At 70.9% G+C, this 56922-nt stretch carries 51 protein-coding genes, 3 pseudogenes and 1 riboswitch (1 of these 55 only partly in view); of the genes and pseudogenes, 7 read left to right on the forward strand and 47 right to left on the reverse strand.

Annotation, left to right across the window (positions count from 1 at the left end):
• Nucleotides 1–1006: the 3' portion of an LOG family protein gene (locus ACWD01_RS15845; protein WP_451162090.1), read on the forward strand. It extends 125 nt beyond the left edge of the window; 1006 of the gene's 1131 nt are visible here — the last part of the coding sequence; the start codon falls outside the window, past its left edge; the stop codon is at nt 1004–1006.
• On the opposite strand, the gene ACWD01_RS15850 is transcribed toward ACWD01_RS15845, so the two are convergent.
• The 11 genes from ACWD01_RS15850 to rpsB all read right to left on the reverse strand — a co-directional run bounded on the left by ACWD01_RS15850 (nt 1003) and on the right by rpsB (nt 12219).
• Entirely contained in the window at nt 1003–2046 is a 1044-nt protein-coding gene (locus ACWD01_RS15850) for an ABC transporter ATP-binding protein (protein ID WP_451162092.1), read from the reverse strand. The genes ACWD01_RS15845 and ACWD01_RS15850 overlap by 4 nt on opposite strands.
• A complete protein-coding gene (locus ACWD01_RS15855; protein WP_451162094.1) occupies nt 2046–3662 on the reverse strand; it encodes an ABC transporter permease in 1617 nt (538 codons plus the stop codon). Before ACWD01_RS15855 ends, ACWD01_RS15850 begins: the two co-directional genes overlap by 1 nt.
• 38 nt (nt 3663–3700) lie before the next feature.
• Nucleotides 3701–4798 carry a thiamine ABC transporter substrate-binding protein gene (locus tag ACWD01_RS15860; protein WP_451162096.1) on the reverse strand — a complete coding sequence of 366 codons (1098 nt, stop codon included), beginning with the start codon at nt 4796–4798 and terminating at the stop codon, nt 3701–3703.
• Nucleotides 4794–4914, reverse strand: a riboswitch (TPP riboswitch). It overlaps the preceding gene by 5 nt.
• 62 nt (nt 4915–4976) lie before the next feature.
• Nucleotides 4977–6083 carry a 23S rRNA (adenine(2503)-C(2))-methyltransferase RlmN gene (rlmN, locus tag ACWD01_RS15865; protein WP_451162098.1) on the reverse strand — a complete coding sequence of 369 codons (1107 nt, stop codon included), beginning with the start codon at nt 6081–6083 and terminating at the stop codon, nt 4977–4979.
• Between the two features lie 127 nt (nt 6084–6210).
• Nucleotides 6211–6711 (reverse strand): hypothetical protein, encoded by a 501-nt coding sequence (locus ACWD01_RS15870; protein WP_451162100.1) that lies wholly within the window; start codon nt 6709–6711, stop codon nt 6211–6213.
• Between the two features lie 45 nt (nt 6712–6756).
• The gene (locus ACWD01_RS15875) at nt 6757–7311 is read right to left on the reverse strand and encodes a hypothetical protein (protein WP_451162102.1); all 555 of its coding nucleotides are present in this window, start codon (nt 7309–7311) and stop codon (nt 6757–6759) included.
• Between the two features lie 250 nt (nt 7312–7561).
• Nucleotides 7562–8716, reverse strand: coding sequence for a phosphatidate cytidylyltransferase (locus ACWD01_RS15880; protein ID WP_451162104.1), 1155 nt, complete (start codon nt 8714–8716; stop codon nt 7562–7564).
• On the reverse strand, nt 8716–9273 hold the full coding sequence (gene frr, locus ACWD01_RS15885; RefSeq protein ID WP_005311329.1) for a ribosome recycling factor: 558 nt from the start codon (nt 9271–9273) through the stop codon (nt 8716–8718). The genes ACWD01_RS15880 and frr overlap by 1 nt, the downstream gene beginning before the upstream one ends.
• Nucleotides 9274–9400: 127 nt before the next feature.
• The gene (gene pyrH, locus ACWD01_RS15890) at nt 9401–10165 is read right to left on the reverse strand and encodes a UMP kinase (RefSeq protein WP_451162107.1); all 765 of its coding nucleotides are present in this window, start codon (nt 10163–10165) and stop codon (nt 9401–9403) included.
• 158 nt (nt 10166–10323) lie between these two features.
• Nucleotides 10324–11160, reverse strand: a complete 837-nt coding sequence (tsf, locus tag ACWD01_RS15895) for a translation elongation factor Ts (RefSeq protein WP_451162109.1) — start codon at nt 11158–11160, stop codon at nt 10324–10326.
• A gap of 105 nt (nt 11161–11265) precedes the next feature.
• Nucleotides 11266–12219: a 30S ribosomal protein S2 gene (gene rpsB, locus ACWD01_RS15900; protein ID WP_451162111.1), complete on the reverse strand. Its 954-nt coding sequence runs from the start codon at nt 12217–12219 to the stop codon at nt 11266–11268.
• A 260-nt stretch (nt 12220–12479) separates the two neighbouring features.
• Between rpsB and ACWD01_RS15905 the strand changes: the two are divergent.
• A pseudogene (locus ACWD01_RS15905) lies at nt 12480–13052 on the forward strand (peptidoglycan DD-metalloendopeptidase family protein); the annotation flags it as partial.
• A 129-nt stretch (nt 13053–13181) separates the two neighbouring features.
• Here the strand turns inward: ACWD01_RS15905 and ACWD01_RS15910 are convergent.
• The 5 genes and pseudogenes from ACWD01_RS15910 to ACWD01_RS15930 form a co-directional block, all read right to left on the reverse strand.
• Nucleotides 13182–13739, reverse strand: coding sequence for a TetR/AcrR family transcriptional regulator (locus ACWD01_RS15910; RefSeq protein ID WP_356895784.1), 558 nt, complete (start codon nt 13737–13739; stop codon nt 13182–13184).
• Between the two features lie 73 nt (nt 13740–13812).
• On the reverse strand, nt 13813–14649 hold the full coding sequence (gene whiG, locus ACWD01_RS15915; protein WP_264247510.1) for an RNA polymerase sigma factor WhiG: 837 nt from the start codon (nt 14647–14649) through the stop codon (nt 13813–13815).
• A gap of 243 nt (nt 14650–14892) precedes the next feature.
• The gene (dprA, locus tag ACWD01_RS15920; RefSeq protein WP_451162113.1) at nt 14893–16077 is read right to left on the reverse strand and encodes a DNA-processing protein DprA; all 1185 of its coding nucleotides are present in this window, start codon (nt 16075–16077) and stop codon (nt 14893–14895) included.
• Nucleotides 16074–16616, reverse strand: a pseudogene (locus tag ACWD01_RS15925) (magnesium chelatase subunit ChlI family protein); the annotation flags it as partial. The gene dprA and the pseudogene ACWD01_RS15925, both read right to left, overlap by 4 nt.
• A gap of 55 nt (nt 16617–16671) precedes the next feature.
• The gene (locus ACWD01_RS15930) at nt 16672–16863 is read right to left on the reverse strand and encodes a hypothetical protein (protein ID WP_451162115.1); all 192 of its coding nucleotides are present in this window, start codon (nt 16861–16863) and stop codon (nt 16672–16674) included.
• Nucleotides 16864–17134: 271 nt separating this feature from the next.
• On the opposite strand from ACWD01_RS15930, the gene ACWD01_RS15935 reads away from it, so the two are divergent.
• Complete coding sequence (locus ACWD01_RS15935; RefSeq protein WP_451162117.1) at nt 17135–17908, forward strand: TIR domain-containing protein; 774 nt, start codon at nt 17135–17137, stop codon at nt 17906–17908.
• 10 nt (nt 17909–17918) lie between these two features.
• On the opposite strand, the gene ACWD01_RS15940 is transcribed toward ACWD01_RS15935, so the two are convergent.
• The 19 genes and pseudogenes from ACWD01_RS15940 to proS form a co-directional block, all read right to left on the reverse strand.
• Nucleotides 17919–18338: a hypothetical protein gene (locus tag ACWD01_RS15940; protein ID WP_451162118.1), complete on the reverse strand. Its 420-nt coding sequence runs from the start codon at nt 18336–18338 to the stop codon at nt 17919–17921.
• Nucleotides 18335–20437 carry a hypothetical protein gene (locus ACWD01_RS15945; RefSeq protein ID WP_451162120.1) on the reverse strand — a complete coding sequence of 701 codons (2103 nt, stop codon included), beginning with the start codon at nt 20435–20437 and terminating at the stop codon, nt 18335–18337. Before ACWD01_RS15945 ends, ACWD01_RS15940 begins: the two co-directional genes overlap by 4 nt.
• Nucleotides 20434–22167, reverse strand: coding sequence for a hypothetical protein (locus ACWD01_RS15950; RefSeq protein WP_451162122.1), 1734 nt, complete (start codon nt 22165–22167; stop codon nt 20434–20436). The genes ACWD01_RS15945 and ACWD01_RS15950 overlap by 4 nt, the downstream gene beginning before the upstream one ends.
• Before the next feature lie 80 nt (nt 22168–22247).
• Nucleotides 22248–23723, reverse strand: a complete 1476-nt coding sequence (locus tag ACWD01_RS15955; RefSeq protein WP_451162124.1) for a tyrosine-type recombinase/integrase — start codon at nt 23721–23723, stop codon at nt 22248–22250.
• A gap of 87 nt (nt 23724–23810) precedes the next feature.
• Nucleotides 23811–24905: pseudogene (locus tag ACWD01_RS15960) on the reverse strand (YifB family Mg chelatase-like AAA ATPase); the annotation flags it as partial.
• Nucleotides 24905–25267 (reverse strand): YraN family protein, encoded by a 363-nt coding sequence (locus tag ACWD01_RS15965; RefSeq protein ID WP_451162126.1) that lies wholly within the window; start codon nt 25265–25267, stop codon nt 24905–24907. The gene ACWD01_RS15965 and the pseudogene ACWD01_RS15960, both read right to left, overlap by 1 nt.
• Nucleotides 25268–25478: 211 nt before the next feature.
• The gene (locus tag ACWD01_RS15970) at nt 25479–25787 is read right to left on the reverse strand and encodes a DUF2469 domain-containing protein (RefSeq protein WP_005311352.1); all 309 of its coding nucleotides are present in this window, start codon (nt 25785–25787) and stop codon (nt 25479–25481) included.
• Nucleotides 25788–25843: 56 nt separating this feature from the next.
• Entirely contained in the window at nt 25844–26347 is a 504-nt protein-coding gene (locus tag ACWD01_RS15975; protein WP_451162128.1) for an NUDIX hydrolase, read from the reverse strand.
• A complete protein-coding gene (gene lepB, locus ACWD01_RS15980) occupies nt 26337–27077 on the reverse strand; it encodes a signal peptidase I (RefSeq protein ID WP_451162130.1) in 741 nt (246 codons plus the stop codon). The genes ACWD01_RS15975 and lepB (ACWD01_RS15980) overlap by 11 nt, the downstream gene beginning before the upstream one ends.
• 74 nt (nt 27078–27151) lie before the next feature.
• Entirely contained in the window at nt 27152–28087 is a 936-nt protein-coding gene (gene lepB, locus ACWD01_RS15985) for a signal peptidase I (protein WP_451162254.1), read from the reverse strand.
• Nucleotides 28012–29064 carry a signal peptidase I gene (lepB, locus tag ACWD01_RS15990; protein WP_451162132.1) on the reverse strand — a complete coding sequence of 351 codons (1053 nt, stop codon included), beginning with the start codon at nt 29062–29064 and terminating at the stop codon, nt 28012–28014. The genes lepB (ACWD01_RS15985) and lepB (ACWD01_RS15990) overlap by 76 nt, the downstream gene beginning before the upstream one ends.
• On the reverse strand, nt 29057–29878 hold the full coding sequence (lepB, locus tag ACWD01_RS15995; protein ID WP_451162134.1) for a signal peptidase I: 822 nt from the start codon (nt 29876–29878) through the stop codon (nt 29057–29059). The genes lepB (ACWD01_RS15990) and lepB (ACWD01_RS15995) overlap by 8 nt, the downstream gene beginning before the upstream one ends.
• Nucleotides 29879–29952: 74 nt before the next feature.
• Nucleotides 29953–30300, reverse strand: a complete 348-nt coding sequence (gene rplS / locus ACWD01_RS16000; RefSeq protein WP_451162136.1) for a 50S ribosomal protein L19 — start codon at nt 30298–30300, stop codon at nt 29953–29955.
• A 128-nt stretch (nt 30301–30428) separates the two neighbouring features.
• Nucleotides 30429–31250, reverse strand: a complete 822-nt coding sequence (trmD, locus tag ACWD01_RS16005; protein ID WP_451162138.1) for a tRNA (guanosine(37)-N1)-methyltransferase TrmD — start codon at nt 31248–31250, stop codon at nt 30429–30431.
• Nucleotides 31250–31807: a ribosome maturation factor RimM gene (gene rimM / locus ACWD01_RS16010; RefSeq protein ID WP_451162140.1), complete on the reverse strand. Its 558-nt coding sequence runs from the start codon at nt 31805–31807 to the stop codon at nt 31250–31252. The genes trmD and rimM overlap by 1 nt, the downstream gene beginning before the upstream one ends.
• A gap of 94 nt (nt 31808–31901) precedes the next feature.
• Entirely contained in the window at nt 31902–32141 is a 240-nt protein-coding gene (locus ACWD01_RS16015; protein ID WP_033266910.1) for an RNA-binding protein, read from the reverse strand.
• Between the two features lie 2 nt (nt 32142–32143).
• Nucleotides 32144–32587 carry a 30S ribosomal protein S16 gene (rpsP, locus tag ACWD01_RS16020; protein ID WP_356895624.1) on the reverse strand — a complete coding sequence of 148 codons (444 nt, stop codon included), beginning with the start codon at nt 32585–32587 and terminating at the stop codon, nt 32144–32146.
• Between the two features lie 243 nt (nt 32588–32830).
• Complete coding sequence (locus ACWD01_RS16025) at nt 32831–33424, reverse strand: hypothetical protein (RefSeq protein WP_451162143.1); 594 nt, start codon at nt 33422–33424, stop codon at nt 32831–32833.
• 198 nt (nt 33425–33622) lie between these two features.
• Nucleotides 33623–35035, reverse strand: coding sequence for a proline--tRNA ligase (gene proS / locus ACWD01_RS16030; protein WP_451162145.1), 1413 nt, complete (start codon nt 35033–35035; stop codon nt 33623–33625).
• Between the two features lie 205 nt (nt 35036–35240).
• On the opposite strand from proS, the gene ACWD01_RS16035 reads away from it, so the two are divergent.
• A complete protein-coding gene (locus tag ACWD01_RS16035) occupies nt 35241–36044 on the forward strand; it encodes a methyltransferase domain-containing protein (protein WP_451162147.1) in 804 nt (267 codons plus the stop codon).
• Between the two features lie 63 nt (nt 36045–36107).
• On the opposite strand, the gene ffh is transcribed toward ACWD01_RS16035, so the two are convergent.
• The 5 genes from ffh to nsdA form a co-directional block, all read right to left on the reverse strand.
• Nucleotides 36108–37658: a signal recognition particle protein gene (gene ffh, locus ACWD01_RS16040; RefSeq protein ID WP_451162149.1), complete on the reverse strand. Its 1551-nt coding sequence runs from the start codon at nt 37656–37658 to the stop codon at nt 36108–36110.
• 134 nt (nt 37659–37792) lie between these two features.
• Nucleotides 37793–40243, reverse strand: coding sequence for a [protein-PII] uridylyltransferase (locus ACWD01_RS16045; RefSeq protein ID WP_451162151.1), 2451 nt, complete (start codon nt 40241–40243; stop codon nt 37793–37795).
• 83 nt (nt 40244–40326) lie between these two features.
• Nucleotides 40327–40665 (reverse strand): P-II family nitrogen regulator, encoded by a 339-nt coding sequence (locus tag ACWD01_RS16050; RefSeq protein WP_365993633.1) that lies wholly within the window; start codon nt 40663–40665, stop codon nt 40327–40329.
• Nucleotides 40662–42017, reverse strand: a complete 1356-nt coding sequence (locus ACWD01_RS16055) for an ammonium transporter (protein WP_451162153.1) — start codon at nt 42015–42017, stop codon at nt 40662–40664. The genes ACWD01_RS16050 and ACWD01_RS16055 overlap by 4 nt, the downstream gene beginning before the upstream one ends.
• 311 nt (nt 42018–42328) lie before the next feature.
• Nucleotides 42329–43801 (reverse strand): transcriptional repressor NsdA, encoded by a 1473-nt coding sequence (nsdA, locus tag ACWD01_RS16060; protein WP_451162155.1) that lies wholly within the window; start codon nt 43799–43801, stop codon nt 42329–42331.
• 427 nt (nt 43802–44228) lie between these two features.
• On the opposite strand from nsdA, the gene ACWD01_RS16065 reads away from it, so the two are divergent.
• Nucleotides 44229–44891 carry a bifunctional DNA primase/polymerase gene (locus ACWD01_RS16065; RefSeq protein WP_451162157.1) on the forward strand — a complete coding sequence of 221 codons (663 nt, stop codon included), beginning with the start codon at nt 44229–44231 and terminating at the stop codon, nt 44889–44891.
• A gap of 156 nt (nt 44892–45047) precedes the next feature.
• Here the strand turns inward: ACWD01_RS16065 and ftsY are convergent, their stop codons facing one another.
• Nucleotides 45048–46271, reverse strand: a complete 1224-nt coding sequence (ftsY, locus tag ACWD01_RS16070; protein WP_451162159.1) for a signal recognition particle-docking protein FtsY — start codon at nt 46269–46271, stop codon at nt 45048–45050.
• 308 nt (nt 46272–46579) lie between these two features.
• On the opposite strand from ftsY, the gene ACWD01_RS16075 reads away from it, so the two are divergent.
• Nucleotides 46580–47551, forward strand: a complete 972-nt coding sequence (locus tag ACWD01_RS16075; RefSeq protein ID WP_451162161.1) for an LLM class flavin-dependent oxidoreductase — start codon at nt 46580–46582, stop codon at nt 47549–47551.
• Between the two features lie 40 nt (nt 47552–47591).
• On the opposite strand, the gene ACWD01_RS16080 is transcribed toward ACWD01_RS16075, so the two are convergent.
• From ACWD01_RS16080 to ACWD01_RS16095, 4 genes are all read right to left on the reverse strand, one after another.
• The gene (locus ACWD01_RS16080) at nt 47592–49013 is read right to left on the reverse strand and encodes a sugar porter family MFS transporter (RefSeq protein WP_451162163.1); all 1422 of its coding nucleotides are present in this window, start codon (nt 49011–49013) and stop codon (nt 47592–47594) included.
• Nucleotides 49014–49232: 219 nt separating this feature from the next.
• The gene (gene smc, locus ACWD01_RS16085) at nt 49233–52799 is read right to left on the reverse strand and encodes a chromosome segregation protein SMC (RefSeq protein ID WP_451162165.1); all 3567 of its coding nucleotides are present in this window, start codon (nt 52797–52799) and stop codon (nt 49233–49235) included.
• 182 nt (nt 52800–52981) lie between these two features.
• Nucleotides 52982–53200, reverse strand: a complete 219-nt coding sequence (locus tag ACWD01_RS16090) for a hypothetical protein (protein WP_366703321.1) — start codon at nt 53198–53200, stop codon at nt 52982–52984.
• Between the two features lie 394 nt (nt 53201–53594).
• Nucleotides 53595–53876, reverse strand: a complete 282-nt coding sequence (locus tag ACWD01_RS16095; protein WP_451162167.1) for an acylphosphatase — start codon at nt 53874–53876, stop codon at nt 53595–53597.
• Nucleotides 53877–54016: 140 nt separating this feature from the next.
• On the opposite strand from ACWD01_RS16095, the gene ACWD01_RS16100 reads away from it, so the two are divergent.
• On the forward strand, nt 54017–54988 hold the full coding sequence (locus tag ACWD01_RS16100) for a CAP domain-containing protein (RefSeq protein ID WP_451162169.1): 972 nt from the start codon (nt 54017–54019) through the stop codon (nt 54986–54988).
• 78 nt (nt 54989–55066) lie between these two features.
• Here the strand turns inward: ACWD01_RS16100 and mutM are convergent, their stop codons facing one another.
• Nucleotides 55067–55927, reverse strand: coding sequence for a bifunctional DNA-formamidopyrimidine glycosylase/DNA-(apurinic or apyrimidinic site) lyase (gene mutM, locus ACWD01_RS16105; RefSeq protein ID WP_451162171.1), 861 nt, complete (start codon nt 55925–55927; stop codon nt 55067–55069).
• 148 nt (nt 55928–56075) lie between these two features.
• The gene (rnc, locus tag ACWD01_RS16110; protein WP_451162173.1) at nt 56076–56903 is read right to left on the reverse strand and encodes a ribonuclease III; all 828 of its coding nucleotides are present in this window, start codon (nt 56901–56903) and stop codon (nt 56076–56078) included.
• Between the last annotated feature and the right edge of the window lie 19 nt (nt 56904–56922).

The raw sequence follows: 56922 nt of genomic DNA on the forward strand, positions 1-56922 counted from the left end.
GCTCCGCGCGGAGACGACCGCCGCGGTGTTCCTCGGCTGCCGGATGGAGCCCGACGCCGCCGCCAAGGTGCGCGCGGACGGCGCGCTGGTCTTCCCGCCCGTACCCGATCTGCCGTTCGACCCGTACCGCGGCCGGCTGTACTCCCCCGGCGACCTCTTCGCCGGCCTCGCGGACGGCGGTTACGAGGCGACGCCCGACGCCCTCGCCTACGCCTGGTTCCAGCGGACCAAGGCCGACGGCGACATCTTCGCCTCGATGCTCCGCGCCGTCCACGACGACGCGATCTCCGACGCGCTCGACGAACTCCTCGTCGGCCAGGGCGTCGTGGGCGTCATGGGCGGGCACGCGATGGGCCGCGGCACGGACGCGTACGCCGGCGCCGCACGGCTCGGCCGCGAGCTGTCCCGGGCCGGGTTCACCGTGGCGACCGGCGGCGGCCCCGGCGCGATGGAGGCCGCCAACCTCGGCGCGTACGCGGCTCCGCACCCGGACGCGATGCTGGAGGACGCGCTGCTGCTGCTCGCGAAGTCGCCGTCGTTCGCGCCGTCGGTGACCGACTGGGCGCAGGCCGCTTTCGAGGTGCGTCACCGCTGGCCACAGGGCGGCGACTCGGTCGGCATCCCGACCTGGTTCTACGGTCACGAGCCGCCGAACGCCTTCGCCAGTCACATCGCCAAGTACTTCGCCAACGCCACCCGCGAGGACGGCCTGCTGGCCCGGTCCAACCAGGGTGTGATCTTCCTGCCGGGCGCCGCCGGCACCCTGCAGGAGATCTTCGACAACGCGACCCCGAACTACTACGAGTCCCGCGGCGAGCCGACCCCCATGGTGCTGGTGAACCGGTCCCACTGGACGGAGCATCTGCCCGCCTGGCCGCTGCTGCGGTCACTGGCGCGCGGCCGGTCGATGGAGTCGCGGATCGCGCTCGTCGACTCGGTCGAGGAGGCGCCGGGCGCCCTGCGCCGGTTGCTCGATGCCGCAACCGTCCCCGAACAGCCCGCCTAAGGCCCGTCGGGCCCGTCCGCCCCGAGGACCACGACGTCGTCGGCGGCGAACACCACGCCCACCGTGTCGCCCTCGGCCGGCGCCTCGAGCAGTGAGCACTCCGCCTCCAGCTCGGGACCGTCGTCCGGCCGCAGCCGCACCGCGACGTGGCTGCCGCGGAAGGTGCGGGCCCCGACGGTGCATCGCAGGCCCTGCGTGGGGTCGGTGAGCCGTACGCCGTCGGGCCGTACGAGGACCGTGCGCGCGCCCTGCGGTGAGCCGTCCGGCACGGGGATCTTGCCCCACACCGTGTCGGCGGCCGAGCCGACGACCGTCGCGGCCACCACGTTGTCGAAGCCGAGGAAGCGGGCGACGAACTCCGACGCGGGCCGCTGCCAGACCTCCAGCGGAGTCCCCGCCTGCGCGATCCTCCCGTCCCGCATGACGGCGACACGGTCGGCGAGCGCGAAGGCCTCGCCCTGGTCGTGGGTGACGGCGAGCACCGTCGTGCCCAACCGCCCGAACAGGCCGCGCAGTTCGACGACGAGCCGTTCCCGCAGCCCGCGGTCCAGCTGCCCGAGCGGTTCGTCGAGCATCAGGATCCTCGGCTCGGGCGCCAGTGCCCTGGCGAGGGCGACCCGCTGCTGCTCGCCGCCGGAGAGCGCCGCGACGGACCGTCTGTGCGCGCCGGGCAGGCCGACGAGTTCCAGCAACTCGTCCGTCCGGCGGGCCTGTTCGCCCCGGCCGGCGCCGTGCATCCGCAGTCCGAACGCGACGTTGCCGCCGACGTCCCGCTGCGGGAAGAGCTGGTGGTCCTGGAACATGAGCCCGACGCCGCGGCGGTGCACCGGCACCCCCGACTGGTCGGCGCCGCCGAGCAGAACCCGGCCCGCGTCGATGTCCTGGAGCCCGGCGACCGCCCGCAGCAGCGTGGACTTGCCGCTGCCGCTCGGCCCGAGCAGGCACACGATCTCGTGCTCGGCGACCTTCAGGTCCACCGTGTCGAGCGCGGTCCGCGACCCGAACCGTACGCTCACGCCCCGGAGTTCCAGCAGTGTCATCAGAACTCCTCGGTCGTGGACTGGGTGCGGACGCGTTCGAGCAGGAGCAGCGCCACCGCGCACACCACCATCAGGATCGTGCTCAGCGCCATCGCCTGCCCGTAGTTGAGCTCGCCGGGCCGGCCCAGCAGGCGGGCGACGGCGACGGGCAGCGTCGGGTTGTCGGGCCGGGCGATGAAGACGGTCGCGCCGAACTCGCCGAGGGAGACGGCGAAGGCGAAGCCGGCGGCCACCAGCAGCGCCCTGCGCACCAGCGGCAGGTCGACCTCGCGCCAGGCCCGCAGCGGTGACGCGCCGAGGACGGCGGCGGCCTCCCGCAGCCGTTCGTCCACGGCGCGCAGCACCGGGAGCATGGTGCGGACGACAAAGGGCACGCCGACGAGTGCCTGGGCGAGGGGCACCAGGATCCAGGAGGCGCGCAGGTCGAGCGGCGGTTCGTCGAGGGTGATGAGGAAGCCGAAGCCCACGGTCACGGCGGAGACGCCGAGCGGCAGCATCAACAGGGCGTCGAAGCCGCGGACCAGCCGGCCGGCCCTGCGGGTGAGCGCCGCCGCGGCGAGCCCGCCGACCGCGACCGCGATGGCCGTGGCGGCCAGGGCGTACCGGAGCGAGTTCCACACGGCGTCGATCGGCGGCACGAGGAAGGCGCCGCCGGACGGGTCGACGGTGGTCAGCTCCCGGTAGTAGTCGAGCCCGTAGCCGGCCGGGGTGTCGAAGGAGCGCTCGACCAGCACCGCGAGCGGCGCCAGCAGCAGGACGGCCACGGTGGCCAGGACGCCGCCGAGCAGCGTCCACTGGGCCGCGCCGCGCGGCCGGCGCGCGGTGCGCGCGGGGTCGGCGAGCCGCAGTGCGCTCTCGCGCCGCCGTACGGTCCAGGCGTGCACGGCGAGGACGACGCCGACCGCGGTGAACTGCACCATGGTCAGCACGGCCGCCGTGGTCAGGTCCAGGAAGTCGGCGGTCTGCCGGTAGATCTCCACCTCCAGGGTGGAGAAGGACGGGCCGCCGAGGATCTGCACGATGCCGAACGAGGTGAAGGTGAAGAGGAAGACCATCAGGGCGGCGGCGGCCAGTGACGGTACGAGAGCGGGGAGCGTCACCCGCCGCCACGCGGCGAAGCGGCCGGCGCCGAGGACCCGGGCGGCCTCCTCCTGGCGCGGGTCGAGCTGCGACCAGAGGCCGCCGACGGTGCGGACGACCACGGCGTAGTTGAAGAAGACGTGCGCGAGGAGGATGGCCCACACGGTGGTGTCCAGCCGGACGCCCCACAGTTCGTCGAGGAGCCCGCCGCGGCCCAGCAGTGCCAGGAAGGCCGTGCCGACGACGACCGTCGGCAGCACGAACGGCACGGTGACGACCGCGCGCAGCAGCCGCTTGCCCGGGAAGTCGAGGCGGGCGAAGGCGTAGGCGCCGGGGAGCGCGATCAGCAGGGTCAGCGCCGTGGAGGCGAGCGCCTGCCAGGTGGTGAACCACAGCACCGACAGGATGTCCGGCCGGCCGAGCACCTCGCCGAACCGGCCGAACTGCCAGGCGTCGTCGGCGTGGAGACCGCGCCCGACGATCGCGGAGACGGGGTAGGCGAAGAAGACGGCGAAGAACGCGACCGGGCCGGCCATCAGGCCGAGCCGTGCCGCGTTCCCGCGCAGGGACGTCCTTACTTCACGACGAGCGAGGACCACGACCGGACCCACTGCTCACGGTTCTTCGCGATGGTGTCCGCGGCGACGGTCTCGGGCTTCTCGATCACGGCGCCGTGCTCGGTGAACAGCTCGGGCAGCTTCGCGTCCTCGACGACCGGGTTGACGAACATGTTCAGCGGCATGTCCTCCTGGAACTTCCTGCTGATCATGAAGTCCAGCAGCGCCTTGCCGCCCGCCTCGTTCTCCGCGCCCTTGAGCAGGCCGGCGAACTCGATCTGGCGGAAGCAGGTGCCGGTGGCCACACCGGTCGGCGCCTCGGCCGGCTGCGGGTCGGAGTAGAGGACCTCGACGGGCGGGCTGGAGGCGTACGAGACGACGAGCGGGCGGTCGGCCCCCGCCTTCTTGCCGCCGGCGGACCCGGAGAACTCCTCGTTGTACGCCTGCTCCCAGCCGTCGACGACCTTGACGCCGTTGTCCTTGAGCTTCTTCCAGTAGCCCTGCCAGCCGGACTCGCCGTACTCGCCGACGGTGCCGAGGAGGAAGCCGAGGCCGGGCGAGGAGGTGGCGGCGTTCTCGACGACGAGCATGTTCTTGTACTCGGGCTTCGCGAGGTCGGTGAAGGTCTTCGGCGGCGCGAGCTTCTTGTCTGCGAAGAACCTCTTGTCGTAGTTGACGCAGATGTCGCCGGTGTCGACGGGCGTCACCCGGTGCTTGTCCGCGTCGAGCTGCACCTCGGGGACGACCCGGTCGAGGCCCTCGGCCTCGTGGGGCGTGAAGAGGTCGTTGTCGAGCGCGCGGGAGAGGAGGGTGTTGTCGACCCCGAAGAAGACGTCGCCCTGCGGGGAGCCCTTGGTCAGGATCTCCTTGTTGAGCGCGGCGCCGGCGTCGCCGCTCTTGAGCACCTTGACCGTGTAGCCGGTCTGCCGGGTGAACTCCTTGAGCACCGCCTCTGACGCCGCGAAGGAATCGTGGCTGACGAGCGTGACGGTCTTCGACTCGCTCCCGCCGCCGGATCCGGAGTCCTTGGACTCCCCGCCGCACGCGGCGAGCGTCGTGATGCCGAGGGCGCCGACGAGTGCCGTGCCGACGGCACGCCGAAGCTGGCTGTTCATGATGATGCTGACTCCCTACGCCGGTATGACCCGGATCAGGTCCGAGGGTCTGCGGCCCGCGGCCGTGACGGCCTGCCGCACTCTCAGCGCTGTGGTGCGCTCCCCTGTCGGAATGTTTTGTTGTTCATTTGTGCGAACGCACAGGGCACAGTATCAGCCATGGCCGACGGCCCTTCGGTCACCGCTCCTGCGCGGCCAGCTGCCCGCAGGCCCCGTCGATCTCCTGACCGCGGGTGTCCCGGACGGTGACCGGCACACCGTGCGCGGCGATGGCCTCCACGAACGCCTTCTCGTCCTCGGGGCGCGACGCCGTCCACTTGGAGCCGGGCGTCGGGTTGAGCGGGATCAGGTTGACGTGGACCCGCTTGCCCTTGAGCAGCCGGCCGAGCAGATCGCCGCGCCACGCCTGGTCGTTGATGTCGCGGATCAGCGCGTACTCGATGGAGATCCGGCGGCCGGACTTCTCGGCGTACTCCCAGGCGGCGTCGAGGACCTCGCGCACCTTCCAGCGGGTGTTGACCGGGACCAGGGTGTCGCGCAGCTCGTCGTCCGGGGCGTGCAGCGACACCGCGAGACGGCACTTGAAGCCCTCGTCGGCGAAGCGCAGCATCGCCGGCACCAGGCCGACGGTCGAAACGGTGATGCCGCGCTGCGAGAGCCCGAGACCGTCCGGCTCGGGGTCGGTGAGGCGGCGGACTGCTCCGACGACCCGCTTGTAGTTGGCGAGCGGCTCGCCCATGCCCATGAAGACGATGTTGGACAGCCGGGCCGGCCCTCCGGGGACCTCGCCGTCGCGCAGCGCCCGCATGCCGTCGACGATCTGGTGCACGATCTCGGCGGTCGACAGGTTCCGGTCGAGACCGGCCTGCCCGGTGGCGCAGAAGGGGCAGTTCATCCCGCAGCCTGCCTGCGAGGAGATGCACATGGTGACCCGGTCCGGGTAGCGCATGAGCACGGACTCGACGAGCGTGCCGTCGTGCAGGCGCCAGAGCGTCTTGCGGGTGGTGTCGTCGTCGCAGGAGATGTGCCGTACGACCGACATCAGGTCGGGCAGCAGCTCTCCGGCGAGCTTGTCGCGGGCCGCGGCGGGGATGTCGGTCCACTGCGCCGGGTCGTGCGCGTACCGCGCGAAGTAGTGCTGGGACAGCTGCTTGGCGCGGAACGGCTTCTCGCCGATCGCGGCGACGGCCTCCTTGCGCTCGGCGGGCGTGAGGTCGGCGAGGTGCCGCGGCGGCTTCTTGGCTCCGCGGGGGGCGACGAAAGTGAGTTCTCCGGGCTTAGGCATGTCCGTACCAGTGTCGCAGATCGTTTGCGGTGATCCGCGGGCACCGGACGAGCCCCCGCTCTCGAGCGGCGGGGGCTCCGGCCGGCTCGTCCCGCCGGTCACAGGTGCAAACCGAAGCGACGGTTGCTCAGCTCGACAACAGCCGGTTGAAGAAGGACCGGTACTTCCGCAGGGCCAGGCGCAGGTCCTCCGTGTCGGCCTCCTCGCCCTTGCTCCACTGCCCCTCCAGGTCCTGCTTGTGCTGGGAGAAAGTAGCGGCCAAGGTCTGCATGACATCCGCCACCAGGCCGTCGGCCTCATGGACGGCCTCACGCGGGTCGTCGACGAATCGGTTCTGGATTTCCTGCCACCGCGTGCGGAATCCTGACTCGTCCTCCTCAGTCAGAAGCTGCGGAGCGTCTTCCCCTGCGGACGCATCCAGGGTGTCCGCCCCGGGTTCCGGCTCCCGCGGGACGGTCGAGGCTTCGGGCGGCATCGCCTCGGCCTCCGACGTCGCCCCGGGGGCCTCGCCCGGGAAACCCGGGGACTGGGCCTCGGGCCGGTCGCCCACACCCCTGTCCGGAGGCGCGGCAAGGTCGTCCGTGGAGAGTCCGGTCTCGGCCGGGCCTGGCGTGTGTTCGCGTTCCATCTCTCCTCCGTCCTGATGGTCGAAGAGTTCCGATGTCCGAGGCGCTCACGCGCGGGCCTGACGGGGCCCGCCGTCGGAGAGCAGTTCGTCGAAGAGCGCGCGATAGTGCACCATCGCGCCACGGAGTTGTTCGGTGTTCGCCTTGTGCTGCCGACTGCGCTCGTTGACGTCATGGGCGGCGCGGTAGTGCTCCACGGTCCTGCCGTGCTCGACGGACAGGTCCTGCACTTTCTGTTCGAGGTTGTCCGTGGGGTAGCCGCGTTCCCGCATGAGCGAGGTCACCAGGAGGTCCGCCTCCTGCACCGCCTCCTCGGGATGATCCACGAAGTCACCCTGGACCTTCTGCCAGTCCTGGGCGTAGCGGTCATGGACGGCAGGAGTCAGCGGTTTGATGTCCAGCGCGTCGTGCCGCTTCTCCCGGGCGCTCAGTTCGCGGTCGGCGGCGCTCAGGCTGCCCGCGTCCTCGGCGGTCCGCTCGTACTCGGGGCCGAACCGCTGCCGCAGACGGCGCCGGCGCATGGCGAACCAGCCGAGCACGGCGAGCGCCGCCAGCACGGCGGCAACCGGGATGATGATCGCGAGAAGAGTTCCCGTAGACATCCGCTCACCCCCTGGAAATCGGATACTCCCATCCTAAAGATAAAATTCCCATAGAAAATAGACATAAGCGGCAAATCTCTCTGGGGCCGGGCGGTTTCGGCTGCTGTGGAGACGGCGCGAGATCGCGCCGGCCGCACCGGAGCGCGAAGCGTTGCCCTCCGGATCCGACAAGGATCGCCGCCGCGGCCGCAGTAAGCACGAAGGGCCCGCCGCCCTGTGGACGACGAGCCCCCGCGGACGAATCCGCGACTCAGCCCGACCCGACGAAGAGCACCAGCAGCAGCCACACCACCGGGGCCGTCGGCAGGAGGGAGTCCAGCCGGTCCATGATGCCGCCGTGCCCGGGGAGCAGCGTGCCCATGTCCTTGATGCCGAGGTCCCGCTTGATCATCGACTCGCCCAGGTCGCCGAGCGTGGCGCTGACCGCGACCGCGAGGCCGAGGAGCAGGCCCTGCCACCAGGTGCCGCCGCCGACGAGGAACTGCATGCACAGCGCGCCCGCGGCCATCGCGAACGACACCGCGCCGAGCAGCCCCTCGCGGGTCTTGCCGGGGCTGATGCGCGGCGCCAGCTTGGTCCTGCCGAAGCGCCAGCCGACCGCGTACGCGCCGGTGTCGCTGACCACGGTCAGCAGCAGGAACGTGATCACCCTCTCCGGTCCGTCGTCCGCCGCCAGCATCAGGGCGACGAAGGTGGCCAGGAAGGGGACGTAGAACGCCGCGAAGATGCCGGCCGTGACATCCCGCAGATAACCCTCCGGCGGTTCGGTCATCCGCCAGACCAGGACCGCGAGGGAGGTGAGCGCCATCGCGACCCAGGCACCCTCCGCGCCGCGGACGTAACCGGCGACGACCATCGCCGCGCCGCCCACCGCGAGCGGGACGAGGGGCGCCTTGATCTGCTTGCGCTCCTCGAGGCGGGAGGTCAGCTCCCACAGACCGACGACGACGGCGACGGCGATCACACCGACGAAGACGGCCTTCACGAAGAAGAGCGAGAGGACGATCACCGCGCCGAGGCCGACGCCGACCCCTATCGCCGCACGCAGATCCCGGCCGGCCCGCTTCTTCTGCGGGGGCTCGGGCCGCGAGGGCGGCTGTGGGGTGGGCTCGCCCGGCGGCGGCGGGGTGGGCATGGGCTCCTGCGGCGTTTCGTCACGGAACAGGGGGCCGCCCAGTCGAGCGGCCCCCCGGTCACGGTCCTCGCGGTCTGCGCCGCGACGGTTGTCGGCGTCTCTGCCTGCGTCGGGGAAGTCCGGCACGATGGGCATGGGCCGCGTCTCAGATGTATACCGCGCGTCGTGCCCATCGTGGGCGGAACCCGCCGGGAGGGGCCCCTGCTCGGGCGGCGGCCACGCGCCGGCGTATCCGGCGCCGTGCGAGGCCCCCCAGGAAGAGTCGTTCATCAGACCTCGAGCAGCTCGGCTTCCTTGTGCTTCAGCAGCTCGTCCACCTGCGCCACGTACTTCGCGGTGGTGTCGTCGAGCTCCTTCTCCGCACGGCGGCCCTCGTCCTCGCCGACCTCGCCGTCCTTGATCAGCTTGTCGATGGTCTCCTTGGCCTTGCGGCGCACGGAGCGGATCGAGATCTTGGCGTCCTCGGCCTTGGTCTTGGCGACCTTGATGTATTCCTTGCGGCGGTCCTGGGTCAGCTCCGGGAACACCACGCGAATGATGTTGCCGTCGTTGCTCGGGTTGACGCCGAGGTCCGAGTCGCGGATCGCCTGCTCGATGTTGCGCAGCGCGGTCTTGTCGAACGGCGTGACGACGGCCATCCGCGGCTCGGGAACGGAGAACGAGGCCAGCTGGTTGATCGGGGTCAGGGCACCGTAGTAGTCCGCCACGATCTTGTTGAACATCGCCGGGTGCGCACGTCCGGTGCGGATCGCGGCGAAGTCATCCTTGGCGACCAGGACGGCCTTCTCCATCTTCTCCTCGGCCTCGAGGAGGGTCTCTTCGATCACCACTTGCTCCTGCGTGTCTTGAGGTAGGCCCGGCTCGTACCACTGGGCCGGCGGAACCTGCGTCGCGTGTTGCCTGCACGGTGTCCGACCGGCAGGACTTTGTCCATCCCTCTTGGGGCGCCCCGGATCAGGCCCGGGTGCCCCGGTCGCTCACGAGCGTGCCGATCTTCTCACCCTTGACGGCCCTGGCGATATTGCCTTCGGCGAGGAGTTCGAAGACGAGGATCGGCAGGGCGTTGTCGCGGCAGAGGGTGATCGCGGTGGCGTCGGCGACCTTGAGGTTGCGCGACAGCACCTCGCCGTACTCCAGCGCGTCGAACTTCACCGCGTCCCCGTTGGTCTTGGGATCGGAGTCGTAGACCCCGTCGACGCCGTTCTTGCCCATGAGCAGGGCCTCGGCGTCGATCTCCAGGGCCCGCTGCGCGGCGGTGGTGTCGGTGGAGAAGTAGGGCATGCCCATACCGGCGCCGAAGATGACCACACGGCCCTTCTCCAGGTGGCGCACGGCGCGGAGCGGGATGTACGGCTCCGCGACCTGGCCCATGGTGATGGCGGTCTGGACGCGGGAGTCGATGCCTTCCTTCTCCAGGAAGTCCTGGAGGGCGAGGCAGTTCATGACCGTGCCGAGCATGCCCATGTAGTCGGAGCGGGCCCGGTCCATGCCGCGCTGCTGCAGCTCGGCCCCGCGGAAGAAGTTGCCTCCGCCGATGACGACCGCGATCTCCGCGCCGTCGCGTACGACCGCGGCGATCTCGCGGGCGATGGCGTGTACGACGTCGGGGTCGACGCCCAGGCCTCCGCCACCGGCGAACGCCTCGCCGGACAGCTTCAGCATGAAGCGGCCGGTCTTTTTGCCGTGGTTGTCGTCGCTCTGTGCGGCGCCCTGATTCATGGAGATCTCCTCGTGCACATACGAAGAAGGCCATTGCCAGTGGGTCCTTGCGGTTTCCCGTACGGCAATGGCCTCCTCGTCAGATCTGCGATCGCCGGGCGCGTACGCCGACGACTGCTTCAGACCCTACCGGGGTCCGGTGTCCGTCGCGTACGGACTCAGATGCCGACCTTGATGCGGCTGAAGCGCTTCAGGGTGACACCGGCATCCTTCAGAACCTGCTGAACCGTCTTCTTGTTGTCCAGCGCGTACGGCTGGCCGAGGAGGGTGGCCTCCTTGAAGAAGCCGTTGACGCGACCCTCGACGATCTTCGGGAGCGCGGCCTCGGGCTTGCCCTCGGCGCGCGTGGTCTCCTCGGCGACGCGGCGCTCGGACTCGACGACCTCGGCCGGGACGTCCTCGCGGGAGAGGTACTTCGGGGCGAAGGCGGCGATGTGCTGCGCGATGCCCTTGGCGAGGTCCGCGTCGGCCTTGTCGAGCTCGACCAGGACACCGATCTGCGGGGGCAGGTCGGGCATGGTGCGGTGCATGTAGGCCGAGACGTAGGCGCCGGAGAACTGCGCGAAGCGGTCCAGGACGATCTTCTCGCCGAGGTTGGCGTTGGCCTCGTCGACGTACGCCTGGACGGTCTTGCCGGCTTCGATCTCGGAGGCGAGCAGCGCCTCGAGGTCGGCCGGGGCGGTCTTGGCGACGTGCGCGGCGAGCGCGCCGGCGACGGCCTGGAACTTGTCGCCCTTGGCGACGAAGTCCGTCTCGCACTTCAGCTCGACGAGCACACCGGAGGTGTTGTCGTCGGCGATCAGGGAGACGACGGCGCCGTTCTCGGCGGAGCGGCCCTCGCGCTTGGCGACGCCCTTCTGGCCCTTGATGCGCAGGGCCTCGACGGCCTTGTCGACGCTGCCGTCGGCCTCGTCCAGCGCCTTCTTGCAGTCCATCATGCCGGCGCCGGTGAGCTCGCGGAGCTTCTTCACGTCAGCGGCGGTGTAGTTCGCCATGTCCTTGAATCTCTCTCGAAGGTCGAAAGTCGAAGATCTACGGGTGAGCGGCGGGGCCGGTGCCTGCTGGCACCGCCCCCGCCGTCAACTACCGAACCGGTGAGGTCAGGCCTGCTCGGCGTCCGCGGCCGGCTTCTCGGCCTCGGCGGCCGGGGCCTCGGCAGCGGGAGCCTCAGCGGTGGGCGCCTCGGCGACCGGGGCCTCAGCGGCGGCGGGAGCCTCGGCGGCCGGCGCCTCGGCGGACTCGCCCTCGGTGGCGGCCTCGTCGCCTTCGGTCTTCTTCTCGCCCTCGAGGAGGTCACGCTCCCACTCGGCGAGGGGCTCGCCGGCGGCCTTCTCGCCCGGCTTGGAGTCGCCGGTGGCGGCGCCGGAACGGGCGATGAGGCCCTCGGCGACGGCGTCGGCGATCACGCGGGTGAGCAGGGTGACGGAGCGGATCGCGTCGTCGTTGCCCGGGATCTTGTAGTCGACCTCGTCCGGGTCGCAGTTGGTGTCGAGGATCGCGACGACCGGGATGTGGAGCTTGCGCGCCTCACCGACGGCGATGTGCTCCTTCTTGGTGTCGACGATCCAGACGGCGCTCGGCACCTTCTGCATCTCGCGGATACCACCAAGGGTCTTCTCCAGCTTGGCCTTCTCGCGCGAGAGGACCAGGAGCTCCTTCTTGGTGAGGCCGGAGGCGGCCACATCCTCGAAGTCGATCTGCTCGAGCTCCTTGAGGCGCTGCAGACGCTTGTAGACGGTGGAGAAGTTGGTGAGCATGCCGCCCAGCCAGCGCTGGTTGACGTACGGCATCCCGACGCGCGTCGCCTGCTCGGCGATGGCCTCCTGGGCCTGCTTCTTGGTGCCGACGAACATGATGGAGCCGCCGTGGGCGACGGTCTCCTTGACGAACTCGTAGGCGCGGTCGATGTACGACAGCGACTGGAGCAGGTCGATGATGTAGATGCCGTTGCGCTCCGTGAAGATGAATCGCTTCATCTTCGGGTTCCAACGACGGGTCTGGTGACCGAAGTGGACGCCGCTTTCCAGCAGCTCCCGCATCGTGACGACGGCCATGGCCGTATCTCCTTGTTTTTCTCGGTTATGTCCTGACGCCCCGACGCGCCGTGCCACAAGGGACCGAGGAGCGCGGCCACCAGACCTGGTGAAAGCGTGGTGGCGGGGCGTGCGAAGTCGACCCGGTGACCCGGATCGCCAGAAGAAGTGTACGGGACCGCCGACCTACCGGGTGACGGCGCTGTCCACAACGGGACCGTTGTCCACAGAACCGGACCATGATCAGCGGGCGGGGCGCGGCCTGCGGGACGGTTCCGTCCATGAAGCGTACGTTTTGTGTGGGCGTGACAGCGGGGGCGCGGGCGGTGTTGCTCGTTGCACTGCTGCTCGCCGCGGTGCCCGTGGGGGCATGGGCGGCGGCGGGGACCGCCCGGGCCGCCGACGGCGAGGCGCGGAGCTGGCCCGTCGGGGCGCCGCGGCCGGTGGTGGTGCACGGGTGGGAGCCGCCCAGCTCGCCGTACGGGCCGGGCCACCGCGGTGTGGACCTGGCCGCGGCGGCCGGCGCCCCCGTACGGGCCGCCGCGGCGGGCACGGTCTCCTTCGCCGGATCCGTGGCGGGCCGGGGCGTGGTGTCGATCAGCCTCACCGGTACGGGTGACCCGCCGCTGCGCACCACGTACGAACCGGTCCGCCCGCTGGTCGAGGAGGGCGCCGAGGTGCGCGCCGGCCAGACGGTCGCCGTCGTGGAGCCCGGGGCCTCGCACTGCGCGGGGTGTCTGCACTGGGGGCTGCGCCGCGGCGACGCGTATCTGGACCCGCTGACGCTGCTGCCGCCCTGGATGCTGCGCCGCCCGCCCTCCCGGCTCCTCCCGGTCTTCGGCGTACCGGAACCGCCGACGGCGCGAGCGGCGGGGCCGGTGCAGCGGTGCACGCCGGGCTGCTGCTGCTCGCCTGCCTGGCGGCGCGTCACGCCCTTGGGCGACACGGCAGGGCCGACGCCGGCGCCGCCAGGACGCCGCCGGTCAGCCCCGTACCCCCCGGAGCACCATCGCGACCGCCGCTTCCGCGATGGCGTCGGGCTCCTCGGCCGCGCCGAGCTCGATGCGGCGGACCGCCGCGTCCACGACGCCCTGCAGCAGCATCGCGGTCAGCCGGGGCCGCTCCTGGCCCAGTTCGCCGAGCGCCTCGACGATCATCGCGATCAGACCGCCGTGCGCGGCCCGGATCTTCTCGCGGGCGCCCGCCTCCAGCTCACTTGCCGAGATCGCGACGACGGCCCGGTGCCGCCGGTCCCCGACCAGCTCGAGCTGGCTGCGCACATACGCCTCGACCTTGCCCTCCGGCGTCTCGGCCCGCCCCATGGCGGCCTCCACCTCGGCCGCCCAGACAGGGAAGTCCACCGCGCAGAGCTCTTCGACGACCGCGGCACGCGAGCGGAAGTACTCGTAGACGGAGGACCTCGCCAGGCCGGTGCGCTCCGCGAGGGCGGGGAAGGTCAGCGCCTCCGTACCGCCTTCGGACAGGAGGGAGCGCGCGGCGTCCAGCAGGGCGCTTCGCTGCATCGTCCGGTGCTCGGCCACGGAGGCCGCTCGAATCCTTGGCACGCCTCCACTTTACGGATGCCGGGCCGGCGATCCCAGAGTCACCGGCCGGTCACCGTCCCACGTCGGCCAGCTTCGCCCGCAGTTGCAGCACCGACTTGGTGTGGATCTGGCTGACCCGGCTCTCCGTGACGCCGAGGACATGCCCGATCTCGGCCAGCGTGAGGCCCTCGTAGTAGTAGAGCGTGACGACGGTCTTCTCACGGTCGGGCAGGGTGTTGATGGCCCGGGCGAGGAGCCTGCGCAGCTCGCGGTCCTCCGCCACCTCGACCGGATTGTCGGCCGCGGTGTCCTCGAGCGTGTCCATGAGGCTGAGGCGCTCGCCGCCCTCGCCGCCGCCGTGCAGCAGCTCCTCCAGGGCCACCACATTGGCGAGCGACAACTGGCTGAAAACCGCGTGCAGTTCCTCGACCGCGACGCCCATCTCCGCGGCGACCTCGCACTCGGAAGGAGTACGCCGCAACTGGGCCTCGAGCGTCGCGTACGCCCGCTCGACGGCTCGCGCCTTCTGCCGCACCGACCGCGGGATCCAGTCCAGCGCGCGCAGTTCGTCGATCATCGCGCCGCGGATCCGGGTGATGGCGTACGTCTCGAACTTGATCGAGCGGTCGATGTCGAACTTCTCGATCGCGTCGATGAGTCCGAAGACCCCGGAGGAGACGAAGTCCGCCTGCTCGACGTTGGACGGCAGGCCCACACTCACCCGGCCTGCGACGTATTTGACCAGCGGTGAATAGTGCAGGATCAGCTGTTCCCGCAGCCGGTCGTCACCCGTGGCCTTGTACGACCGCCACAACTCCTCGAGCGACGAGGGTGCGGCGGGCCGCACGGCGCCACGGGCAGCGGGTGGCGCTGCCGCGCGGTCAGACCCGGAGGTGTGCTGGGGCATGCGTTGCCTTGAGCCGTTCTGCTGTGAAGGGAGCGGGGCGGGGCCGCCTGGGCCCGGAATCCGGTGAGCGTAGCGTGACTGGACGGTCGCGGTGGGCGAAGGCGGGCGACAGGAACCTGCTCGGGTATTCGCCCTCGTCCACACCTTCGAACCGGGGCCGATGCCCAGCGCACCGGCCCCTCGGGTCCCGTCGACCGGCCCTCAGAGGTCATCGGCTTCACCTTTTCACCCGAATGCCCGAGGTCAAGCACCGCCTCGCCGTGCGTTCGAACCAGGGCGGGGTCCGCGCGTCAGCCGCCATCCCTCACCCTCGCGTTCCACGAATCCGAGTGAATGCAGTTCGTACAGCTTGCCGAGGGCCTCGTCCACGGTCGTGCCGGCGCCACGGGCGGCGTCCCGGACTGTGAGTGCGCCCCCGGCGGGCAGTGCCTCGAGCACCCGTCTGCCGGCCGGGTCCAGCAGGTCCCTGGGGACCACCGGGCCGCTGCGCGGCGGGGCCAGCTCTCCCATGTCGCCGACGAGTTCGACCACTTCGGCCGCGTCGGTGACCAGCACGCCCTCGCCGCGCAGCAGTTCGTGGACGCCGGCCGACAGACCGCTGGTGGCGGGGCCCGGCACCCCCATCGTGCAGCGGCCCAGCCGCTGGGCGCCGCGCGCGGTCACCAGCGAGCCGCTGCGGTACTCGGCCTCGACCACGACGGTGCCTCTCGTCAGCGCGGCGATGACGCGGTTGCGCATCACGAATCTGCTCGGCGTCGGGTGATCCCCCGGCGGCAACTCCCCGATGACGAGCCCCTGTTCGACGATGCGTCCGATCAATTGGCCGTGACCTCGGGGATAGACGACATCGACGCCGCAGGCGAGGACCGCGACCGTGGCACCCCTCGCGGCCAGCGCGCCGCGGTGCGCGGACCCGTCCACGCCGAACGCCGCCCCCGACACCACGACCCAGCCGCGCTCCGCGAGACCGGAGCCGAGAGCGGCCGCCATGTGCGCCCCGTACGGTGTGCAGGCCCGCGCCCCGACCACGGCGACCGAGCGCAGCGCCCACATCCGCAGGTCCGGCCGGCCCCGGATCCACAGGCCGACGGGTCTCGCGTCACGGAGGTCGTCGAGCTGGCTCGGCCACTCGGTGTCGCCTGGCACCACGAACCGGCCGCCGGCCGCCCGGATCGCCTCCAGGTCACGCTCCGGATCCACCCCGACGGCACGCGCCCGCAGTCCCTGCGCCCGTCGCTCGCTGACGCCGGGCAGGGCCTCGGCCGGGCGGTCCTCCGATGTCAGCCGGGCCAGCAGCTCCTGTGCGCCGAACTCCCGCAGCCACCGTCCGCCGTGTCCGTCGCCCGGTTCCAGGATGCGCGTCAGGGCCGCCCGTGCCGTCCGCTCCCGCACGTCCGGCGGCCCCTGGGTGGCAGCCGGCGCCGTCATGACCCGCCTCCGGCCCCCGCGGCCACTCCCGCCGGTACGCCTCTCGCGATGCCGGTCCGCAGCTCCAGCGCCAGCGCCACGTCACACGGTTCGGGACGGCCCCGGCCGGCCAGGTCGGCGACGGTCCAGGCGATCCGCAGCACCCGGTCGAGGCCGCGGGCCGTGAGGATGCCGCGCTCCACGTCGCGCTCGGCGGCCGCCAGGGCGCCGGGGGCCACCGCCCAGCGGGTCCGCAGTTCATGGCCGGGGACCTCGCTGTTGACGCTCCAGGGCGTGCCGTCCAGCCGGGCCGCGGCGCGGTCCCTCGCCTGCCGCACCCGGTCCGCGACGACCGCCGTGGACTCGCCGCGGCCGCCCTGGCCGAGGAGGTCGGACCGGCTCACCGGCTCGACCTCGATCCGCAGGTCGACACGGTCCAGCAGCGGCCCCGAGAGCCGGGCCTGGTAGCGCCGGATGGCCGCGGCGGGGCATTCGCAGCCGGCCCCGTGCAGCGTGTGCCGGCCACAGGGGCAGGGGTTGGCGGCCAGTTTGTGGATGTAGTTGCCCACTGACCATTGACCGCGTGATCCATGCCCGTGGCGGATCGGCGCCTGGTTACTTGCGGATGAGCTCGTTCAGCTTCTCGGCCGCCATCAGGAACCAGAGACCGGACGCCCCCAGCCCGACGGTCACTCCAAGAAGAACGCCAGCGGTGGTGCCGACGAAGTTGACGATGGGGATCGCGGCGGCGAAGCCAGCGCCGAGCCCGAGTGCAACGCCGATGACCCCGGCGATGCCGAAGATCACGACAGCACGAAGGGAAACTACCCCTTTGTCACGGTCTTCGGACTGACTCGACTCGTTGCCTTCGCGGGGCGGACCTGCTTTTGTGGACACAACGTTCCTCCTGCTGGCAAGCGGATGTGAACGAGGACGGCTCCCGGTGCGAACGGGGGCCGTTCGCCTTTCAGCAGGCTTGCGGCCGCGTCCCCTCACTAGCAGACTCGCAGGCGGGACCCTGTTCGTCAATATCGAGAGATTTTTTCGATAATCGAGAATCGTGGGCTAGAGTGGAGGCATGGAGCGGAAGGTTGAGGCGCTAGGACCCACGGGTGCGCGAGTCGCGGACCGGCTGACTGAGCTGCGCCGAGCGCAAGAGCTGACTCAGGGACAGCTGGCGGAGAAGCTCCGCGAGCTCGGGCGCCCCATTGCGGTGGCCGCTCTGTCCAAGATCGAGAAGGGGCTCCGCCGCGTCGACGCGGACGACTTGATCGCGTTGTCGCTTGCACTGGGCGTCAGCCCGAACGAGCTCCTCCTGCCGGATCCGTTCTTCAGTGATCCGGTGGAGCTGACGCCGACTAAGAACATGGGGGCGGCCGAGGCCTGGCAGTGGGCCGCCCATAACCCCGAGGGCGCCCGCGGAGTGTTCATCTCCTATGCCCGCCGGGACAGGGATTGGGCAGAATGGATCGCATGGACGCTTAAGAACGCCGGCATCCTTGTGAGGCTCGACGTATGGGACCTTTCGCCGGGCATGAGCTGGAACAGTGTGCTGACGAACAACATCAAGAACGCTAAGTGCGTCATCGCCCTCCTCTCATCAAACTATGTTTCGTCTGAGTGGACCCGCCATGAGTGGACGTTCGCGGAAGCTGCGGGAAGGCGCCAGCTGCTCCCGGTCTGCATCGAGCACTTCGACATGCCTAAGGCGTTCGCCCAGTACCAGTACCTGGATCTTGTGTCGTCGTCAGAAGAGCAAGCTCGGCAGCAGCTCCTTGAGTCCGTGAAGCTCTTCGGCGAGCGTCCCCAGGTCGCCGGGCAGTCAGAGACGCCCGAGTTCCCTGGGACATAGCAAAGGTGAACTATCGAGGTGTTCGGCGGCCCGGGATGCGGTCGGTGAGACGGGTGACGCCCGTGGCCGATTCCAGCCCGGCCTTCAGCCGGTGGTTCTCGACGGAGAGCCGGTGGATCTGGGCGACGGCAAGCTTCAGGGTCGCGGTCAGCTCCTGGTTGGTGCGTCGGAGTTTCGCGTTGCGGGCGGTGAGGCGGTCGTTCGGACTGGGTCTGGCGGAGCCATCCGGCTGGGTCTGGAGACCGCGGGCAGCGGCGATCTTCTGGACGGCGTCGGGGTAGTTGCGGCGGAAGGTCGTGTTGGACAGGCCAAGCCGGCGAGCTAGGTCAAGGACGGAGGGCTGCCTGCCGCTGCTGCGGCAGGCAGCCAGCAGTTCTTCGAGGGCTTTGGCGACGCGTGGGGGGCTTGGCAGGTCGGTCCTGCGGCTCACTGTTCCTCCGGGACGGCGTGGTCGAGAAACCGGGCGATCTCGTCCGCGCGGTGACGCAGGCGCGTCTCCAGCAGCGGCGGGGGCGGCAGTGAGGCTGCAAGGCGGTCGGTGATCGCAGCGAGTTCGGCCTGCCAGTGATTGCGGTTGGCCGGGGTGAGGGCGGCATTCTGGCAGGCCAGGGGTTGGCAGCCTCCGTGCTCGGGCAGCCCTTCGGTGGCGGTGACCTGGGCCTTCTCGCAGAGGGCCTTCGCTGGGTCGTGGACGCAGGTGATGAACGTCCCCGGATAGACGGCTGGATCGTGCCTGCGCATGATCCGTTTCAGGCGGGCCAGGTCGAGAACGACCTGGCCGGTGAAGCCGGCCCGCTGGCCCAGGGTCTCCAGGCGGCGGACCGCTTCCGCGGCGGCTGGCCCCTCCATCTGGTGATGTTCGTGAGCGTCGACCATGGCCAGCAGGTGTTCGCCCCGGGCCAGGGCCTGCTCGCTTTCAACCTCGGCCCGGAATCCGGAGTCGCTGGTGCCCGCGTAGCCCTCGAACATCTGGATGCTCTGGTGCTTGTAGTGCAGGGCCCCGGCGATCGTGCCACCCGGCCGGCGGGCGATGAACCAAGCCAGCGTGCGGCGGAACTGGCTGGTCATGAGCTTCCAGGGCCGGCCGTCGACGTCCGGGATGCCGTCGGTCCTGCCGTGGTCGGTGCAGTACTGGTTGACCCAGCCGATGAACTGGTTGAGGTTGATGTTGGTCGTCGAGTTCGCCATCACCCCGCCCGCGGCGACCCGCTCGGCGTGTTTCTTGCCCGCGCTGTGCAGCAGGGTGGCGAACAGCATGTCCTGCCCCGCGGGCTGGAGACGTTCCATGACCTTGATCGCCCGGGCGACCGGTGCACCGACCAGCCAGACGGCCGGGACTCCTTCCACGTCGTCGGCGCCCTTGAACGCCACACTGGCCAGCCGCCATCGATAAGCGGTGCCCTGGTCGTCGGTCTCGACGCTCAGGCTGTCGCGCCGCAGGTGCTTGATCTCGCTGTCCCGCATGCCTGACAGGTAGGCGATCACGATGTAGCAGGCGGACTGCAACAGCCGTCCCAGCACCGCGATGCTGTGCGGATGATCAGGTCGGCGGGTGACGGCATCGATCCATGGCCGGCCGTCCAGGACGGCGGTGATGGGACTGGAGAACGTCAGGACGTCGCCAGCGCCGACCCGGGCGAACGCCTCCTCGACCTGGGCCCGGTAGGAGTAGAGGCTGGTGGGATGGCAGTTGAGGTCCTCGGCCAGGGCATAGAACGAGTAGTTCCCCTGGGTGCCGGGCAGCGGTCGGTCGGCCGCGACATGCTCGTCGAGGAGTCTCTGGAGCCGGTGGCCGAGGTTCTTCGGGCCTTTCCCGGTGCCCAGGGCCTTGGGGCCTTCCCTGCGACGCCGACGCTGCCAGTGCAGGTCCCCGGCGAGGATGTCGTCGGCGAACTCGTCGACGAACCAAAGCGACCACGCCAACAGCGGACCCAGCACCTCCTCGGGAAGCCGGGACTGAGCGTTCTCGGTGCGGCCGCGGCGGACCGGCTCCCCCCAGCTGTCCATGTGGGCCGGGTCGAAGGCCAGCCAGCCTTCCTCGCGCATGCTGTGACGCCAGCGCCAGAAGTAGCGGACCGCTGCCCGTGCCTTGACTCGTTGCGAATAGCTCGTCCTCGGCCGGGTCAGCAGGTGCCGCTGGTAGTCGTCCAGATCCGCCCCGGTCAGCGACGCGATCGACCGGGCTTGCTTGGCATTGACCAGCCAGAGCAGGAACTGGTGGACCTCGCCGAGTGCGGCATGCAAGGTGGCGATGCCGGGACGGGTCTCCCCCGGCGGCAGCGGGCCCGACAACAGGCCGTAGTAGAGCTCCTTCACCAGCGGCCGGTAGGGGTCCGGGATCTTCGGGAAGTTCAAGATCAAGGACCGCCGGTGCCGCTGATGGTCGGCCGGGTTCAGCAGCCAGACCGGGTCCGTGAACCGGGAGGTGCCGGCCAGCTCCGTGCCCGGCCGCAGGGGCCTGCCGTGCAGCACGAAGACCTCGTGCAGAGCATCCGCGTGCGGCGGGGCCGCGGCGACGGCGACGGTCACGGGACCTCCCAAGGCTCTTCGGCCCAATCCAAGAGCGAGTCGTTGGGGATCTGCTCGCGGGCGGCGGCAACCTGTTCGGGCGAGAACCGGGTCAGGATGTCGTGGCGAATCGCCGCCCATGCCTGCCCATAGCGGGCCCACCAGACCTGCTCGCTCAGCCGCTGCCGCCGCTCGATCAGCGACTTCATCAAGCCCAGCAGCCGGGGCAGGTGTCCCTCGGTGACCATGCAGTTCCCGCAGGAGAAGCAGGACAGCAGCGACGCGGTGCAGGGCTGATGAGTCACCGGATGGTCCTTGGGATCACGACATCCGCTCCAGGGTCCGGCTGCCACCGGACCCTGGAGTCGGCCGGGCATGACGGTCAGACCGCCGCCCGCCTCTTCAAGGGCCCGCCGGTGGGCGTCGAGCGCAGAGCGTTCGGCGTCCGCCAGTGCCTCACCGATGACGTCGTCCGCCCATTCGCGGATCGTCATATCGCCCCGCAGGTAGTCCTTGAACAGCACCGGGAAAGTGTTCGAGCGGGCCGCGGACGGCAGATGCCCGCCCATCTTCTTCGTCCGCCGAGCTTCCATGCTCGTGCGAAGCCGCTGAGCCCTAACCTGCAACAAGGGCGCCTCAGCGCCGGGTGGTGCATCAGCCAGGACCGGCTGGCGCCGACCCCTGTTCCAGTCCGCCAGGCTCAGCAGGCCCGGGGCCAGGGACTTCACGAACGGCCCGTAGTGCTCGCCCGGGCCCACCTCGACTCCCCGGCGGTTGCCGTTCGCCCAGATCGTCAACAGCTGGTCTCCCCCGGCGAACAACCGCGACCGGACTGTCAGCCGGTGCAACAGCAGATAGAGACCGCCCGGGGTGTGCAGTTCGCGTCCCTCGGCCCCGATCTCCCAGGTGACCGTCTCGAACCACTTCCCCCGGCCGCGACGGCGTTTGATCACCTCGACCTCGACCGCCTTGCCCTCCAGGATCCGGTGGCGGGTACTCAGTTCTTTGACCGACTCGATATTGCGCTCGCTCAGAGCGACCATCAGCAGCAGCAGCGGTGCCAAGTCCTGGAGAGTGACGAACAGATGGCCCGCCAGCCGGACCCGTGTCTTCCACAAATACCGGCCGTCCTCCGACGGCCAGGGGACCGTGCCGGTCTCGGCCATGCCGGTCAGCCGCCTGCCCAGTTCCGCCTGGTCCTCGGGCAACTGCCCGGCCCTCGCCTGGGCCAGCAGCCTCTCCCCCGCCTCGATCCGCCGCCGGATCGCCGCCGTGTCCGCCCGAATCGCGGCCAGCAGCCGAGCAAGCTCACCCTCGCTGTAGCCGCTGCCGGATCCCGCCCACTTCTGCCGGGGAAAACGGCGCTGGATGAAGTCCGCAACGTCCGGATCGATCTTCTCTTTCAAGGGTGAGGTGCCCAAGAGCTGGTTGACCACGTGCAGATCTCCGCAGACCTTCCCACCTTCGGTGCGGTGCCGATGGAAGTCCTCCAGCATGCCCACCCGTAAGCCGTCGACCGTCGCCGGGGCATCGGGCAGAGCCGCGAGGAAACCCAGCACGCGTTCGATCGCATGGAAGACGGTCCGAGCCGATGCCAGTGTCCTGACCGTGCCGGCCGGCCCGCAGCGGGCAGCCCAGGCCGTGGCCAGATCCTCGTGCCAGCCCGGCAGCGGCGTCCGGCCGACGTCGAAGACGCCCTCCCGGCCGTCATCACCCCGAAACGGCACCATCAGGCCGCCCGGGGACGCCACGACCGCAGGGCCCGGCTCGTAGAGCCCTTCGGGGACCGCGGCTTGTCGGCCCGGTCCGGTGCTGCCCCTGCCCGTCCGCCTCATGCCACCATGCCCGTCGGGGGAACGGTGTCATCGCCGATGTCGGCCAGAGGCCCGTCCCGGACGTCCTCCCAGGTGTCCGGGACCAGTGCCATCCGCGTCTCCATCTCCAGCTCCTGAAGGGCATGCAGGTAGATCAGCGTCGACAAGATCGTCTTGTGCCCGAGCCGGCGCCTGACCCAGTCCAGCGGATCGCCGAACACCCTCACGTAGTGGCCCCGCTGGGCCTCGTTCATCTCCCCGAGCTGGGCGATGTGCCCGCGCTGGAGCTGTTCCAGCGTGATCACCGCGAAGGTGTGCCGCAGCAGATGCGCGTGGACCGCGAGGTTCACGCCCAGTCGGGAACAGCGCTGGTTGGCCGTGGTGAACACCGTCTTCCAGCCCGACGCCGTCATCGGCATGCCGTGCTCGCCCAGCCAGAGCATCGCCGGTTCCAGTCCGTCTTCGGTCTCCAGCATCAAGCGGCGCCGCTGGACGTCCTTGAGCTGGTGCAGCTTCAGCCGCCGCCCGGCCTGACCGACGGTGTGCACCACATCCGGCCGGGACAGGTCGGCGATCACCAGCGGACGGCGAATCCGGTCATAGCGTCCGGCCGCCCTGGCCTCGGCCACCACCTCGGCCCGGTCGACCGCGATGTAAAAAGCCGCCTCCCGCACCAGCGCGCCGGGCAGATAGATCCAGCGGGCAGAGAAGTACTTAGCGATCACGCCCGGCAGCCAGAACCGGCGGTAACCCGGGAGCTTCGAGGGCAGCGGAATCTCCGGAACGGTGACGTGGGCTTGCTCCGAGAGCCGCATCCCCGTCCGCACCAGCGTGTCGGAGAACAACGCGTTCCGTGATGCCCACCGGCCTCTGAACGAGGAATCCAGCAGCCCGTCCGGACCGAACCCCCGCAGCCCAACATCCCGCCAAAGCCGGTAGGACCTCGGCGGCAGCCATTCGATCCTCTGGCCCCGCTCGTCGTGCGCGAACGTCGCCGGAACCGTGTCCAGCACCGCTGATCCCCGCCGCATCACCCCCGCCGGTTCGGGCCTCCGCGGTCGCTGCGGAATCGGCAAGGCCGCAACATGCCCCTGACGCATCGCCCAGACGTAGAACTGGTTGACGTGGCTGACCTCCTGGCTCCACGTCCCGCCCTCAACGGCGGGGCCGGCTTCGTCCTCCCGACGCCACGAGTGGTAGGCCAGATGGTCTTCCTCGCGGGCATCACGCCACGACCGCCCTCCCCGGGCGGACCATAGGAAGTTCAGGAACCCGCACAGAGCCCGCCCCCTGTTGGCGTTGGTGTTCCACGGCGACACCATCACGTGCGGCTGGCGGAAGTATGCGTTCAGATCCACGTCGTACTCGAACCGCGGCGACAGCAAGTACGGCAGACCTTCCGGCAGACCCTCCTCGTCCAGCCAGGCATCCACCCCGCCCCAAGACCGCACGATCTCCGGAGCGGACTCCGGGCACTCAAGGTCGCGGCTCACGAAACACAGACGCCACTGCGAGCTACTTGCCACTCACACAGCGTACCGATACTCAGACCGGTCAATGACCGAAAGCGCACAATACTGCATCAGCAGGAATCTCGCCGGCAGGCGCACCACTCCCCCGCTCCTGGCGACGACGACATGGCCGGACTCCAGTGGCTGCCGCAGCGCGTCCAGCGCCTTTCCGGAGAATTCCGGGGCTTCGTCCAGGAAGAGCAGGCCCCGGTGGGCGAGCGAGACGGCGCCCGGCTTCGGCAGGCCGTTGCCGCCGCCCACCAGCGACTGCATCGTCGCCGAGTGGTGCGGGGCGCAGTACGGCGCGGCGCGCACCAGCGGCTCGCCCGGGGGCAGGATGCCCGCCACCGAGTGCACCGCCGTCACTTCGAGTGATTCCCGGCGGGTCAGCGGCGGCAGTACCCCGGGCAGCCGCTCGGCCAGCATGGTCTTGCCCGCGCCGGGCGGGCCGGAGAGCAGCAGATGATGACCGCCGGCCGCCGCGACCTCCAGGCCGGTGCGCGCCCGGTGCTGGCCCGCGACATCGGCGAGGTCCGGTCCTTCGCCGGGGGCGGCCGACAGTCCCGTGCCGACGCCCGCGCCCGGCACCAGCAGGCCCGCCAGCATGGCATCGGGTCTGCCTTCCTCGACGGGCTCCTCGTCCGGTACCGGCTCGTCGGCGAGCACGGCGATGAGCTGGCGCAGGCTGCGCACGCCGAGGACCGAGATTCCGGGTACGAGTGACGCCTCGCCGGCGGTCCGTTCGGGCACGACCACGTGCTCGTACCCGGCTTCCGCCGCCGCGAGCACCGCGGGGAGCACTCCGCGCACCGGTCTGACCCGCCCGTCGAGCCCGAGCTCACCGACGAGCACGAGGTCGGCGATCTGCCGCGGGTCGATCCGCTCGGCGGCGCCGAGCACGGCGACGGCGACAGCGAGGTCAAAGCCGCTCCCGGCCTTCGGCACCGAGGCCGGGCTGAGCCCCACGGTCAGCTTCTTCTGCGGCCACTCGGCGCCCGAGTTCACCACGGCCGCCCTGACCCGGTCGCGGCTCTCGACCAGGCTCTTGTCCGGCAGGCCCACCAGCGTGAAGGCGGCCACGCCAGGCTCCAGGTCCGCCTGGACCTCGACGACCACGCCCTCGACACCCACCAGGGCCACGGAACACGCTCGCGCGAACCCCATCACGCCACCCCGCGGGCATGTTCGACGACCGCGGCGCCGCGCCTGGGCAGTATCACGCCCACGAGGTCGATGCGCACGCCTCCCGGCGGCGCGCCGCCGTGCCGCTCCACCCAGCACTCGGCGAGCCGTCGAAGGCGCCGTGCCTTCACCGGCGTGATCGCGGCCATCGGATGCTCATAGGCTCCGGCCCTGCGGGTCTTGACCTCGCAGACGACCACCGTGTCACCGTCCCGGGCGACGATATCGATCTCCCCGGCCCGCCCGCAGCGCCAGTTCCGCGCCAGCAGTCGCATGCCGGACCTGGTCAGCAGCCGTGCGGCCAGGTCCTCTCCGTACCGTCCCAGTGCCCCCGTCGCGTTCATTTCGGCACCACCTCCGGCACCGACTCTGACGGGTGGGGCCCGTCAATGTGGATCTTGGTCGAGAACTGTGGACGACCCTCGGACTGAGGACAACCGCGTCACCCGCAGGAGTGGATCCAGCCCCGGATCAAGCCTCGGTCCAGCTCCGGACACAGCCCCGGGTGCGGCCCCGGACGCAGCCCAGGGTCCCGCCCCGGAATCAGTCCCGGATTCAGCTCCCCGGAAGCTCGAGGTCGCTCTTGTTCAGCTCCTCGATGTTGACGTCCTTGAAGGTGAGCACCCGGACCTGCTTGACGAACCTGGCCGGCCGGTACATGTCCCAGACCCAGGCGTCGGCCATCGAGACCTCGAAGAAGACCTCGCCCTGAACCGAGTGCACCTGCATCTCGTAATCATTGGTGAGGTAGAAGCGCCGCTCGGTCTCGATCACGTATTTGAACAGCCCGACGACATCTCGGTACTCCCGGTAGAGCTTCAGCTCCATCTCGGTCTCGTACTTCTCGAGGTCCTCGGCGCTCATGGCATGTTCCCCTTCAGCCTTGCGTCCCCCCATTGTGCGCCAGTCACCCTGGGTCCTCAGACGATTTCCGGGTCCAGGACCACCGGCGCACTCGGAGGTCCCTCGTCGAGCAGCGTGCGCAGCAGCTCGGCGAGCCTGGTCGGGTACACCGTCTCACGCGCCGCCGACAGTTCGGCGGAGGTCCACCACCTCAGGCCGCGGACGCTCCTTCGCTCGAGCTCCGTCAGCCCGGCGGGCGCGGTCGCCGTCCGGTCCGTACGCCCCAGGAAGTACCACTCGTCCTGGTCCCAGCGGCGGCCGTCGAAGGGGAACGAGCAGTGCCGCTGCCACAGCACCGGCCCCAGTTCCACCTCGGTGATCCCGGTCTCCTCCGCGAGCTCCCGCAGCGCCGCCTGCTCCCGCGTCTCGTCGCCCTCCAGGCCGCCGCCGGGGGTGAACCACCAGTCGTCGGCCGGGTCGGCCGGCTCGTACCCGTGCAGGAGGAGGATGCGGTCCCGAGGGTCGAGGAGCACGACCCTGGAGACCTTGCGCAGCCGGGAGAGCGGAGCGTCAGGCGACACCGGAGACCGCCCGGCCGCGCCGCTTGCGCCCCGTGCGGGCCGCCACCGGCCCGTACGCGGCCCCGCCGACGATCAGCAGGGCGCCGACCACGGCCGACCCGGCCATGAGCTTGACGGGACCGGGCCGCGACACCCCTCCGGGCAGGCCGGCGAAGCTCTCGGGGCGCTCGACGATCCCGCCGTCCAGGGGCCAGGCCACGGCGTCGACCCGGGCGGAGACCGCGGAGCGGGGCACGGAGCCGTGACCGGGCTCCTGGAGGTGCGACCTCGAGTCGAGCGAGCCGAGGCGCTCGTCACCGAGCAGGAAGAGCTGCCCCTCGGGCACGACTGCCGTGAACTCCTGCGACGCGGGCTGGTCGGGCTGCAGCAGATACGGTTCCTCGACGGCCTCGCCGTTGATCGTCAGCCGGCCGTCCCCGTCGCAGCATGCGATCTCGTCGCCGCCCACCCCCACGACCCGTTTGATCATGGGCAGGTCGCCCCACTGCTTGTCACGGAAGACGACGACGTCCCCGCGGCGCACCTCGTCGCCGTCGATCCGCTCTGCCAGCACCCGGTCGCCCGCCTGCACGGTCGGCGCCATCGACTCCGTCGGCACGATGTACGGCTGGTAGACGAGGGCGCCCCAGACGAACCCACCGAGGAAGAGCACACAGCCGACGGCCACCGCCAGCCCGGACAGCGCACTGCCCAGCCGGCCGTGGCCGTCGTCTCGTCCTGTTCCGCCCATCCCTGCGCTCCCCACCTCGGAGATACGACCCCCGGGAGTCCGGCGCCCGGGGAGTCGGCGATCTGGGCGGCACCCTACCCGGCGGTACGCCCGGCGGTCAGCCTCCTGCGCCACAGCACCACGGGCACCGCGCCGGCGAGGCCGAGCGCCGCGGGGGCAGCGGGCAGCACGGTGGCCGCGGCGCCGATCGCGAGACGGTCGAAGGTGTCCGGCACCGGCAGGGTGGACCAGCGGTCCAGCGGCCAGGCGACCACCACGGCGCGTCCCACGACCTTGTCGACCGGGACGAAGCCCCGGTTCACGTCCTCCATGTGGTAGCGGGAGTCCTGCGAATTCTGGCGGTTGTCGCCCATCACCCAGATCTTGTCGTCCGGCACCTTGAAGGGCCCGAACGGCATGTCGTCGCAGGCGGAGCTGCCGGGGAAGACGTACGGCTCGTCGAGGGCCTCGCCGTTGACCTTGACCGGGCCGCCCTTCTTGCACTCCACCGTGTCGCCGCCGACCGCGATCGTCCGCTTGATGAGGTCCTTGTCCTCCGCGGACGGCATCAGGCCGATGAAGCTCAGGAACCGCTGCACGACGTTCGGCTCCGGGACGGGCTCGCCCTCGAGCCAGCCGCCGGGGTCGTGGAAGACGACGACCTCGCCGCGCTCGGGCTCGGAGCCGAACCACGGGGTGAGCTTGTCCACCAGCACCCGGTCGCCCCGCTGCAGGGTGTTCATCATCGATTCCGACGGGATCGAGAACGCCTGCACCAGGAAGGTCTTGATCAGCAGCGCGAGAAGCAGTGCGATACCGACGAGGAGCGGCAGTTCCTTCCAGAAGGACTTCTGCTTCTTCCGGTCCGTACCGCTGCCCTCCGGGGAGTCGCCGTCACTGTCGCCGCCATCGCCACGGCCACCGTCGCCGCCGGTCGGCGGCAGTGGGTCGTCCGTCATGCCCGGGGGCGTCTCGGGAAGCCCGCGCCTCTCCTCGGGATCGTCATGCCCGGACCGTGCGCCGACCGCCACGTCCCCCACATCCACTCCTCACGCCGTGCGAACCGCCTGTGCCGAATCAGGTACAGGCCCACCACTCCCATAACGAGCGGGAGTTCCGCAGGGGTCGGGAGCAGGACCATTCCGTTGTGGTCCTGGGATGACAGGGTATTCGACGGCGACTGTGCCGCCGTGGTCCCGGCGCGCGCGTTGGGTACGGATGCGTACGTCTCCGGCTCCTCCAGCTGCCGCCAGTGGTCCAGCGGCCAGGCGATCACGACCGCCCTGCCGACGACGCGGTCCTCCGCGACCGTGCCGCTGCCCTCCTCGTCGAGGTGGAAACGCGAGTCGGCGGAGTTCGACCGGTGGTCCCCCATCACGAAGAGCCGCCCGGCCGGCACCTTCACGTCGAACCGCATCGACGAGGGGACGTCGTCCGGATGCAGATAGGGTTCGTTCAGCGCCACACCGTTGACGGTGACCCGGCGGTCCTTGTCGCAGCAGACGACCCGGTCCCCGCCGACGGCCACCACGCGCTTGATGAGATCCCGTTCGTCGTCCGACGGCAGCAGCCCGATGAAGGTCAGCAGCTGCTTGGCCTGCTTGATCACGACCGGATCGTCCTGTGCCGGCTTCTCCTCCGGCGGCAGCCAGCCGCCCGGGTCCTTGAACACGACGACGTCGCCCCGCTCCGGCTTCGAGCCGAACCACGGGGTGAGTTTGTCGACCAGCACCCGGTCCTCGATCCTGATCGTCTGCTCCATGGAGCCCGACGGGATCACGAAGGCCTGCACCAGGAACGTCTTCAGCACCAGGGCTATGAGCAGCGCGACCGTGATCAGGACGGGTATCTCCTTCACCGCAGAACGGCGGCGCTTGCGCCTGACCTTCTGTGCCAGCCGGCGCCGCTCGGCCCGGCCGGGCAGCGACCGGGCCCCGTCGGTGGGCCGGGTCCCGGTCGGCAGCCGGGTGTCCGCCCGGTGGCTGGGGCTGCGCCCGCGTTTACCCATGGGCGCCGCCCGGGGGCGCGTCGGGTACGCCGGAGAACGCCTCCGTCGTCTCGATGCCGGACCAGCGGCCAACGGGCCAGCCGATCCAGTCCACCCGGCCGATCACCATGTCCACGGGCACCATCCCGCCGCCGGGCCGGCCGAGGTGGTCCCTGGAGTCGCTCGAGTTGCTGCGGTGGTCGCCCATGACCCAGAGCGTCCCCTCGGGGACGACGATGTCGAACGCCACCTCCGACGGCACGCCGTCGGAGTGCAGATACGTCTCTTCGACCGGTACGCCGTTCACCTCGACCTTGCCCCCCTTGTCGCAGCAGACGACTCGGTCACGACCCACGCCCACCACCCGTTTCACGAAATCGGTCTCGGCCGGCTCGGCCAGTCCGAATACGGCGAGCCCCTCTCGTACTACGGAACTCACCGGATTTTCAGTCAGTTCCTCCGGCACGAAGGAGCCCTCGCCGTCGAAGACGATCACGTCTCCGCGCCGGGGCTCCGCCCCGGAACCGTAGGCCAGCTTGTTCACCAGCACCCGGTCCCCGATCTGCAGCGTCGGCTCCATGGAGCCGCTGGGGATCTGGAAGGGCTGGATCAGGAAGTGGTTCAGCAGCAGCACGAAGACCGCGCAGGCGGCTCCGGTCCAGCCGGCCGTGCGCAGCGACACCGGCCCACGGCCCGCAGCGCCCCGGAAAAGCCGGAAACGCCGGGAGCAGCGGGAGGTACGGGAACGACGCACGGAGCGCGATCCCTCTTCCCCGCCCCCGTCCTCGGGGGTGGAAGAGCGATCGCGCTCCGTGTGCTGTGCTTGGGTGTCCATCGGTGGCAGAGCTTATCCGGCCGCCCTGTGACCGGTGGATCCGAAGCGTCGTCGCGGCTGTGAGCTCAGGCTCGTCAGTCGCGCTTCTCCTTGATCTTCGCGGCCTTGCCGCGCAGCTCACGGAGGTAGTACAGCTTGGCGCGACGGACGTCACCGCGGGTGACGAGCTCGATCTTTTCGAAGATCGGGCTGTGCACCGGGAAGGTGCGCTCGACGCCGACGGAGAAGGAGACCTTGCGGACCGTGAAGGTCTCGCTCACGCCCGCGCCCTGGCGGCGGATGACGACGCCCTTGAACTGCTGGATACGGGAGCGGTTGCCCTCGATGACGCGAACGTGGACGTTCACGGTGTCACCGGGACGGAAGGCCGGGACGTCGCTGCGCAGCGAAGCCGCGTTGACGTTGTCGAGCAGGTGAGCCATGGTGGTCTGCTTCCTCGCCGATGCCACAGGTCATCAGCGGAATGTCGTGATGAGAAAAGGGTGCTCGCGCGCCGGGCGGGCGTCGTTCCCCCTGTGGCAGGGGCGCCGGCCGGACGTACAGCAGCGGCTCATTCTTCCACGGCCTGGGGTCTGCGCCAAAATCGGCCGCCCGGCTCCGGCGCCCAGCCGAGGATCGACAGGGTCTCCCGGTCCTTCTTGTCGAAGGCGGCCGGGTCGCAGCGCTCGATCAGGTCGGGCCGGTTGCGGGCCGTACGGGTCAGCGCCTCGTCCCGCCGCCAGCGCGCGATCCTGCCGTGGTGGCCGCTGACCAGCACCTCGGGGATCTCGCGCCCGCGCCACACCGGCGGCTTGGTGTAGACGGGGCCCTCCAGCAGGTTCGCCATCGCGCCCGGTGCGAAGGAGTCGTCCCGGTGGGACTCTGCGTTGCCGAGCACGCCCGGCAGCAGGCGTGCGACGGCCTCGGTGACGACCAGCACGGCCGCCTCGCCGCCGGCCAGCACGTAGTCCCCGATGGACACCTCGAAGACCGGCATCCGGGTCGCGTACTCGTCGACGACCCGGCGGTCGATGCCCTCGTAGCGCGCGGGGGTGAAGATCAGCCAGGGGCGCTCGGAGAGCTCCACGGCCAGTTCCTGGGTGAAGGGGCGTCCGCTGGGGGTGGGGACCACCAGTGCGGGGCCGTGGGCGCCCGACTCGTAGCCGCTCGCCAGGACGTCGTCGAGGGCCTCGCCCCACGGCTCGGTCTTCATGACCATGCCGGGCCCGCCGCCGTACGGGGTGTCGTCGACGGTGTTGTGCCGGTCGTACGTCCACTCGCGCAGATCGTGGACGTGGACACCGAGCTGTCCGCGGGCGCGGGCCTTGCCGACCAGCGAGACGTTCAGCGGTTCCAGGTACTCGGGGAAGATCGTGACGACGTCGAGCCGCATCAGGATCCGTCCTCCGCGGCGTCGCGGCTGGAGGCCACCTCTGCCTCGCCCTCGTCGAGGAGCCCGCGCGGCGGGTCGATCACGGCCCGCTGCTCCTCCAGGTCGATCTCGGTGACGATCTCCTGGACGAACGGGATCATCACCTCGCTGCCGTCGGGGCGTTCGACGATGAACAGGTCCTGCGACGGCAGATGGCTGATCTCGGTGATCCGGCCGACCTCCGTGCCGTCCGTGAGCACCACGTCCAGGTCCATCAACTGGTGGTCGTAGTACTCGTCGGGCTCCTCCGGCAGTTCCTCCGGGTCCACCTCGGCGATGAGCAGGGTGTTGCGCAGCGCCTCCGCGGCGGTGCGGTCGGCCACGCCCTCGAAGCGCAGCAGCAGCCGTCCGCTGTGCACCCTGCCGCTCTCGATGGTCAACGGCCCGACGGCGGCCGGGTCGGTGGCCAGCACGGCGCCGGGCCCGAGCCGCAGCTCCGGCTCGTCCGTGCGCACCTCGACGGTGACCTCGCCCTTGATGCCGTGGGCCCGGCCGATCCGCGCCACTACCAGCTGCACCTGAATGTCTCCTTCGATACGACTACGGGCCGGGGAGGGCCGACGGCCCTCCCCGGCCCGAGCCGGCGCAACTAAGCGAAAACAGCCAACTTGTTCAGTGGACCTGGTCCACGTCGACGAGGTCGACGCGGATTCCACGGCCACCGATGGCGCCCACGACGGTACGCAGGGCGCGCGCGGTGCGGCCGTTGCGGCCGATCACCTTACCGAGGTCGTCGGGGTGGACCCGGACCTCGAGCACACGCCCGCGGCGCAGGGTGCGCGAAGCGACCTGCACGTCGTCCGGGTTGTCGACGATGCCCTTCACGAGGTGCTCGAGAGCCTCCTCGAGCATGCTCAGGCCTCGGTCGACTCGGTGGACGCGACCTCGGCCTCGTCCGCCTTCTTGTCGGCCTTCTTCGCCTTCGGGGTGATGGCCTCACCCTTGGCGTCGTCACCCTCGAGAGCCTTGGCGAAGGCGTCGAAGGAGGCGCGCTTGTCCTCCTTGGCGGCCGGGGCCAGCAGCGGCTTCTCCGGGGCGGGCAGGCCCTTGACCTTCTGCCAGTCGCCGGTGAGCTTCAGGATGGCGAGGACCGGCTCGGTCGGCTGGGCACCGACGGACAGCCAGTACTGAGCGCGCTCCGAGTCGACCTCGATGCGCGACGGGTTGTACGTCGGGTGGTACAGACCGATCTCCTCGATGGCCCGGCCGTCACGGCGGGTACGGGAGTCGGCGACGACGATGCGGTAGTGGGGCTGGCGAATCTTGCCGAGACGCTTCAGCTTGATCTTGACTGCCACGGGAGTGGTGTCTCCTGGTCTTGACGTGGTTGGGCACACGAGATGCCACGTGGGGTTGCGGTACTCGGGATGCCCGATGGACGCGTCAGCCGGAGGCGAGAGGGTTCCTGTGCGGCTGTCGAGTACAGCTAGCCATTGTGCCACACGCCCGCGACGACTCCGCACCCGACCGGACATCGCGCAGCCCGGACCGGCAGGCGGCCGGTCTCACCGGCCGCCTGCGGGCCCGTGGGCGTGGAGGCCTCAGCCGGCCGCGCCCACCGTCTCCGGGATCCGGAACGGCTTTCCGCAGCCCCCGCAGACGATCGGCGCCTGGGCGAGGACCGAGGGGACGACTCTGACATTGCGGCCGCAGCCGCAGACGGCCTTCACCCGCACGCCGCCGCCCGAGGAGCCGTGCCGTGCGGCCGGCCCGCGGAAGGTGCGCTTGGTGTCGGAGGCCGTCGCGACCGTGTGCGCCTTGAGGGCGCGCTGCAGCCGCTCGATCGTGGGGCGGTACCGCCGTTTCGCCTCCGGGTTGAGCGCGACCAGCGAGAAACCACTGCTGGGGTGCGGCTCTTCCACGTGGTCGAGGCCCATCTCCTCGGCGATCGCGAGGAAGCGGCGGTTGTGGTAGCGGCCGGCACGCGAGGTGTCGCGGACGCCTCGCGCGGCGGCGATGCCGTGGACTGCCTCATGGAGCAGTCGCTCGAAGGAGAGCTCGGCGCCGCAGGCGGACGAGGACTCTCCGATCAGGGATTCGGGCGCGGCAAGATCCGGCAGCTCGGGGTGGTGCCGCTGAATGTCGGCCCACGCCTGTGCCAGCTCTGCGGCGAGAACAGGTGGTGTCGTGCTCACGTCGTGATAACGAGCCGGAGGGCCATGGGGTTCCATTCCGGGCCATCCCAAATATTTTGCACGTACCCGTCAGTTCCCGTCACTTGCCGTTGATGCGCCCTGACGCGGTCGGGTGCGCCGATCTGCGGAGAATCCGCGCGGCTCGCACCAAGGCGGCACGTAGCGCCCCGGCCTTCCCCGCCCCCGGCGTGCGCCGGGTCAGTACGCCCGTGCCACGACGGCGACAGTACCGGGAGCGTCGTCCGCGTCGGGCACCGACCCGTCCTCCGCGACCAGGCAGCGCACCGAGACGCCCTGCTCCGCGAGCCGCGCCTCGCCCTCCTGGCCGAGTACCGCCCACGGGATACGCGCCCACCCGCCGGCGGCCGCGGCCTCGGCCGCCTCTTCGATCGTGGCGACGTCACTGGTACGCGACTCGCGCCGCACCCGGGACTGCTCCAGCAGCAGGGCCTGGTCGTCCTCCAGGAGCTTCGGCAGCAGCGCGGCGAGCGAATCGATGTCCACCGGCTCCTTGCCGCCCGGGATGCGGCGGGCCAGCATCGCGGTGCCCGCCTCCAGGTCCCGCGGCCCGATCTCGACCCGCACCGGCACGCCCTTGAGTTCCCAGTCGACGGCGCGGCGGCCGAACGGCGTGTCCACCCGGTCGTCGATCTGCACCCGCAGACCCGCGGCCTTGAGCGCTGCGCCGACCTCCCGCACCCGGGCGACCGCCTCGTCGCCCTTGATGGCCATGACCACCACCTGCACGGCCGCGAGCCGCGGCGGCACGCGCAGCCCGTTGTCGTCGCCGTGCGACATGATCAGCCCGCCGACCATCCGGGTGGACGTCCCCCAGGAGGTCTGCCAGACGAGCTCCTGCTGCCCGTCCCGGGAGAGGTAGCGGGTGTTGAACGCCTTGGCGAAGTTGGTGCCGAGCTCATGGCTCGTGCCCATCTGCAGGGCCTTGCCGTCACCCATCATCCCCTCCAGGGTGAGGGTGTTGATCGCCCCGGCGAACCGCTCACGGGGCGTCTTGCGCCCGAGGAGCACGTCGATGCCGAGGACGTTCACCATGAAGTCCGCGTAGACGTTCCGGTGGATGTGGGCGGCGTAGTCCCTGGCGTCCTCGTAGGTGGCGTGGGCGGTGTGGCCCTCCTGCCAGAGGAATTCGGTCGTCCTCAGGAAGACCCGGGGGCGCATCTCCCAACGGACGACGTTCGCCCACTGGTTGATCAGCAGCGGCAGGTCCCGGTAGCTCTGCACCCACTTGGAGAAGTAGTCGTTGATGATCGTCTCGGAGGTGGGCCGCACCACGACCGGCTCGTCGAGCTCCTTGCCCCCGCCGTGCGTCACCACCGCGAGTTCGGGCGCGAAGCCCTCGACGTGCTCAGCCTCGCGAGTCAGGTAAGACTGGGGGATGAAGAGCGGGAAGTAGGCGTTCGACGCACCCGCGTCCTTGATGCGGGCGTCCATCTCCTGCTGCATCCGCTCCCACAGGCCGTAGCCGTACGGTCGGATGACCATGGTGCCGCGCACCGGTCCGTTGTCCGCCAGTTCGGCCTTGTTGATCAGGTCCTGGTACCACCGCGGGAAGTCTTCGGACCGGGGCGTGAGAACGGGTGCCTTAGCCATGGCGGGCATCGTACGGCGACGGCGGACCTGTGCGTGAATCGGCCAGGTTGTCCGGGGCTCGCGCTCCGGCGCAGAAGCAGTGCCGCACAACCTCTGGACGTGGGGACGCCCGCGGAGTTCTCTGGCATACGGGGAAGCGCGGAGCGTACGCACACGGGGGCTGACTCAAGGGCACATCACCTCTCGGCGGATTGGGGCGCTTTCGATGGCATCCACGCTCGTCCAGCACCGACCCCACAACGCGTCGGCACCCTCGGCGGAGACAAGCACACGCGCCCGGGACTGGGCCGAGATCCAGGAACGCATGCTGGTGCCGCTCTACGAGGCGGTCTACGAACGTCTCGAGGTCGGCGCCGGCACGCAGCTCCTGAGTCTCGGCTGCGGCTCCGGACTAGCCCTGCTGATGGCCAGGGCCCGCGGGGCGAGTGTGACGGGCGTCGACACGGACGGTGACCGGCTCGCCCTCGCGCGGGAACGCATGGACGGGAGCCCGACGGCACGGCTGCTCGACGGCGACGCCACCGCCGCGGCCGGGCCCGGCCGGCCCGCGTACAACCTCATCACCGCGTTCCAGCCGATCGGCGCCGGCACGGGCGACGCGGGGCGGCTGGAGCGGACGCTGCGGGACGCGATCGGCCTCGCCGAGCGCCGGAGCCACGTGGTGCTCACCGCGTGGGGGCCGCCGGAGCGGTGCGCCACCTCCGGAGTGCTGCGCGTGGCCGGCGAACGGCGGCGCACCGCCCACCGCGACGCGCTGGAGGACGTGGCCGGGCGCGCCGGACTCAATCCGGACGGCTCGGGCCGGGTCGCCTGCCCCTTCGGCTACGCCGACACGGACAGCGCGGTACGGGGACTGCTGTCGACCGGGCTCTACGACACGGCGGTGCGGGAGAGCGACGCGGCCCAGGTCGAGAAGGAGATCGCCGAGGCGCTCCACGACCACCGGCGGCCCGACGGCACCGTCTGGATGCCCAATGTCTTCCGCTATCTGATCGCCCGCACGCCCTGATCCCCCAGTACGAAGAGGGCCCGCGACCGTGACGGTCGCGGGCCCTTACGCAGTAGCCGGGCGTCAGCCCATGAACTTCTTGAACTCGTCGGGCAGCTCGAAGTCCTTCTCCGGCTCGGCCGGCAGCCCGAAGGCGCCGCCCTGCGCCGCCGCCTGCTCGCGGCGCGCGGCCGCCGCCTGCTCCTCGGCCTTGCGCTTCATCGGGTTGCCGCTCTTGCGCTTGCCCTTGGCCTGCTTCTGCTGCTTCTTCTGACGGCCGGGGCCGCCACCCATACCGGGCATCCCCGGCATACCGGGCATTCCGCCGCCCTGTGCCATCCGCGACATCATCTTGCGCGCCTCGAAGAACCGCTCCACCAGGCCCTTCACCGCGCTGACCTCGACACCGGAACCCTTGGCGATACGGGCGCGGCGCGAGCCGTTGATGATCGTCGGGTCGTCGCGCTCGCCCGGCGTCATCGACTTGATGATCGCGGCCGTACGGTCCACGTCACGCTCGTCGATGTTGTTGATCTGGTCCTTCATCTGCGCCATGCCGGGCAGCATTCCGAGCAGCTTGCTGATGCTGCCCATCTTCCTGACCTGCTCCATCTGGGCCAGGAAGTCGTCGAGCGTGAACTCCTTGCCCTTGCTGCTCGCCAGCTTCGAGGCCATTTTGGCGGCCTCTTCCTGGCTGAAGGTCTGCTCGGCCTTCTCGATCAGCGAGAGCATGTCGCCCATGCCGAGGATGCGGGACGCCATGCGGTCCGGGTGGAACGCGTCGAAGTCGTCCAGCTTCTCGCCGTTGGAGGCGAACATGACGTTCTTGCCGGTGACGTGCGCGATGGAGAGCGCGGCACCGCCTCGGGCGTCGCCGTCCAGCTTGGACAGCACCACGCCGTCGAAGCCGACGCCGTCGCGGAAGGCCTCCGCGGTGTTGACGGCGTCCTGACCGATCATGGCGTCGACCACGAAAAGGATCTCGTCGGGCGAGACCGCGTCCCTGATGTCCGCGGCCTGCTGCATCAGCTCCTGGTCGATGCCCAGGCGGCCGGCGGTGTCGACGATCACGATGTCGTACTGACGGGTCCGCGCGTGCTCGATCGAGTCCTTCGCGACCCGGACCGGGTCACCGACACCGTTGCCCGGCTCGGGCGCGTACACCGCGACGCCGGCGCGCTCCGCGACGACCGAGAGCTGGTTGACAGCGTTGGGGCGCTGGAGGTCACAGGCGACGAGCAGGGGCGAGTGGCCCTGGCCCTTGAGCCAGAGACCCAGCTTTCCCGCGAGGGTGGTCTTACCGGCACCCTGCAGACCGGCGAGCATGATCACGGTCGGCGCGGTCTTGGCGAACCGCAGTCGGCGGGTCTCACCGCCCAGGATCGTGACCAGCTCTTCGTTGACGATCTTGATGACCTGCTGGCTGGGATTCAGCGCCTTGGAGACCTCGGCGCCGAGGGCGCGGGTCTTGACCTGCTTGATGAATTCCCGGACGACCGGGAGCGCCACGTCGGCCTCGAGCAGGGCGATACGGATTTCCCGGGCCGCGCCGTCGATGTCTGCCTCTGACAGGCGTCCCTTGCCCCGGAGGTTTTTGAAAGTCGCGCTGAGGCGGTCGGAAAGCGTATCGAACACGGTGGTCGCGATTCCTCGGGTCGGGGCCTGGTGGACGCCCCAAGGGTATCGGGCCCCGGAACATTCCTGCCCCCGCCCGCCACAACGGGGCGGACGGGGGCGCGGGCGGCGGGCGGGCGCGCCCCGTCACGCTCTCAGCGCAGCGCCTCCTCCACGCTCTTCGCCAGCGCCGCCGCCTCCGCGTCGCCGAGCGGGGCCCCGTTCTCGTCCGTGACGTAGAGGGTGTCGACGGCGTTCGCGCCGAGCGTCGAGACATGGGCGCTGCGGACCCGGACGTCCGCCCCCTCCAGCGCCCGCCCGATCCGGTGCAGCAGGCCGGGGGCGTCGTGGGCGCGGACCTCGATGACCGTGGCCAGGCGGGAACCGGCCGGCGCGACCGTCACGCGCGGCGGCGGGGCCTTCACGCCGCGCCGCCGCGGGTAGGCGGCCTCGCGTTCGGCGAGGCGGCCGCGGATGTCCAGGGAGCCGTCGAGCGCGCGCACCAGGTCCGCGCGGAGCCGGGCGGCCTGCGGCAGGGAGCCGTACTCGGCCGCGACGCGCCAGTTCAGTACGAGGACGGCCCCGTCGCCCACCTCGGTCGGCAGCTCGACCGCCCGCAGGTCCGCCGCGCGGACGGTGAGCCGGTGCAGCGCGAGGACGCCGGCGACCGCGGGCAGCACGTCCGGCTGGTCGGGCAGGGCGATGAGCAGTTCGACGCCCACGGGTTCCGGTCCGCCGTCCTCGGCGGGGGCCTCGGGCTGGGCATGCAGGGCGAGCACGGGTTCGCCGGTGCGCAGGGCCTCGACCGCGAGGCGCTCCTGTTCGGCGCTGGGGGCCGTCTGGTCGGGTTCGGCCAGGACGTCTCCGGCGAGTACGGCCGCCACGCGCCGTACGAGGTCCGCGACGAGCGAGCCGCGCCAGGAGGACCAGGCCGCCGGGCCGGTCGCCAGCGCGTCCGCCTCGGTCAGGGCGTGCAGCAGCTCCAGGGTGGAGGCGGACCCGACGACCGAGGCGACGGAGTCGACGGTCGCGGGGTCCTCGAGGTCGCGGCGGGTCGCCGTGTCGATGAGCAGCAGATGGTGGCGGACGAGGGTGGCGAGGACGTCGACGTCGGCGCGGTCGAAGCCGATCCGGGCGGCGACGTCGCGGGCGATGGTCTCGCCGGCGACGGAGTGGTCCCCGGGCCAGCCCTTGCCGATGTCGTGCAGCAGGGCGGCGACCAGCAGCAGGTCCGGGCGGCCGACGTGGCGGGTGAGTTCGGACGCCTTGACCGCGGTCTCCACGAGGTGCCGGTCGACGGTCCAGGTGTGTACGGCGTTGCGCTGGGGCCGGCAGCGGACGCGTTCCCAGTCGGGGACGAGCCGGGTGATCAGGCCCTCCGCCTCCAGGGCCTCCCACACGGCGACGGTCGGCTCCCCGGCGCCGAGCAGGGTGACGAGCTCCTCGCGGGCCTCCGCGGGCCACGGCACCGGCAGCGGCCGGTCGGCCATGGCCTCGCCGAGGCGCCGGACGGCGTGCCGGGAGATCGGCAGGCCCGCCTGGGCCGCCGCGGCGGCGGCGCGGAGCGGGAGCACCGGGTCGCGTTCGGGCCGTGCGGTTCGGGCGAGGACCGCCTCGCCGTCGAGTTCGACGACGCCCTCCGCGAGCGGGGTGCGTTCGTGCTGCGGCGCCCGGCCCCCGAGCATGGCCCGCAGCCTCGGCCGCACGGCGCGCGAGCGCAGCACCCGGCCCACCTCGCGCCAGGTGACGTCGGTGGCGTACGAGACGGTCCGGGCGGCCTCGTACACCTGGCGCAGCAGTGCGTCGGCGTCGAGGAGGCCGAGTTCGGCGGCGACCTGGTCCTGTTCCTGGAGGGCGAGGCGGTCGGTGGCGCGGCCGGTGGTGAGGTGGAGTGCGTCGCGCACGTCGAGCAGGGTGCGGCGGGCCTCCGCAAGTCCTTCGCGGGGGGCGTCGGCGAGCCAGGAGGCGGCGACGGCGCGCAGCGCGGTGACGTCGCGCAGTCCGCCGCGGGCCTCCTTGAGGTCGGGTTCGAGGAGGTACTGCAGTTCGCCCTGGCGGACGGCCCGCTCCCGGCAGAGTTCGTCGAGCTCGGGCAGCCGCCGGGGCGCCTGGTTGCGCCAGTCCGCGAGGACGGCGGTGCGCAGGGAGGCGACGAGCCCGAGGTCGCCGGCGACGGGCCGGGCGTCGAGCAGTCCGAGCTGCACCTTGAGGTCCTCGCCGGCGGTCTTGCGGGCCTCCGCCGGGGTGCGTACGGAGTGGTCGAGGGCCAGGCCCAGGTCCCAGACCGGGTACCAGATCCGGTCGGCGATCGCGGCGACGGCGGCGGGGGACGCGCTGCCGTCGTGGAGCAGCAGGAGGTCGAGGTCGCTGCGCGGGGAGAGTTCCCCGCGGCCGTAGCCGCCGACGGCGACGAGGGCGGCGCCCCGTACGCCCTGTTCCTGCGCGGCCGTGGCGAACAGCGCGGACAGCCATTCGTCGGTGAGCTTGGCGAGGGCCGCACGGCGCGGCGGCCCGGACCGCTCCTTCTCGTTGAGAAGGAGCAGCCGGGCCGCCGCATAGCCGCTGGGTCCCGTGTCTTCCGCTTCGTTGGTCACGTCGAGGGTCACCCAGCAGCTCCCTTGGTGTTTCGTGTTCGCTCACCCCCGGGCGCTCGTACCCCCTGTGGCTCGCTCACCTCGTGCGGAATGGTTCAGAGGGCGTCGGGGCCGCGCTCGCCGGTGCGCACCCGGACCGCCGTGTCGACCGGGACACTCCAGACCTTGCCGTCGCCGATCTTTCCGGTGCGGGCGGCCTTGACGATCACTTCCACGAGCTGTTCGGCGTCGTCGTCCTCGACCAGCACCTCGATGCGGATCTTGGGGACGAGGTCGACGGTGTACTCGGCGCCCCGGTAGACCTCGGTGTGGCCGCGCTGCCGGCCGTAGCCGCTGGCCTCCGTGACCGTGAGCCCCTGGACGCCGAAGGCCTGGAGGGCCTCCTTGATCTCGTCCAGCCGGTGCGGCTTCACGACTGCGGTGATGAGCTTCATGCGTCCACCTTCTTGTTCGCTGCGGCTGTCGCTGCCTCGCCCGTCGCGGGCACGGCCTTGCGGGAGCCGGCGCCGCCGCCCGCTCCGCTGAAGTCGTACGCGGTCTCGGCGTGCTCGTCCTGGTCGATGCCGGAGACCTCGACGTCCTCGTCGACCCGCATGCCGATGGTCTTGTCCAGGAGGAGGGCGAGGACGGCGGAGACCACCAGAGAGTAGGCGAGTACGGCGAAGACGCCGACGGCCTGCTTGCCGAGCTGGTCGAGGCCGCCGCCGTAGAAGAGGCCCTTGGCGTCGGACTGGACGCCGCCGGTGGCGAAGAAGCCGACCAGCAGGGAGCCGACGACACCGCCGACGAGGTGGACGCCGACGACGTCGAGGGAGTCGTCGTAGCCGAACTTGAACTTGAGGCCCACGGCCATGGCGCAGAGCAGACCGGAGACGGCGCCGACGGCGATCGCGCCGAGCGGGGAGACGGAACCGCCGGCCGGGGTGATGGCGACGAGGCCCGCGACCGCGCCGGAGGCGGCGCCGAGGGTGGTGAAGGCGCCGTGGCGGATCTTCTCGTAGAGCAGCCAGGCGAGCATGGCGGCGGCGGTGGCGACCTGGGTGTTGACGAACATCACGGCGCCCACGCCGTCGTCGTTGCCGAGCCACGAACCGGCGTTGAAGCCGAACCAGCCGAACCACAGGAGCGCCGCGCCCAGCATGACCAGCGGGAGGCTGTGCGGGCGCATCGGGTCCTTCTTGAAGCCGACGCGCTTGCCGATGACCAGGATGACGCCGAGGGCCGCGGCTCCGGCGTTGATGTGGACGGCCGTGCCGCCGGCGAAGTCGATGACGCCCATCTCGAAGAGCCAGCCGCCGGAGCCCCACACCCAGTGCGCGACCGGGAAGTAGACGACGGTGACCCACAGGGTGATGAACAGCGCCCAGGCGGTGAACTTGACGCGGTCGGCCAGGGCGCCGCTGATCAGCGCCGGTGTGATGATCGCGAACATCAGCTGGAACACGGCGAAGACGAAGACGGGGATGGTGTAGCCGTCCCACAGCTCGTTGACGCCGATGTTGCTGAGGCCGACGTAGTCCGAGCTCCATCCGACGACGGAGCCGATGTCGGTGCCGAAGGCCATGCTGAAGCCGTAGAGCACCCACAGGATGGTGACGATCCCGAGGCTGATGAAGCTCATCATCAGCATGTTCAGGGTGCTTTTGACGCGGACCATGCCTCCGTAGAAGAAGGCCAGTCCCGGGGTCATGAGCATCACCAGGGCGGAACAGATGAGCATGAACCCTGTGTTGGCGGCAGACAGCTCTGGAGCGTCTGCGGCAAGGGTCGAGATGCCTGGGGGCATCGGCGTCTCCTCGTCGTCGTGCGGCCGCGTGCGGGCGGAGCCTCGGCGGACTGTGGGCGGGGGCCGTTATGCCGCATGAGACTGGCGGAGCGCCGTTTCCACAGATGCCGCACGATGTTTCGTGGCGGTGACGAAGAGGTCCGGCGTGTTACGCCGTCATGAACGCAGTGATCGCCCCGGGTCACCGAGCGTATCCTCTGCGCACAGCATGAACCGGCCACGACACCCGCCCGGTGACTTGGCAACGGGGGGGAGCCGAGTCGGGCTGTTCGGGGCGGGTGCCGTGGCCGGCGGCCGGGGCCCGCCGCCGGTCAGACCGCTTCCGCGGTCTCCGGCAGCTGGGTGGTCAGGTAGTCCGTGAACTGGGCGACTTCGGCGACGTCGCCGAAGTCCCTGGCGGCCGTGTCGACGGTCTTGCGGAGCCGGGTGTTGACCCGCTCGGAGCGGACCCGCTTGGCGGCCTTGAGGGCCCGGCCGGCGAAGGCGGTGGCCTGTTCCGGCTCCTTCTTCAGCAGGTGGACCGTGGCCATGCCGACCAGGTTGAGTGCGTACGACCGCTGGTGCTCGTGATCCTGGCCGAAGAGCTCGACGGCACGCTCCATGACCGGCTCGGCGAGGGAGGCGTAGGTGGGGCTGCGGCCGGCCACATAGGCCAGGTCCCGGTAGGAGTGGGAGTTCTCGCCGTAGAGCTCCGCCTCCGAGAAGAAGCGGATCCAGTCGGGCTCGGGCTCGCCGTCGAGGCCGACGTCGGCGAAGGTGTCCTCGGCCATCCGGACCGCCCGCCGGCACTTGCTGGGCTGGCCCATGTTCGCGTAGGCGCGGGCCTCCATCGCATACAGCATGGCCTGGGTGCGGGCGGTGGCGCAGTCGCGGCTGCCGTACTGGGCGAGGTGGACGAGCTCGAGGGCGTCGTCGGGGCGACCGAGGTGGATCATCTGGCGGCTCATCGACGACAGGATGTACGAGCCGAGCGGCTTGTCGCCCGCCTCCTTGGAGGCGTGCAGGGCGAGGACGAAGTACTTCTGGGCGGTGGGCTGGAGGCCCACGTCGTAGCTCATCCACCCGGCGAGCTCGGCCAGTTCGGCGGCGTTCCGGAAGAGGCGGCGCCGGGTGGCGGACGGCTGCGGCTCCTGGAGGAGATCCGTGACCTCGTGGAGCTGGCCGACGACCGCCTTGCGGCGCAGGCCGCCGCCGCACTGGGCGTCCCACTGGCGGAACATGGCAGTGGTGGCCTCGAGCAGTTCCAGCTCGGGCTTGGAGAGACGGGATCCCCGCCGCACGGGGACGGGCGGCTCGCCGGCGGCCTCGGACCCCGGCACGGGGACGAGCCAGCGCTGCATCGGCTCCACGAGGGCGGCGCCGGCGGCGATGGAGAGCGAGCTGCCCAGGAAGCCGCGGCGCGCCAGCATCAGGTCGCTTCTGGAGAACTCGCTGAGCAGCGTGACGGTCTGGTCCCCGGCCCAGGGCAGGTCCACGCCGGACACCGACGGTGACTGGTGGACGGTCTGCAGTCCGAGGTCCTCGACGGCGACGACGCTGCCGAAACGTTCGGAGAAGAGCTCGGAGAGGATCCGGGGGATCGGCTCGCGCGGCTGCTCGCCGTCCAGCCAGCGGCGCACCCGGGAGGTGTCCGTGCTGATGTGGTGGGCGCCCATCTGCCGCGCCCGGCGGTTCACCTGGCGCGCGAGTTCACCCTTCGACCAGCCGCTGCGCAGGAACCACGAACTCAACTGCTCGTTCGGGCGCTTGCCGGCGTTCGTACCGTCTGCGCCGCTGCCGCTCACTGGAGTGCCCCCCGTCCGCCGAAGCCTCATTGCCCGAACCCCTACCAGAATGACGCCGATTGCAACCTGCCGTAACGGTCTTGCACCCGTCGAACAGGAAACCGCATTGCCTCCGGCATACCCGGAAGCAGACTGCAATTGCAGGTTGATGCACTGACGGTAATCCCACGATCACGGCCTCAGCGAGTGAGATTGCAGAAACGCCACCATTCGCCACCCCTCCGAGTGAACTCACTTACGGCCAGGCGCGATTCACTTGACATACGACGATCAGGAGCGATGGAGCGTAGCGCGCACGGGCGCGTGCCGCGTTCCGCACTCCCCCACGCACCACCTCGCGCCGCTGGCACTCCGGGCAGGAGATACGGAGAGTCACAGGGGAGCTCCGGTTCGTAACCACCGGCGCCTACGACCCGTTGGAGGGGGCATGGGCTTCACGATCGGCGGCACCCGTGGGATCGGACAGATCCGGACGGGCTCCCGGCGCCGCGGGCGCACGACAGAGGCCACCGCGGTGGCTGAGTACACCGGCCTGTGGGGCTGGGCGGTGATTCCCGGCACACGCGCCGCCTCCGGCAAGTGCTCCTGCGGGGACGACCGCTGCGCGGCCCCCGGCGCGCACCCGTTCGACTTCGCGCTCGAGGTCCCGGCCGGCGCGACGCTCGACGAGGCGAGCAAGGCGTGGGCCGAAGTGCCCGGGGCGTCACTGCTGCTGCCCGTCGGCCGGACCTTCGACATCCTCGACGTGGCCGCCGTGGCCGGCCGCCGCGCACTGGTGCGGATGGAGCGCATGGGCCTGCCGCTCGGGCCCGTCTGCGCCACACCGGACGGCCGCTGCCAGTTCTTCGTCGCGCCCGGTGCGGCGGCGGAACTGCCCCGGCTGCTGTACCGGATGGGCTGGGACGACGCCGATCTGGACCTGCGCTGCCTGGGCCCGGGCGAGCACATCACCGCCCCGCCGTCGGACCGCGGCGGCCTGGGCCCGGTCCGCTGGCTGCGGCCCCCGTCCCTCGACACGGCGACCGCCCCGCCCGAGGCACGGCTGCTGCTCGGCACGCTGGCGTACATCTGCCACCGCAGCCGGTCCTGACGCCGCGCACCCCCTCGTACACGACACACGGGGGGACGCACACGAAAGCGCCCGGCCGCCTTCCGGCGGCCGGGCGCTTCCTATGAGGGCTTCCCATGGGCGCTCCCAGCGAGGCGCTTCCTGCGAGGCGGCTTCGCTACGAGTGCGCCCCGCGCGTCAGTCGCCGATCAGCGCGTCGACGAACGCCTCGGGCTCGAAGGGCGCCAGGTCGTCCGCGCCCTCGCCCAGACCCACGAGCTTGACGGGCACGCCCAGCTCGCGCTGGACCGCGACGACGATGCCGCCCTTGGCGGTGCCGTCCAGCTTGGTCAGCACGATGCCGGTGATGTCCACGACCTCGGCGAAGACCCGCGCCTGCACCAGGCCGTTCTGACCGGTGGTGGCGTCCAGCACGAGCAGGATCTCGTCCAGCGGCCCGTGCTTCTCGACGACCCGCTTGACCTTGCCCAGCTCGTCCATCAGCCCGGTCTTGGTGTGCAGCCGGCCGGCCGTGTCGATGAGCACGACGTCCGCGCCCTCCGCGATGCCCTCCTTGACCGCGTCGAACGCGACCGAGGCCGGGTCGCCGCCCTCCGGTCCCCGTACGGTGCGGGCGCCGACGCGCTCGCCCCAGGTCTGGAGCTGGTCTGCGGCGGCTGCGCGGAAGGTGTCCGCGGCGCCCAGCACGACGGAGCGGCCGTCCGCGACCAGGACACGGGCGAGCTTGCCCGTGGTGGTGGTCTTGCCGGTGCCGTTGACACCGACGACCATGACGACGCCGGGGGTGTCGAGACCGCTCTCGGTCTTGACCGCACGGTCGGCGTCGGTGCCGATGAGGTGCAGCAGCTCCTCGCGGAGCAGGGTGCGCAGCTCCTCGGGCGTACGCGTGCCGAGGACCTTCACCCGCTCGCGCAGCCGCTCGACGAGCTCCTGGGTGGGAGCGACGCCGACGTCGGCGGTGAGCAGCGTGTCCTCGATCTCCTCCCAGGTGTCCTCGTCGAGGTGCTCGCGCGAAAGGAGCGTGAGGAGCCCCTTGCCGAGGGTGTTCTGGGAGCGGGCGAGGCGGGCACGGAGCCGGACGAGCCGGCCGGCGGTCGGCTCCGGGATCTCGACGGCGGGCGCGGGGGCCTCGGCGACGACCGGGTCCTCGACGGCCACGGGCGTTTCGACGGCTTCCTCGGCCGTCGGGAGGTCGACCTCCTCGATGGTGCGGCGGGGTTCCTCCCGCGGTGTCTCCGCCTCGTCGCCGACATGCGGTTCGGCGGGCGGAGCAGTGATGGTCGGCGAGCTCGGCGGCGCCTGCGGGGGCAGCTGCTTCTTCTTGCGGCTGCTGACCACGAGGCCGCTGATCGCGCCGATCGCGACCAGGGCGATGACTACGGCAAGGATGACGATTTCCATGGTTCATCCAGTATGCGTGACCTCCCAAGGCGCTCTTCGTTCTCCGGACAGGGGTGCAAGCCCCTGCGGGCCGGGCTGGTCCGCCGTCCGGTGCAACCCGGCGAGAAGCCCTCTGGGCGGAGTCACAACGCGTCCCAGTATGCGGATGGCGTCAGGCGCGCCAACGCGCACCCAAGGGGTGTGCCGGTCTATTCGGTGGGTCGGCACACCCCTTGCGCACGGGCGGGACGCCGCACCCCTGCCCATCTGACGCCATGTCAGCTACTGTCCCCCTTCGCCTGCCCACACCCGGCGGAGGGGGACGTCCCATGGCCTTCACGGTGGTCCGGTTCAACCTGGCCGACCCTGCCGCGACGCCGCAGACCCTCGCGGCCCGCTATCGCGCGGCGCTGGAGATGGCCGCGTACGCCGACGGCCACGGCGTCGACACGGTCCAGACCGAGGAGCACCACGGCGCCGCCGACAACTGGCTGCCGTCGCCGCTGACCTTCGCCGGCGCGGTCCTCGGCGCCACCCGCCGTATCGCGGTCACCGTGTCCGCGATCATCGGCCCGCTGCACGACCCGCTGCGGCTGGCCGAGGATCTCGCCGTACTGGACCTGGTCGGCGAGGGCCGGCTGGTGACGGTCGCGGGCATCGGTTACCGGCCCGAGGAGTACGCGCAGCTGGGCGTGGAGTGGAGCCGGCGCGGGGCGCTGCAGGACGAGCTGCTGGAGACGCTGCTGGCGGCCTGGACCGGCGAGAGCTTCGTCTTCCGGGGCCGTACGGTGCGGGTCACCCCGCGCCCGTACAGCCGGCCGCATCCGACGCTGCTGGTCGGCGGGTCCTCGCGGGCGGCGGCGCGCAGGGCGGCCCGTTTCGGTCTGCCGTTCTTCCCCAGCGCCCATCTGCCGGAGCTGGAGGCGTACTACGAGGAGCGGCGGGCCGAGTACGGGACCGGCGGCTTCTGTGTGATGCCCGCGGAGAAGACGCCGCTGCTGCATCTCTCGGAGGACCCCGACCGCGCGTGGGCGCTGTACGGGGAGCACTTCCTGCACGAGGCGCGGACCTACGCCTCGTGGCAGTCGCGCGGCATCCGCTCCGCGGTGCGCTCCGTCGCGCGGACGGTCGGGGAGCTGCGGAGCGAGGGGGTGTACCGGATCGTGACCCCGGACGAGTGCGTGGGGCTGGGCGCGCAGAGCCTGGTGCTGCATCCGCTGTGCGGCGGCATGCCGCCGGCCGAGGGCCTGCGCAGCCTCCGGCTGCTGTGCGAACGGGTGCTGCCCCGGCTCACGCGCTGAGCCGGGGCAGTTTCCGTGACGAGGAGAGGGGCAGCGGGGATTAGCCCATCTCCTCCAACGCCTTGCCCTTCGTCTCCTTGACGTACCTCAGTACGAAGGGGATCGAGAGCACGGCGAAGACCGTGTAGATCACGTAGGTGCCGGAGAGGTTCCAGTCCGCGAGGCTCGGGAAGCTCGCGGTGATGGTCCAGTTCGCGATCCACTGGGCGGAGGCGGCGACGCCGAGGGCGGCGGCCCGGATGCGGTTCGGGAACATCTCGCCGAGGAGGACCCAGACCACGACGCCCCACGAGAGCGCGAAGAAGAGGACGAAGGCGTGGGCGGCGACCAGGGCCACGATGCCCTGGGTCTCCGGCAGCTTGCCGTCGACGAGGTCGGCGGAGAAGGCCCATGCCTCGAGAGCCAGTGCGATCGCCATACCGGTGGAGCCGATGAGCGCGAGCGGCCGGCGGCCGATCCGGTCGACCAGCACCATCGCGATCACGGTGCCGACGATGTTGATGATCGACGTGGTGAACGAGTAGAAGAACGAGCTGGACGGATTGACGCCTACCGACTGCCACAGGGTCGCCGAGTAGTAGAAGGCGACGTTGATGCCGACGAGCTGCTGGAAGACCGACAGCCCGATGCCGATCCAGACGATGGGCAGGAAGCCGAAGCCGCTGCCGAGCAGGTCCCGGAAGGTGGACTTGTGCTCGCGGCGCATCGCGCGGTCGATCTCGGTGACGCGGGCGTCGAGGTCGACGTTCTTGCCCTCGACCTCGGAGAGGACCCGCCGCGCCCGGTCGACCTTGCCGACGGAGATGAGGAAGCGGGGCGACTCGGGGATCGCGAAGGACAGCAGTCCGTACAGGACGGCGGGGACGACCTCCACGCCGAGCATCCACTGCCAGGCCTCGAGGCCGCCGATCTCGCCGCGCTGTTCGCCGTCGGCGAGCTGGAGGATGCCGTAGTTGACCAGCTGGGAGACGGCGATGCCGATGACGATCGCGGCCTGCTGGAAGGAGGCGAGCCGGCCGCGGTAGGCGGGCGGGGAGACCTCGGCGATGTAGGCGGGGCCGATGACGGAGGCCATGCCGATGGCGAAGCCGCCGACGGTCCGCCACAGGGCGAGGTCCCACAGCGTGAACGGCAGCGCGGAGCCGAGGGCGCTGGCGGTGAAGAGGACGGCCGCGATCTGCATGCAGCGGATGCGTCCGATGCGGTCGGCGATCCGGCCGGCGGTGGCGGCGCCGACGGCACAGCCGATCAGAGCGACGGCGATGACCTGGGCGAGCGTTCCGGAGCCGATTTCGTAGCGGTCGCGGATCGCTTCGACGGCGCCGTTGATCACTGAGCTGTCGTAACCGAAGAGGAAGCCGCCCATCGCGGCGGCGGCCGTGATGAAGATGACATGCCCGAGGTGGTCCGGGTGGGCCGAGCGGGCTCCCGATGCCGGTGGCGGCTGCGCGGTGCTGGTCACGTGTACTCCTGGGGGCGTCCGGCAGCGTCGCCGGGCGTGCGGGGCGAGCCCTCCAAGTGGTGCAGGACTTCGGGGGGAGCACCACTTGAAGGTAAAAGCAACATTGCAGAGACTATTCCTTCAAGTTTCGAAGTCAAGACCCTGCCTGAAATCAGCATCAGGTAAGCGCAAGCCGACTTGCGTTCAAGTCTTGAATGGTTGTGGGGGTTGCGTGGATCCTCAGCGGAGGCGCTGGCTGATGACCTTCGAGACGCCGTCGCCCTGCATGGAGACGCCGTACAGCGCGTCCGCGACCTCCATGGTCCGCTTCTGGTGCGTGATCACGATCAGCTGGGAGCTCTCCTGGAGCTCCTGCATGATCCGGATCAGCCGCTGGAGGTTCGTGTCGTCGAGAGCCGCCTCGACCTCGTCCATCACATAGAACGGGCTCGGCCGGGCCTTGAAGATCGACACCAGCATCGCCACGGCGGTCAGCGACCGCTCCCCGCCCGACAGCAGCGACAGCCGCTTGACCTTCTTGCCGGGCGGCCGCGCCTCGACGTCCACGCCCGTGGTGAGCATGTTGTCGGGGTCGGTCAGTACGAGCCGCCCCTCGCCGCCGGGGAAGAGCCGGGAGAAGACCCCTTCGAACTCTCGGGCCGTGTCCCGGAACGCCTCGGTGAAGACCTGCTCGACGCGTTCGTCCACCTCCTTCACCACCTGGAGAAGGTCGGCGCGGGTCTTCTTCAGGTCCTCGAGCTGCTCCGACAGGAACTGGTGGCGCTCCTCCAGCGCCGCGAACTCCTCCAGGGCGAGCGGATTCACCTTTCCGAGCTGTTGGTACGCCCGTTCGGCCGACTTGAGGCGCTTTTCCTGTTCGGCGCGGACGAAACGCCGCGGCTGGTTCCTGGGGTGCTCCGGATCCTCCGGCAGCTCCTCGCCCTCCGCCGGCGGCGACGGCGGGACGAGCTGGTCGGGGCCGTAGTCGGACACCAGCCCGGCCGGCTCGACCCCCAGCTCCTCCAGGGCCTTGGCTTCCAGCTGCTCGATTCTCAGCCGCTTCTCCGCGCCCAGCACCTCGCCGCGGTGCACCGAGTCGGTCAGCTTGTCGAGCTCACCCTTGAGGTCGCGTCCGGTGCTGCGGGCGGCGGCCAGCTCCCGCTCCCGCTCGCCCTTGGCGGCCTCGGACGCCGCCCGCTCCGCCTCGGCCCGCACCAGCGACACCTCGACGTGGGCCAGCAGCTGCCGGGCGCCGGCGGCGACGGCCGCCGCGACCTCGGCCTCGTGCCGCATCCGGGCACGCCGCTGCTCCGCGCGCGCCCGCGCCTCGCGCTCGGCGCGCGCGCCGCGGTCCAGCGCGTCCGCGCGTCCCGCGAGCCCTTTGACGCGCTCCTCGTGCGTACGGACCTGGAGGCGGGCCTCCATCTCCGTCTGGCGGGCGTTGGCGCCGTCGGCGGCGAGCCGGTCGCGCACATGGGTGTCGGGCTCCTCCTCGACCGGAGCCTCCTCGGCGACGAGCAGCCGTTCGGCCAGCTCCTCCACCTCCTCGGTCGCCCGCTCCATGGCCTCCTGGGCGCGCGCCGCGGCCGCGGCGGTCCGCTCGGCCTCGCCCGCCGCGCCCTTGGCCTGACCGGACAGCCGGCCGAGCCGTCCGGAGACGGCCGACTTCTCCCGGTCAGCGGCGCGCCGCCGCTCCCCCAGCTCCTCCACGAGCGCGGCGCACTCGGCGCGGCGTGCGGTGGCCTGCTGCTGGGCGGCGGCCAGTTCGTCGCACGCGGCGGCCAGCTCGTCGAGCTCGGCCGCCGCCTCGTCGACGGAGGCCTGCACCTCGAGGAGGCTGGGGGCACCGGCGGACCCGCCCTGCGCGAAGTGGGCGCCGAGCACGTCGCCCTCGGCGGTCACGGCGGTGAGCCCGGGCCGCGCGTACACCAGGTCCTCCGCGTCCTCGAGCGTCCCCACGACCACCGTCCCGCGCAGCAGCCGCCGTACGGCGGGCATCAGCTCGGCGGGCCCGCGGACGAGCCCCACGGCGTCGGTCCCGGCGCCGGCCGTCTCCACGTCGGCGGCGGCCCCGGCGTCCTCGGCGTCCGCGGAGGCGAGGATCAGGGCCGCGCGGCCGGCGTCCTGCTTACGGAGCAGCCGGATCGCCTCGGCCGCCGTGGACGGGTCGGCGACGGCCACCGCGTCCGCCGCGGCGCCCAGCGCGGCCGCCACCGGGATCTCGTAGCCGGGCGTCACCGTGAGCAGCGCGGCGGCCGGGCCGAGCAGGCCGGAGAGCCGGTCGCCCGCGCCGAGGAGCGCGCCCGTCCCGTCCTTGCGCCGCAGGCCCAGCGCGAGCGCCTCGCGACGGGCGGCGACGGCCGCGCGCTTGCGTTCCGCCGTGGTGAGCGCCTCGCGGGCGGTGCTCAGCGCGGACTCCGCGTCGGCCAGTTCGCGCTTCGCCTCGTCGTGGCGTCCGGCGAGCTCCGAGTCGTCGGCGTCGAGTGCGTCGACCTCGGCCTTGAGCTGCTCGTACTCCTCCTGCGCGGCGACGGCCCGTTCCCGGGCCTCGTCGCGGGCGGCGGCCAGCCGGTCGATCTCGGCCTGGGCCGACGCGGCGCGCGAACGGGCGGCGTTGACCTGGCCGCTCAGCCGGGCGAGCCCTTCGCGGCGGTCGGCGATGGCCCGCGCCACGTCCTTGAGGCGCCGCTCCTCGACGACCAGCTCCCGCTCCAGTTCGGCGCGGTGCGCGACGGTGTCCTCAAGAGCATGTTCCGCCGCTTCCAGCGCCGCTTCGAGCTCCGCCTCCTGCTCGCGGATCCGGGCGGCCTCGCGCTCCATGTCCTCGGGGTCGCGGCCGCGCCGCTCGTCCACGGGCTGGGCGGTGGCGCTCTTCACCCGGGCGTCGGCCAGGGAGATCGTGCCGCGCACCCGTTCGGCGAGCTGGGACAGTTCGTACCAGGTCTGCTGGGCGCGCTGGAGCCGGGGCGCGAGCCGGCGCACCTCGTCCTCGAGGTCCGCCTCGCGGGTCAGGGCCGCCTTGAGCTCCGCCTCCGCGGCCTCTTTGCGCTGCTTGAGCGCGGCCTCGTCGGCGATCTCGCCCCGCAGCGCCTCCCGCATCCGTACGAGATCGTCAGCGAGCAGCCTGAGCCGGGCGTCGCGCAGGTCGGCCTGGATGACGGCGGCGCGCCGGGCCACCGCCGCCTGCCGGCCGAGCGGCTTGAGCTGGCGGCGCAGTTCGTCGGTGAGGTCCTGGACACGGGCGAGGTTGGCCCGCATGGCGTCCAGCTTCCGCAGCGCCTTCTCCTTGCGCTTGCGGTGCTTCAGGACGCCGGCGGCCTCCTCGATGAAGGCCCGTCGCCCCATCGGGTCGGCGTGGAGCACGGTGTCGAGCTGGCCCTGGCCGACGATGACGTGCATCTCGCGGCCGATACCCGAGTCGGACAGCAGTTCCTGGATGTCGAGGAGGCGGCAGGTGTCGCCGTTGATCTGGTACTCGCTGCCGCCGTTGCGGAACATGATCCGCGTGATGGTGACCTCTGCGTACTCGATGGGCAGGGCGCCGTCCGAGTTGTCGATGGTCAGAGAGACCTCGGCGCGGCCGAGCGGCGGCCGGCCGGTCGTCCCGGCGAAGATGACGTCCTCCATCTTCCCGCCGCGCAGCGACTTGGCGCCCTGCTCGCCCATGACCCAGGACAGCGCGTCCACGACATTCGACTTGCCGGAGCCGTTGGGCCCCACGACGCAGGTGATCCCGGGCTCGAACCGCAGGGTGGTGGCCGAGGCGAAGGACTTGAAACCGCGCAGGGTCATGGCCTTGAGGTGCACGCCGCCGGACTCTACCTTTCACTTGCGGTTTCACCCCTGAAGGCGCAGGGCACATCAGATGTTGAAGAAGCCACTTCGGCACACGGGGGCGGAAAAGGGCACACGGGGGCGGAAAGAAAGAAGGGACGCCGAGGGCGTCCCTTGCATATCTTGCTGCGCGATGACTCTGTCGGACGCCGCGCTCAGGTGAGCGCGGGTTCCGCCCGGGGTACATCGATGTCGATGTCGTCGAGCAGCGACTCTCCGGGGTGCTGAGCGACAGCGGCGTTGAGCGCGTCGTTCTCGGACTGGATCCGTACAAGCTCGGATTCGAGGTCCTGGACGCGCTGCTGCAGCCGTCGCATCTCGGCGAGGAGTCGCGGGTCGGAACCGCCGACGTAACCGAGAAGCGCCTTTGCCATGATGGATGGTCCTCCACACTGAGTGACCGACCGAAGCGGTGTGGGTCGTGAGGGATTCGCACCCGCGGTGCTCGGCAGTCTTCGTTGTACTGCTTGTCGTGCCGCGTTTCTTACTGCCAAACAGCTGAGGTGCGCGGGGCTTCCAGAGTCTCACCAAAAAGTTTGACGGTCAACACGATCACGCCCCGTATCGGCGGGCGGCCCGGGGGCGTCCGGCCACTGAAGAGTGCGGCGGTGCCTGACCTGCGGGGCCCTGGGGGCGTGTCGATCATCTTTCCTGGCGCAGCCTGGCACGGCAAGCCTCTTCTTGGCAACCACCAGGGACTTTCCGTCCCCGACCCGTGCTCACGGCACCCTGCGCGGGCACCTCCCGGCGGACCCGCCGCTCCGCCCGTCACCGGATGGCGAAGTCCTCGTAACCGCCCCGGGGCGTGTCCCAGATCTCAGTGACGCCGTCGACACGGCCGGGTGTGTCGTCGGAGCGAAGCCACTCGAGCAAACGGTGGCAATTCTCACGTGATCCTTCTGCCACCACTTGCACCCTGCCGTCCTCAAGATTCAGGGCGAAACCGGTGAGCCCCCCGATCTCCAGAGCGTTTGCCCTGGTGAACCAGCGGAAGCCCACGCCCTGTACTCGGCCGCGTACCCAGGCGGTCAGCCGTGCGGTGTCGTTCATGGCTGCACGCTAACCGGCCAATCGGTTCTGCATCACTTCCGCCCCGGACCTCATGGCGTACAGTCCGGACGCAATCAGCTCTCACTCGTACGAGTGAGTTCGTTTGACGCTCGACGTCGCGCACCAGGAAGGCACAGCAGATGGGTCGCCATCGACGCTCAGCCCCCGCGCCGGCCGCAACCGACCGCGCGGCGGGCTCGGCAGGCGTGCACCGGGGCGGTGCACGCCGGAAGAAGCGGGCGGGTCTGCCCATACGCACCGGACTGCTCGGGGTTTCCGCCGCCGTGGCCGTCGGCGCCGTGGCCGTGACCACCGGCATCCTGCCCGGCGGTGAGGACAAGTACACCGTGGGCGCGGGCGCCGACCTGCAGACCGAGATGCGCAGCGAGGTGCCGTCGAGGCTCCAGGCGCAGGGCGACGCGAGCGCCGAGCCGACGGCGAGCCCGTCGACCCCGCCGAACCGCAGCGCCGCACCGTCGAAGGCCCCCACCAAGGCGCCGTCGAAGACTCCGTCCAAGGCCCCGTCCAAGACGGCCTCGCCGAAGCCCTCGAAGACAGCCGAGAAGCCCGAGGCTCCCGCGAAGCCGACGACCTCCTCACCGGCGGCGCCGTCCAAGGAGACGACCCGGACCCCCGAGGCGAAGAAGCCGACGCGCGAGCCGACCCGTGAGGTGACCCGCACCCCGGAGCGCACCGCGACCCCGTCGCGTACGGCCGCTCCGGCCACGTCCGCGGCCGCCGCCGCGGAGGCCGACGTGTTCGATCTCGTCAACGCGGAGCGCGCGAAGGTGGGCTGCAGCCCGCTGAAGGCCGTCGGCGCGATGTCCGACCTGGCCCGCGCGCACAGCAAGGACATGGCGGCGCGCGGATTCTTCGACCACACCAACCCGGACGGCGAGACGCCGTGGGACCGTGCGGACCAGGCCGGCGTCAGCGGTCTCGGCGGCGAGAACATAGCCCGCGGCCAGTCCGACGCCGAGGCCGTCATGGCTTCGTGGATGAACAGCGAGGGCCACCGCGCGAACATCCTGAACTGCGACTTCACGACGATGGGCGTCGGTGTGCACATGGGCGCGGGCGGCCCGTGGTGGACACAGAACTTCGGGTACTGAACCGCAGCCGCTTTGCGTGAGAGGGCCTCGGACACTCAGGTGTCCGGGGCCCTCTCGCGTGCGGCGCCCCGCGGGCGGTCAGGACGCGATGCGCGGCGTCCGCTGGCAGCGGGGGCAGAAGTAGCTGGACCGGTTCATCCAGGGGCGGCGGCGCATCGGGGTGCCGCAGCGGCGGCAGGGTTCGCCCTCGCGGCCGTACGCGTCGAGGGAGCGGTCGAAGTAGCCGGACTCGCCGTTCACGTTGACGTACAGGCTGTCGAAGCTGGTGCCGCCGACGGCAAGGGCCGCTGTCATGACGTCGCGGACGTGGCCGAGGAGTTCGACGGAGCGGGGGCGGGTGAGCGTCGCGGTCGGGCGGTCGTAGTGGAGCTTCGCCCTCCAGAGGGCCTCGTCGGCGTAGATGTTGCCGACGCCGCTGATCAGCGACTGGTCGAGCAGGGCGCGCTTCACGGTGGTCCGCCGGGCCCGGATCGCCGCGTGGAACACCGCGTCGTCGAAGAGCGGGTCGAGCGGGTCGCGGGCGATGTGGGCGAGGACGTCGGGCAGGCCGTCCGGCGCGTTCTCGTGCAGGGACAGGCCGCCGAAGGTGCGCTGGTCGACGAAGCGCAGCTCGGTGCCGAGCGGGTCGGCGAAGCGGACACGGACGCGCAGGTGCTTCTCGTCGGCGGCGCTCCGCGGCTGCACGAGTAGCTGGCCGCTCATGCCGAGATGGCCGAGGACCGAGGTGTCGGTGTCCGCGAGGGGCAGCCAGAGGTACTTGCCGCGCCGGCTGACGTCGCCGACGGTCCGGTCCCGCAGCCGCGCCGCGAAGTCCTCCGCGCCGGCGACATGCCGGCGGATCGCCCGCGGGTGCAGCACCTCGACCTCGGCGATCGTCCGTCCGCTGACCCAGGTCTGCAGGCCACGGCGTACGACTTCGACCTCGGGCAGCTCGGGCACGGGTCTCCTTCTGCGGCTCACTCGGATGACGCCCGCAGCGTACCGCCGGGGTGGCGGCGGGCGGAAAAGAGGTGGGAGAGCTGTGCGGCCCCCGCCGGGAGGGCGGGGGCCGCACAGATACTGCTGTCGGTCGGCGGAGCGCCGGACGTCAGGCCGAGGCCCGGTCCGCCGGTGCCGGTTCGGAGGGGACGTCGACGTCCGCGTCGGCGTCCACTTCTTCCTCGGCGGGCGAGGCGGCCGCGGCCGGGGCCGCTGCCGCGCGCTGGTCCGCGGCGGCACGGATCTCCCGCCACGCGGACTCCGCCGCCTGCTGCTCCGCTTCCTTCTTGCTGCGGCCGGTGCCGGTGCCGTACGAGACACCACCGACGCGGGCGGCAGCAGTGAAGATCTTCTCGTGGTCCGGGCCTGTCTCTGTGACCAGGTACTCCGGGACGCCGAGACCCTCGGCCGCGGTGAGCTCCTGGAGACTGGTCTTCCAGTCCAGGCCCGCACCGAGGTTGGAGGACTTCTCGATCAGCGGGTCGAAGAGCCGGTGCACCAGCTCGGACGCCGCATCGAGGCCCTGGTCGAGATAGACCGCGCCGATCACCGCTTCAAGGGTGTCGGCGAGGATGGATGCCTTGTCCCGGCCACCCGTGCCCTCTTCACCACGGCCGAGCCGGATGAAGGAGCCGAGTTCCAGACCGCGGCCGACCTCCGCCAGCGCACGCGAATTGACCACCGCGGCCCGCAGCTTGGCCAGCTGTCCCTCGGGCAGGTCGGGGTGGGTGCGGTACAGCGTGTCGGTGACCACCAGGCCGAGCACGGAGTCCCCGAGGAACTCGAGACGCTCGTTGGTGGGCAGACCGCCGTTCTCGTACGCGTACGAACGGTGGGTCAGCGCACGCACCAGAAGGGCGGACTCGAGCTGATACCCGAGCCGCCCTTCCAGAAGCGTGTGGGACGAGGCATTGTCCGTCTTGCTGGACTCAGACATCGCGCCTCTCACCGGCCGC

It is taken from the genome of Streptomyces sp. NPDC002835 (genome assembly GCF_053591995.1).

Coding starts and splice junctions, on each gene's coding strand:
- ACWD01_RS15850 (WP_451162092.1), bottom strand. CDS start 2,046: ATGACACTGCTGGAACTCCGGGGCGTGAGCGTACGGTTCGGGTCGCGG.
- ACWD01_RS15855 (WP_451162094.1), bottom strand. CDS start 3,662: ATGGCCGGCCCGGTCGCGTTCTTCGCCGTCTTCTTCGCCTACCCCGTC.
- ACWD01_RS15860 (WP_451162096.1), bottom strand. CDS start 4,798: ATGAACAGCCAGCTTCGGCGTGCCGTCGGCACGGCACTCGTCGGCGCC.
- rlmN (WP_451162098.1), bottom strand. CDS start 6,083: ATGCCTAAGCCCGGAGAACTCACTTTCGTCGCCCCCCGCGGAGCCAAG.
- ACWD01_RS15870 (WP_451162100.1), bottom strand. CDS start 6,711: ATGGAACGCGAACACACGCCAGGCCCGGCCGAGACCGGACTCTCCACG.
- ACWD01_RS15875 (WP_451162102.1), bottom strand. CDS start 7,311: ATGTCTACGGGAACTCTTCTCGCGATCATCATCCCGGTTGCCGCCGTG.
- ACWD01_RS15880 (WP_451162104.1), bottom strand. CDS start 8,716: ATGAACGACTCTTCCTGGGGGGCCTCGCACGGCGCCGGATACGCCGGC.
- pyrH (WP_451162107.1), bottom strand. CDS start 10,165: ATGAATCAGGGCGCCGCACAGAGCGACGACAACCACGGCAAAAAGACC.
- tsf (WP_451162109.1), bottom strand. CDS start 11,160: ATGGCGAACTACACCGCCGCTGACGTGAAGAAGCTCCGCGAGCTCACC.
- rpsB (WP_451162111.1), bottom strand. CDS start 12,219: ATGGCCGTCGTCACGATGCGGGAGCTGCTGGAAAGCGGCGTCCACTTC.
- whiG (WP_264247510.1), bottom strand. CDS start 14,649: ATGCCCCAGCACACCTCCGGGTCTGACCGCGCGGCAGCGCCACCCGCT.
- dprA (WP_451162113.1), bottom strand. CDS start 16,077: ATGACGGCGCCGGCTGCCACCCAGGGGCCGCCGGACGTGCGGGAGCGG.
- ACWD01_RS15935 (WP_451162117.1), top strand. CDS start 17,135: ATGGAGCGGAAGGTTGAGGCGCTAGGACCCACGGGTGCGCGAGTCGCG.
- ACWD01_RS15965 (WP_451162126.1), bottom strand. CDS start 25,267: ATGAACGCGACGGGGGCACTGGGACGGTACGGAGAGGACCTGGCCGCA.
- ACWD01_RS15970 (WP_005311352.1), bottom strand. CDS start 25,787: ATGAGCGCCGAGGACCTCGAGAAGTACGAGACCGAGATGGAGCTGAAG.
- lepB (WP_451162130.1), bottom strand. CDS start 27,077: ATGGGCGGAACAGGACGAGACGACGGCCACGGCCGGCTGGGCAGTGCG.
- lepB (WP_451162132.1), bottom strand. CDS start 29,064: ATGGGTAAACGCGGGCGCAGCCCCAGCCACCGGGCGGACACCCGGCTG.
- lepB (WP_451162134.1), bottom strand. CDS start 29,878: ATGGACACCCAAGCACAGCACACGGAGCGCGATCGCTCTTCCACCCCC.
- rplS (WP_451162136.1), bottom strand. CDS start 30,300: ATGGCTCACCTGCTCGACAACGTCAACGCGGCTTCGCTGCGCAGCGAC.
- trmD (WP_451162138.1), bottom strand. CDS start 31,250: ATGCGGCTCGACGTCGTCACGATCTTCCCCGAGTACCTGGAACCGCTG.
- ACWD01_RS16015 (WP_033266910.1), bottom strand. CDS start 32,141: ATGCTCGAGGAGGCTCTCGAGCACCTCGTGAAGGGCATCGTCGACAAC.
- proS (WP_451162145.1), bottom strand. CDS start 35,035: ATGGCTAAGGCACCCGTTCTCACGCCCCGGTCCGAAGACTTCCCGCGG.
- ACWD01_RS16035 (WP_451162147.1), top strand. CDS start 35,241: ATGGCATCCACGCTCGTCCAGCACCGACCCCACAACGCGTCGGCACCC.
- ACWD01_RS16050 (WP_365993633.1), bottom strand. CDS start 40,665: ATGAAGCTCATCACCGCAGTCGTGAAGCCGCACCGGCTGGACGAGATC.
- ACWD01_RS16055 (WP_451162153.1), bottom strand. CDS start 42,017: ATGCCCCCAGGCATCTCGACCCTTGCCGCAGACGCTCCAGAGCTGTCT.
- ACWD01_RS16065 (WP_451162157.1), top strand. CDS start 44,229: ATGGGCTTCACGATCGGCGGCACCCGTGGGATCGGACAGATCCGGACG.
- ftsY (WP_451162159.1), bottom strand. CDS start 46,271: ATGGAAATCGTCATCCTTGCCGTAGTCATCGCCCTGGTCGCGATCGGC.
- ACWD01_RS16075 (WP_451162161.1), top strand. CDS start 46,580: ATGGCCTTCACGGTGGTCCGGTTCAACCTGGCCGACCCTGCCGCGACG.
- ACWD01_RS16090 (WP_366703321.1), bottom strand. CDS start 53,200: ATGGCAAAGGCGCTTCTCGGTTACGTCGGCGGTTCCGACCCGCGACTC.
- ACWD01_RS16095 (WP_451162167.1), bottom strand. CDS start 53,876: ATGAACGACACCGCACGGCTGACCGCCTGGGTACGCGGCCGAGTACAG.
- ACWD01_RS16100 (WP_451162169.1), top strand. CDS start 54,017: ATGGGTCGCCATCGACGCTCAGCCCCCGCGCCGGCCGCAACCGACCGC.
- rnc (WP_451162173.1), bottom strand. CDS start 56,903: ATGTCTGAGTCCAGCAAGACGGACAATGCCTCGTCCCACACGCTTCTG.